48 protein-coding genes and 2 tRNA genes (1 of these 50 running past the window's edge) are annotated in these 57,671 nt (G+C 43.3%); 25 read left to right on the top strand and 25 right to left on the bottom strand.

The window, feature by feature from the left end; genetic code table 11:
• The 10 genes from ybeY to WHS38_10655 form a co-directional block, all read right to left on the bottom strand.
• Nucleotides 1-253 carry the 5' portion of an rRNA maturation RNase YbeY gene (gene ybeY, locus WHS38_10700; GenBank protein ID MEJ5301445.1) on the bottom strand. 239 nt of this gene lie to the left of the window's left edge, so only the first 253 of its 492 coding nucleotides appear in the window; the start codon lies at nucleotides 251-253; its stop codon lies beyond the left edge, outside the window.
• A complete protein-coding gene (locus WHS38_10695; GenBank protein MEJ5301444.1) occupies nucleotides 150-1,817 on the bottom strand; it encodes an HDIG domain-containing metalloprotein in 1,668 nt (555 codons plus the stop codon). The genes ybeY and WHS38_10695 overlap by 104 nt, the downstream gene beginning before the upstream one ends.
• A gap of 54 nt (nucleotides 1,818-1,871) precedes the next feature.
• Nucleotides 1,872-2,861 (bottom strand): PhoH family protein, encoded by a 990-nt coding sequence (locus WHS38_10690; protein MEJ5301443.1) that lies wholly within the window; start codon nucleotides 2,859-2,861, stop codon nucleotides 1,872-1,874.
• Nucleotides 2,862-2,975: 114 nt separating this feature from the next.
• Entirely contained in the window at nucleotides 2,976-3,287 is a 312-nt protein-coding gene (locus tag WHS38_10685; GenBank protein MEJ5301442.1) for a DsrE family protein, read from the bottom strand.
• Between the two features lie 70 nt (nucleotides 3,288-3,357).
• The gene (locus WHS38_10680; protein ID MEJ5301441.1) at nucleotides 3,358-5,433 is read right to left on the bottom strand and encodes a molybdopterin-dependent oxidoreductase; all 2,076 of its coding nucleotides are present in this window, start codon (nucleotides 5,431-5,433) and stop codon (nucleotides 3,358-3,360) included.
• A gap of 22 nt (nucleotides 5,434-5,455) precedes the next feature.
• Complete coding sequence (locus tag WHS38_10675; protein ID MEJ5301440.1) at nucleotides 5,456-6,394, bottom strand: methyltransferase domain-containing protein; 939 nt, start codon at nucleotides 6,392-6,394, stop codon at nucleotides 5,456-5,458.
• An 80-nt stretch (nucleotides 6,395-6,474) separates the two neighbouring features.
• Nucleotides 6,475-6,846 carry a 4Fe-4S binding protein gene (locus tag WHS38_10670; protein MEJ5301439.1) on the bottom strand — a complete coding sequence of 124 codons (372 nt, stop codon included), beginning with the start codon at nucleotides 6,844-6,846 and terminating at the stop codon, nucleotides 6,475-6,477.
• 13 nt (nucleotides 6,847-6,859) lie between these two features.
• A complete protein-coding gene (locus WHS38_10665; protein ID MEJ5301438.1) occupies nucleotides 6,860-7,414 on the bottom strand; it encodes a 4Fe-4S binding protein in 555 nt (184 codons plus the stop codon).
• A 6-nt stretch (nucleotides 7,415-7,420) separates the two neighbouring features.
• A complete protein-coding gene (gene fdhF / locus WHS38_10660) occupies nucleotides 7,421-9,466 on the bottom strand; it encodes a formate dehydrogenase subunit alpha (GenBank protein MEJ5301437.1) in 2,046 nt (681 codons plus the stop codon).
• Nucleotides 9,467-9,471: 5 nt separating this feature from the next.
• Entirely contained in the window at nucleotides 9,472-9,960 is a 489-nt protein-coding gene (locus WHS38_10655) for a 4Fe-4S dicluster domain-containing protein (protein MEJ5301436.1), read from the bottom strand.
• Between the two features lie 527 nt (nucleotides 9,961-10,487).
• On the opposite strand from WHS38_10655, the gene WHS38_10650 reads away from it, so the two are divergent.
• Nucleotides 10,488-11,381, top strand: a complete 894-nt coding sequence (locus WHS38_10650; protein MEJ5301435.1) for a hypothetical protein — start codon at nucleotides 10,488-10,490, stop codon at nucleotides 11,379-11,381.
• A gap of 90 nt (nucleotides 11,382-11,471) precedes the next feature.
• Here the strand turns inward: WHS38_10650 and WHS38_10645 are convergent, their stop codons facing one another.
• On the bottom strand, nucleotides 11,472-12,803 hold the full coding sequence (locus WHS38_10645; GenBank protein MEJ5301434.1) for a sigma 54-interacting transcriptional regulator: 1,332 nt from the start codon (nucleotides 12,801-12,803) through the stop codon (nucleotides 11,472-11,474).
• Nucleotides 12,804-13,030: 227 nt separating this feature from the next.
• On the opposite strand from WHS38_10645, the gene WHS38_10640 reads away from it, so the two are divergent.
• The 8 genes from WHS38_10640 to WHS38_10605 all read left to right on the top strand — a co-directional run bounded on the left by WHS38_10640 (nucleotide 13,031) and on the right by WHS38_10605 (nucleotide 21,486).
• Nucleotides 13,031-14,305, top strand: coding sequence for an aspartate kinase (locus WHS38_10640; GenBank protein ID MEJ5301433.1), 1,275 nt, complete (start codon nucleotides 13,031-13,033; stop codon nucleotides 14,303-14,305).
• Nucleotides 14,302-15,912, top strand: coding sequence for a citramalate synthase (gene cimA / locus WHS38_10635; GenBank protein ID MEJ5301432.1), 1,611 nt, complete (start codon nucleotides 14,302-14,304; stop codon nucleotides 15,910-15,912). Before WHS38_10640 ends, cimA begins: the two co-directional genes overlap by 4 nt.
• A gap of 118 nt (nucleotides 15,913-16,030) precedes the next feature.
• Entirely contained in the window at nucleotides 16,031-16,165 is a 135-nt protein-coding gene (gene rpmH / locus WHS38_10630) for a 50S ribosomal protein L34 (GenBank protein ID MEJ5301431.1), read from the top strand.
• Between the two features lies 1 nt (nucleotide 16,166).
• Nucleotides 16,167-16,547, top strand: coding sequence for a ribonuclease P protein component (gene rnpA / locus WHS38_10625; protein ID MEJ5301430.1), 381 nt, complete (start codon nucleotides 16,167-16,169; stop codon nucleotides 16,545-16,547).
• 17 nt (nucleotides 16,548-16,564) lie between these two features.
• On the top strand, nucleotides 16,565-16,861 hold the full coding sequence (gene yidD / locus WHS38_10620) for a membrane protein insertion efficiency factor YidD (GenBank protein ID MEJ5301429.1): 297 nt from the start codon (nucleotides 16,565-16,567) through the stop codon (nucleotides 16,859-16,861).
• Nucleotides 16,834-18,492 carry a membrane protein insertase YidC gene (yidC, locus tag WHS38_10615; protein MEJ5301428.1) on the top strand — a complete coding sequence of 553 codons (1,659 nt, stop codon included), beginning with the start codon at nucleotides 16,834-16,836 and terminating at the stop codon, nucleotides 18,490-18,492. The genes yidD and yidC overlap by 28 nt, the downstream gene beginning before the upstream one ends.
• 84 nt (nucleotides 18,493-18,576) lie before the next feature.
• The gene (gene jag / locus WHS38_10610) at nucleotides 18,577-19,272 is read left to right on the top strand and encodes an RNA-binding cell elongation regulator Jag/EloR (GenBank protein ID MEJ5301427.1); all 696 of its coding nucleotides are present in this window, start codon (nucleotides 18,577-18,579) and stop codon (nucleotides 19,270-19,272) included.
• A gap of 531 nt (nucleotides 19,273-19,803) precedes the next feature.
• Nucleotides 19,804-21,486 carry a penicillin-insensitive murein endopeptidase gene (locus tag WHS38_10605; protein ID MEJ5301426.1) on the top strand — a complete coding sequence of 561 codons (1,683 nt, stop codon included), beginning with the start codon at nucleotides 19,804-19,806 and terminating at the stop codon, nucleotides 21,484-21,486.
• A gap of 184 nt (nucleotides 21,487-21,670) precedes the next feature.
• On the opposite strand, the gene WHS38_10600 is transcribed toward WHS38_10605, so the two are convergent.
• Nucleotides 21,671-25,090 carry a hypothetical protein gene (locus tag WHS38_10600; GenBank protein ID MEJ5301425.1) on the bottom strand — a complete coding sequence of 1,140 codons (3,420 nt, stop codon included), beginning with the start codon at nucleotides 25,088-25,090 and terminating at the stop codon, nucleotides 21,671-21,673.
• A 211-nt stretch (nucleotides 25,091-25,301) separates the two neighbouring features.
• Between WHS38_10600 and WHS38_10595 the strand changes: the two genes are divergently transcribed.
• The 3 genes from WHS38_10595 to WHS38_10585 all read left to right on the top strand — a co-directional run bounded on the left by WHS38_10595 (nucleotide 25,302) and on the right by WHS38_10585 (nucleotide 27,293).
• Nucleotides 25,302-25,378, top strand: a tRNA-Arg gene (locus tag WHS38_10595).
• Nucleotides 25,379-25,407: 29 nt separating this feature from the next.
• On the top strand, nucleotides 25,408-26,103 hold the full coding sequence (locus tag WHS38_10590) for an HAD family phosphatase (protein ID MEJ5301424.1): 696 nt from the start codon (nucleotides 25,408-25,410) through the stop codon (nucleotides 26,101-26,103).
• Nucleotides 26,100-27,293 (top strand): Xaa-Pro peptidase family protein, encoded by a 1,194-nt coding sequence (locus WHS38_10585; protein MEJ5301423.1) that lies wholly within the window; start codon nucleotides 26,100-26,102, stop codon nucleotides 27,291-27,293. Before WHS38_10590 ends, WHS38_10585 begins: the two co-directional genes overlap by 4 nt.
• Nucleotides 27,294-27,298: 5 nt before the next feature.
• Here the strand turns inward: WHS38_10585 and WHS38_10580 are convergent, their stop codons facing one another.
• On the bottom strand, nucleotides 27,299-27,778 hold the full coding sequence (locus WHS38_10580; GenBank protein MEJ5301422.1) for a hypothetical protein: 480 nt from the start codon (nucleotides 27,776-27,778) through the stop codon (nucleotides 27,299-27,301).
• On the bottom strand, nucleotides 27,765-28,577 hold the full coding sequence (locus tag WHS38_10575) for a hypothetical protein (protein MEJ5301421.1): 813 nt from the start codon (nucleotides 28,575-28,577) through the stop codon (nucleotides 27,765-27,767). Before WHS38_10575 ends, WHS38_10580 begins: the two co-directional genes overlap by 14 nt.
• Before the next feature lie 122 nt (nucleotides 28,578-28,699).
• Between WHS38_10575 and WHS38_10570 the strand changes: the two genes are divergently transcribed.
• From WHS38_10570 to WHS38_10555, 4 genes are all read left to right on the top strand, one after another.
• The gene (locus WHS38_10570; GenBank protein MEJ5301420.1) at nucleotides 28,700-30,094 is read left to right on the top strand and encodes a lipopolysaccharide biosynthesis protein; all 1,395 of its coding nucleotides are present in this window, start codon (nucleotides 28,700-28,702) and stop codon (nucleotides 30,092-30,094) included.
• 11 nt (nucleotides 30,095-30,105) lie between these two features.
• Nucleotides 30,106-31,296 (top strand): glycosyltransferase, encoded by a 1,191-nt coding sequence (locus tag WHS38_10565; protein ID MEJ5301419.1) that lies wholly within the window; start codon nucleotides 30,106-30,108, stop codon nucleotides 31,294-31,296.
• Between the two features lie 132 nt (nucleotides 31,297-31,428).
• Nucleotides 31,429-31,506: transfer RNA gene (locus WHS38_10560), tRNA-Pro, on the top strand.
• An 88-nt stretch (nucleotides 31,507-31,594) separates the two neighbouring features.
• Entirely contained in the window at nucleotides 31,595-32,455 is an 861-nt protein-coding gene (locus tag WHS38_10555; protein ID MEJ5301418.1) for a DUF3786 domain-containing protein, read from the top strand.
• A 47-nt stretch (nucleotides 32,456-32,502) separates the two neighbouring features.
• Here the strand turns inward: WHS38_10555 and murB are convergent, their stop codons facing one another.
• The 10 genes from murB to WHS38_10505 form a co-directional block, all read right to left on the bottom strand.
• Nucleotides 32,503-33,453: a UDP-N-acetylmuramate dehydrogenase gene (gene murB, locus WHS38_10550; GenBank protein ID MEJ5301417.1), complete on the bottom strand. Its 951-nt coding sequence runs from the start codon at nucleotides 33,451-33,453 to the stop codon at nucleotides 32,503-32,505.
• Complete coding sequence (murC, locus tag WHS38_10545) at nucleotides 33,450-34,913, bottom strand: UDP-N-acetylmuramate--L-alanine ligase (protein MEJ5301416.1); 1,464 nt, start codon at nucleotides 34,911-34,913, stop codon at nucleotides 33,450-33,452. The genes murB and murC overlap by 4 nt, the downstream gene beginning before the upstream one ends.
• 85 nt (nucleotides 34,914-34,998) lie before the next feature.
• Nucleotides 34,999-36,162, bottom strand: coding sequence for a putative lipid II flippase FtsW (gene ftsW / locus WHS38_10540; protein ID MEJ5301415.1), 1,164 nt, complete (start codon nucleotides 36,160-36,162; stop codon nucleotides 34,999-35,001).
• Nucleotides 36,141-37,595, bottom strand: coding sequence for a UDP-N-acetylmuramoyl-L-alanine--D-glutamate ligase (murD, locus tag WHS38_10535; GenBank protein ID MEJ5301414.1), 1,455 nt, complete (start codon nucleotides 37,593-37,595; stop codon nucleotides 36,141-36,143). Before murD ends, ftsW begins: the two co-directional genes overlap by 22 nt.
• Nucleotides 37,582-39,027 (bottom strand): UDP-N-acetylmuramoyl-tripeptide--D-alanyl-D-alanine ligase, encoded by a 1,446-nt coding sequence (gene murF / locus WHS38_10530; GenBank protein MEJ5301413.1) that lies wholly within the window; start codon nucleotides 39,025-39,027, stop codon nucleotides 37,582-37,584. The genes murD and murF overlap by 14 nt, the downstream gene beginning before the upstream one ends.
• Nucleotides 39,028-39,057: 30 nt before the next feature.
• Complete coding sequence (locus tag WHS38_10525; protein MEJ5301412.1) at nucleotides 39,058-40,671, bottom strand: UDP-N-acetylmuramoyl-L-alanyl-D-glutamate--2,6-diaminopimelate ligase; 1,614 nt, start codon at nucleotides 40,669-40,671, stop codon at nucleotides 39,058-39,060.
• A gap of 35 nt (nucleotides 40,672-40,706) precedes the next feature.
• Complete coding sequence (locus tag WHS38_10520) at nucleotides 40,707-42,563, bottom strand: penicillin-binding protein 2 (protein ID MEJ5301411.1); 1,857 nt, start codon at nucleotides 42,561-42,563, stop codon at nucleotides 40,707-40,709.
• A gap of 35 nt (nucleotides 42,564-42,598) precedes the next feature.
• Complete coding sequence (locus tag WHS38_10515; GenBank protein MEJ5301410.1) at nucleotides 42,599-42,892, bottom strand: cell division protein FtsL; 294 nt, start codon at nucleotides 42,890-42,892, stop codon at nucleotides 42,599-42,601.
• Nucleotides 42,886-43,890 carry a 16S rRNA (cytosine(1402)-N(4))-methyltransferase RsmH gene (rsmH, locus tag WHS38_10510; GenBank protein ID MEJ5301409.1) on the bottom strand — a complete coding sequence of 335 codons (1,005 nt, stop codon included), beginning with the start codon at nucleotides 43,888-43,890 and terminating at the stop codon, nucleotides 42,886-42,888. Before rsmH ends, WHS38_10515 begins: the two co-directional genes overlap by 7 nt.
• The gene (locus tag WHS38_10505; protein ID MEJ5301408.1) at nucleotides 43,887-45,125 is read right to left on the bottom strand and encodes a CNNM domain-containing protein; all 1,239 of its coding nucleotides are present in this window, start codon (nucleotides 45,123-45,125) and stop codon (nucleotides 43,887-43,889) included. Before WHS38_10505 ends, rsmH begins: the two co-directional genes overlap by 4 nt.
• 338 nt (nucleotides 45,126-45,463) lie before the next feature.
• Here WHS38_10505 and WHS38_10500 point away from each other — a divergent pair, with 338 nt between their 5' ends.
• The 7 genes from WHS38_10500 (at nucleotide 45,464) to WHS38_10470 (ending at nucleotide 52,967) form a co-directional block, all read left to right on the top strand.
• Nucleotides 45,464-45,658, top strand: coding sequence for a hypothetical protein (locus WHS38_10500; GenBank protein ID MEJ5301407.1), 195 nt, complete (start codon nucleotides 45,464-45,466; stop codon nucleotides 45,656-45,658).
• Nucleotides 45,659-45,777: 119 nt separating this feature from the next.
• Nucleotides 45,778-47,517 (top strand): proline--tRNA ligase, encoded by a 1,740-nt coding sequence (locus WHS38_10495; protein ID MEJ5301406.1) that lies wholly within the window; start codon nucleotides 45,778-45,780, stop codon nucleotides 47,515-47,517.
• Between the two features lie 133 nt (nucleotides 47,518-47,650).
• Entirely contained in the window at nucleotides 47,651-48,433 is a 783-nt protein-coding gene (locus WHS38_10490) for an endonuclease/exonuclease/phosphatase family protein (GenBank protein ID MEJ5301405.1), read from the top strand.
• A 183-nt stretch (nucleotides 48,434-48,616) separates the two neighbouring features.
• A complete protein-coding gene (locus WHS38_10485) occupies nucleotides 48,617-49,429 on the top strand; it encodes a carbon-nitrogen hydrolase family protein (GenBank protein ID MEJ5301404.1) in 813 nt (270 codons plus the stop codon).
• Nucleotides 49,430-49,450: 21 nt separating this feature from the next.
• The gene (locus tag WHS38_10480) at nucleotides 49,451-51,403 is read left to right on the top strand and encodes a molybdopterin biosynthesis protein (protein ID MEJ5301403.1); all 1,953 of its coding nucleotides are present in this window, start codon (nucleotides 49,451-49,453) and stop codon (nucleotides 51,401-51,403) included.
• Nucleotides 51,385-52,419, top strand: a complete 1,035-nt coding sequence (locus tag WHS38_10475; GenBank protein ID MEJ5301402.1) for a queuosine salvage family protein — start codon at nucleotides 51,385-51,387, stop codon at nucleotides 52,417-52,419. The genes WHS38_10480 and WHS38_10475 overlap by 19 nt, the downstream gene beginning before the upstream one ends.
• Nucleotides 52,420-52,535: 116 nt before the next feature.
• The gene (locus WHS38_10470) at nucleotides 52,536-52,967 is read left to right on the top strand and encodes a DUF202 domain-containing protein (protein MEJ5301401.1); all 432 of its coding nucleotides are present in this window, start codon (nucleotides 52,536-52,538) and stop codon (nucleotides 52,965-52,967) included.
• A gap of 202 nt (nucleotides 52,968-53,169) precedes the next feature.
• On the opposite strand, the gene WHS38_10465 is transcribed toward WHS38_10470, so the two are convergent.
• On the bottom strand, nucleotides 53,170-53,934 hold the full coding sequence (locus tag WHS38_10465; GenBank protein ID MEJ5301400.1) for a DUF3782 domain-containing protein: 765 nt from the start codon (nucleotides 53,932-53,934) through the stop codon (nucleotides 53,170-53,172).
• 372 nt (nucleotides 53,935-54,306) lie between these two features.
• Between WHS38_10465 and WHS38_10460 the strand changes: the two genes are divergently transcribed.
• Together WHS38_10460 and WHS38_10455 are read left to right on the top strand one after the other, a co-directional pair.
• The gene (locus WHS38_10460) at nucleotides 54,307-55,749 is read left to right on the top strand and encodes an acetyl-CoA carboxylase biotin carboxylase subunit (GenBank protein MEJ5301399.1); all 1,443 of its coding nucleotides are present in this window, start codon (nucleotides 54,307-54,309) and stop codon (nucleotides 55,747-55,749) included.
• A gap of 53 nt (nucleotides 55,750-55,802) precedes the next feature.
• Nucleotides 55,803-57,458, top strand: coding sequence for a pyruvate carboxylase (locus WHS38_10455; protein MEJ5301398.1), 1,656 nt, complete (start codon nucleotides 55,803-55,805; stop codon nucleotides 57,456-57,458).
• Nucleotides 57,459-57,671 lie beyond the last annotated feature (213 nt).

Genomic DNA, 57,671 nt, shown 5'->3' with positions numbered 1-57,671 from the left:
CAAGCATTTTAAGGCGTTCTTCCCCAGGAAATAAAGCATCTTCCATAGGAAATGCCATTACGTCAGTTGCACTGTCTATTCCGAGATATTGAGCTTTAAGATTCCTTATTGTCGTGTCATCAGTAAGAAGGATGCTGAGTTCTACGCCGTCACAGCCCAAGGCGTCTAAGACATGGTTGGCTACCTTTTTCAGCCTCTCCAGATCGATCCCCCGCTCCGTTTGGTCGTTTTGAATCATCACTTCGTTGTTCATCCTTCGCTCCTTTTCTTGCTTCAGTTGCCTGCTGTTGAGGATATTCAATACGCTTATGATGAATCGCTGCGAGAATCTGATAAAAATGTTTTGCTATTTGATGGAGATCTCGAAGAGTCAGTTCGCAGTCGTCAAGCTGCCCGTCTGTAAAAGCCTGGTTGATGATTTTAGAAACCATCCCCTGAATACGTGCTGGTGTGGGGTTAGGAAGGGATCTGCAAGCGGCTTCGGCCATGTCCGCAAGCATTACCAGTCCTGCTTCTTTTGTTTGAGGTTTGGGACCTGGATAACGATAGTCCTCGATGTTTACCGGAGGGAGTTCAACCCCTTTCTTATGTTGCTTGATCTTACTACGAAGTTCCAGAGCCTTATTGTAAAAATAGGAGATAAGGCTGGTGCCATGATGTTGCTGGATTATATCAATGATAGGACGACCTATTTTATATTGCTTTGCCAGTTCAACACCGTCTTTCACATGTGAAATCAGAATAAGACTACTCATGGACGGAGCAAGCTTTTCATGGCGGTTTTCACAACCAAATTGATTTTCAATGAAATAAAGGGGTTTTTTGATTTTCCCTATATCGTGGTAATAAGCCGCTACTTTAGCCAGAAGCCCTTTAGCTCCTATGGACCTTGCAGCGGCTTCCGCCATAGTACCTACAATCATGCTGTGATGATAGGTGCCGGGCGCCTGAATCATGAGTTCTCTAAGAAGGGGATGATCCATTGAAGCGAGTTCCATAAGGCGCATATCTGTTGTGTAGCCAAGGAGATACTCTACAAGAGGAATAAAGCCGGAAGCTAAAACACCAGAAAGTAGTCCGCTTACAAAAGTAACAACGGCGTATGAAAGGTAAAAGCTCCAGTCTTTTGTGTTTACAATGAGCAAAGACATGAAAATCAGGACGGTTTGGAAAAGTGCTACCCATAGACCTGTGCGTATCGGCTTTATACGATCATGGTATGGATGTAATAGATGGGCGCTTAGAATAGCTCCCATAAAGAAATACATAAACACCCATAAGCTACCACGGCTAAGTAGAGTCACTACGAAACAGAGAGTAAACGAAAGAATATAGGCTAGGGCAACATTGAAAAAAGTGGTGACGATCATTGGCGCAGCCGTAATTGGAATAGCTAAAATTACGAGTTCTAGATCACTGCCGAAAGGAAAAACCTGGGAGCCCAATTTCCCGCCAGAAATTTGCAACTGGAAGTGTGATAACCAAAAAGATATAACTGCGTAAATGGCAATAATAATTGCCAGTAATAATACATCCTTATCACTTAGCTTAAGGGATCCGAAATGTCGCATGCCTATGTTAAAAGGCACAGTAAGCGTTACAGCGCAGAGAATTGTTAGCAGTATGATGAATTCAAATAAAGGTATTTTGGTTTCTGCCAGCGTTTCTGCTCTTTTCCAGTAAAGAACAGTAAAGAGAGCCGTTATAAAGAGAGTAAGTAGAAGAGCTATGAGCCATCGTTTCCAGTAGGGAACAATTCTTTTTTGGGTAATATCAAGCATTTTGTGTGAATAAACGGACGCAATTTTATTGCTCATACCACAAAGAAAACCTTTATTCTGATCGGTGGATGCGGATTTAGCTTTGTCCCTTTATGACTTTCTTTCACCCGTTGCAGAGCTTCTTTCATAAGCCATGATTACATCCTGCACAAGTTTATGTCTTACCACATCTCTATGAGAAAAGAAGATAAATCTTATTCCTTCAATCCCCTGTAGAATTTCCATAGCCTCTATAAGCCCTGAAAGCTTCTCGTCAGGAAGATCGATCTGGGTGATATCGCCCGTAATGACAGCTCGAGAGCCAATGCCGAGGCGGGTGAGAAACATCTTCATTTGTTCTTTTGTTGTATTCTGAGCTTCGTCAAGAATAATAAAAGATTCGTTAAGAGTTCGGCCTCGCATAAACGCCAGAGGAGCGATTTCTATGATCCCTTTTTGTATCAGTCTGGCAGCGTCATCAAAATCCATCATATCGTGTAGAGCGTCGTAAAGAGGTCTGAGGTAAGGATTGACTTTTTCAACAAGATCACCGGGAAGAAAACCTAGCTTTTCTCCAGCTTCCACCGCAGGGCGCACTAGAATAATGCGTCTTACCTCCTGTTTGCTTAGAGCCGCAACAGCCATAGCCATTGCTAAGTAGGTTTTTCCTGTCCCGGCTGGGCCTATCCCGAAAACTATATCGTAATTTCTAATCGCCTCTATGTATTCCTTTTGTTTGGGGCTTTTTGGAGTAACAGACTTGCGATTGGAACCCACAATAATCCTGTCGAAAAAAATATCCCTTAAGCGAGCTTCTCTGTTTTCGCTCAAAATGCGAGACGCATATAGAATATCGGTTGCGTAAACTGGATATCCCCTTTGAATTAAATCAGAAAGCTCTTCGAGAAGGCGGAGAGATATATCAACTTGTGGGGCAATACCTTCGACTAGAAATTGATTTCCCCTTAGGTGAAGTTTTACTCCGAGTTGTTTTTCAATGATCTTTAGGTTGCTGTTACGTTCTCCAGCAAGTTGTCTAACTACTTCTACGTCGTCAAATGTGCAAGATTCTCTTGCAAGTGCTTCGCTTCCACGTTTCAAAGCTTTTCTTTTTTACCCCCGTTTATATATTCCTTTTCCTGATTGTTACCTAATCCAGCTTTTATTCTTATCATGATCTGCTGAATGAGCAAGAGATTTGTTAAATCTAACAGCTTAAAATGTTAATATCTTTTCAGCCTCTTTCACAAGTTCGTAAAGATCGTCCATCCATCCGACAGGACAGGTGGACGAAGCCACAAGACCGTGGGCTTTCATGCATGTGCCTCAGACATAAAAATCTCCCTGAAAGGAGTTTATTTGTTCCATTACGTTGAAAGGCTCTAAAGGCAGTTTTTCGAAAGTCACTGCTTTTCCGAGCATGAAAACGCTTACTTCATCGCCTTTTTTTACACTTACATTTGCAAGTCTCATGGCGTTATACATCGTTTCTGCATCGTCTGTTGAAATAATGAAGAGAATTTTCATCCCTTTACCTCCCGCGTTGTTTGGAGTTGATAACGGTTTGCTGAGTTGCTTACACCTCAACTTTTCAAAGCTAACTTAACTCTTTCTGTAACGCTTCTATTTTACAGTAAAAGCTCCTGTTTGATGGTGTGCTCGTTATGGGATTTCGCACTCCATCATCCGTGAGATTGTTGACATTCCACATAGGATTTACTTCCCCCCAGCCCCATGGGATGCGAATTACTCCTTGAGGCACAACATCGGAAATTCGGGTCTTCATTTTGACTTCACCTTTTGGAGTGGAAACGAGCACTTCCTTTCCTGTTTCTATACCTAGTTTATCCGCATCGGCAGGGTGAATCTCTATAGCTGGTTCAGGATCGAGTTTTCTAAGTGATGGGATCTGAAAGAATTGAGTGTGAGTATAGCAATTTCTTCTTTCGCCACTTATGCCTATTATTGGGTATTGGTCTTTCAGTTCTGAAAAACTTATAGGATCTTCGGGAAAACCACTTTTATAAGGCACTGGATCATAACCTGCGGCTTCCAGTCTCTCTGAAAAAAGCTCTACCTTTCCAGATGGGGTTGGAAAGCCATCGGTGCGATGTTTTTCATAGGTTAGAGCCGAAGCATAGAGCCCCTGGGGGTGTTTTCTCAGTTTTTCCACCGAGAGCCCCGAAGGTTCTAACTGTTCGTCAATCGCTTCTTCTACGTCTTTCCATGGGAAATATTGTCCCAGACCAAGATAATGAGCCAAATCGAAGACAATTTTCCAGTCAGGGCGGCTTTCACCAACCCATGGAATTACCTGATTTTGCAATACCACCAGACTGTTTCTCATTGAAGCCCGGTTCAATTGAGTTTTTTCAAAGCATGTTGTGGCTGGAAGTATCACGTGGGCAAACTCCGAAGTTCTGTTTCGGAAAAGATCGACTACCACCAGAAATTCCAGCCTCTCCAGAGCTGAAGCTACTCTATTTGACTCAGTCATTGTGATTGCCGGGTTTCCCGACTGCACAATAACTGCTTTAATGGGGTAAGGTTTTTCATCAAGGATGGCATCAATAAGGCAGGATTGAGCGTGAAGTCCCCAGGTTGGATGGAATTTACTAAACAAAGGATAGGAAGCTGTGATTGGTTCAACGTCTGAAGGAAGAAGTTCTTTTAGTTGAATATTTTTCAAAGGCACAGGTTGTGGCATGAAATCACCGCCTGGGATGTCAATATTCCCTGTAACCGCTCGCAAAATTGCCACTGCTCTTGTAGCTTGAAACACCTCAAGTTGCATATCAAGACCGTTTCCATCAATGATACATGCAGGTTTTGTTGATGCGTAAATCCGAGCCGATTCACGTATTAGCTTGGCATCAATCCATAGAGTTTTGGAGACTTTTTCAGGGCTGTAACGATCGTCCAGTGCCACGCCACAAAGTTCATCAAAGCCAATGCAGTAAGATTCTATAAAAGCCTCGTCGTAAAGACCCTGCTTGATGATTTCGTGTAGCATGGACATGGCAAGGAGTCCATCGTAGCCAGGTCTTATCTGAAGCCAGATATCAGCTTGTTTGGCAAAAAAAGTCCTGACTGGATCCACCACAATGAGCTTTGCTCCTCGCTCCTTTGCAAAAATAATGGCTTCAGCCATAGCTGGAGCAGTGTTTTTGTCATTTTTTCCCCAGACCACAATACACTTTGAATCTTTTGCCATGGGAACCGTCATCGCTCCGTAGGTGTATGTGTGAGCCATTTCTCTGGCAACATGACATACTGAACCGTTTCCTATAGCGTTTGGGGAACCGAAGGCACTCATGAGTCGGTTTGCGTAGTCCCATGGGGCACCCCAATCGGCAGCCATGCCCCTAAGCCACGCAACAGCCTTTGCTCCATTAAAATCTTTGATTTTTTGAAGTTTTTCGGCTGCAAAGGATAAAGCATCTTCCCAGGAAGCTTCCCGAAATTCTTCATTTCTATTTTTTCGGATTAGCGGTTTTAGTAGGCGACTTTTTGAATAAACAATTTCAGTAGAAGCTTTCAGTTTAGGGCATACTAGACGCTTATGTGGAGGAATAAAAGAAAGCCTTTCCGCTCCCACCAGTCTGTTTTCTTCTATTTTTACTTCAATGGGACAGCAAGCTGAGCAGAGTCTACACACTGTATATTTTACCATGTTTTTTCTCCTGACTTTTTATTTATCTAGCTGCCTTTATAAAAAGGCTACGGATCAATTCGAAATGGTTTCGGTGATTTCTTAACTTCCACCACACATGTCCTCTGTAGATTATTCTCCATGGTGGGAATAAAAAAGTTTCTCTTGAGTTAAGAATTTTTATAATATTTTCAATTCCATAGCCTGAAAAGGCACCGTTTTCTTTGCCTCCCAGCCATTCGTCAACGGGTGAGGCCTCTGGAGACCATGAGAAAGGATCCGATATAAGGCACTGGGCTCCGCTTTTTCGGGAAACTCTGTCCATTTCCTTTATGTGTCTTAATGGGCTTGGGACTTTGTCAATAACATTCAGAGAAGAAACCTGAGAAGCAACTCCAGACTTAAATGGAAGGTTAAGGGCATCGGCTACGATAAACTCAACTTTTTCTGGATGCCACGATGATGGAAGAGAAAATTCTTGTTCTCGGGCGATTAATCCTTCTTCAAAGAGCTTGGCCTTTAGGCTTCCTTCTTTTGCTATCTTACGAGCTGTTTTGATAAAAAGAAGTGAAAGATCAATTCCGACCACCATATCGCTTTTTGTGCTCATTTCCAGTGAAAATCGTCCCACCGCGCATCCAATATCAAGGGCTAGTCCTCGGGATTCGTCCACAACATCAACCCATGTCTGATAAGCATCTATGTGCTCTTCTTCTCCCATAAGATTCCCGTAATGTCCCCAAAGGTATGATGAGAGAGATTGAGGAGTTTCATATTTATTGCCCGGAAGAGGTATCTGTTCCGGGGTTATATTTAGTAAAGCGACGCCATCACAGATAGGAAAGACTTTGCGACAGTTGGGACATAAAAGCTCTCCAGAGATAATATCGTTTCCATCTCGATGCTTTATTCTCTCATGGAGAGAGTATTCTTCAGGAAGGCAGGAAGGACAAATCAAAAATTCGATTACAAAATCTTTCATAATGTTTTTTATCCTCCTAGATTAGATGAGGATCAACCTTATTCCGTGAACATGGATGTTGTGATAGTGGTATAGGTTAGTTAGCTTTTTCGAATTACATCCCACGTAAGTTGTTGTCGGCAGGTGATACAGAGATCAAGTTCAAAAAGAGGCTGATTCATTCTTCGGGAGATGAAATCTAGCATGCGTTCTGGAGCAGTTGGAATGCCACAGCGTCGGCATGGAGTCAACCTGAAGACTATTTCTTGAGAAGGTATGGGGTTTTCTATAACCTTTATGGCTTCAGTAGGGCAGACATCTTTGCAACTTTCGCATTCCTCTGGACAAAAACCAGATACAATAATTTTTCTAAATTCTTTTGTTTCTTCAAGTCGTGCAATTCCACGCTCGCAGACATTCGAACAAGCGTAACATCCTATACATAAATCTGGACTGATAAAAATCCCCTTCACGGTAGTGCCTCTTCTAAACAGTTTTATCAATTAACAGGTAGGTTTCGTAAGCTTTTATTCGTTTTGAGTATAAAATTCCTGAGATATCTTTTCTGTATTCGATCGCTCCAGAAGGACATGTGGCGGCACAGGCAGGACAAACTTTTTCCGCCCCGGCTTTTTCAATGCATCCATCACATTTATGAACCAGAAGATTCTGGCACTCCCTGGAGAGATCTTGTTTACTCAAAAAGCGACCCAGCAAAGACTCCTTATGATTAGTTACATCCCTGGATTCTATTTTACGGATTATCATTGTCGTCATTATGGCTCCAAATGGGCAGGCAAGAACGCAAATACCACAATTGGTGCAAAGTTCTCTTCTTAGGAGAACTCTACCATCCTGCATTTCGAGAGCATTTCTGTAGCAGGAGATAATACAGGGGGGGACTTCACAGTGGCGACAAAAAACCGGAGCACCACGAAGCTGTATGTTTCCAATTCCCCCGTGAGTCTGTTCGCAAGCTATCTCGCAAGCATGGCATCCAATACAGCGCTCAGGCTTTATGATAACTTTCCAACCCGCCATGTTGTGTTATTGCTCCTTCTTAATTAGTTGGCATTGAGCATCTTTGAAAGAGGGAATCCGGGCAATAGGATCCAGATCCCTTGTGGTCAGTTTATTAGCTTCAGGAAAATGAAATGGCATAAAAACGCTTCCCTGTCTGACTGAAGAACTAATTTTCGCTACAGCTTCAACGGTTCCGCTGGAAGTTTTTACCAATACAATGTTTCCGTCCTTAACATCGAGCTTACTCGCATCATAAGGGTGTAATGTTACTTCAAGTTTTGAACTGTAGCGCATCAGTGATGGAAGCCTTCTTGTGAATGATCCAGAATTATAATGAACAACGACTCGTCCTGTTATAAGTGCGAATTGTTCGTGGGATTTTAAGTCTTCAAAGTCACCGTCCGGAACAGTGAATAGAGCACGTCCGTTTTCTCGATGAAACTTTTCAGAATAGAGAATGGGTGTTCCCTCATGATGTTCGTTCAAACATGGCCAGATAAGTCCTTCCCTGGACGTTTCTATGCGTTCAGGGGTGACACCACCATAAAACGGAACCACTCGATTGATTTCTCTTAGCACATCCTGAGGTTGCGGTATTGTTTCCCAAAGTCCAAGTAACTTGCCGAGGTTTCCGATGATCCACAAATCTGGTTTTGCTTCACCCGGTGGATCCAGAGCCTTCGGCGACCATTGAATTCTACGTTCTGTGTTGGTGTAACTTCCTGACTTTTCCGCCCACATTGCTGCGGGAAGAACGATGTGAGCAAAGCCTGCTGTTTCGGTCATGAAAGGATCCTGCACAACCAGAATGTCTAGCTTTGACAGAGCTTTTTCGGTTTCTGATGCTGAAGGATCCGACACAATGGGATTTTCTCCCATCACGAACAGAGCTTTTATTTTGTTGTCTAGGATAGCATTAATGATTTCCGTGACACTTAATCCACCGGATGGAAGATCATCACATCCCCACTGCTTTGCTATGATGCGCCTTTTTTCCGAATCGTCAGCTCGAACATAACCGGGAAGAAATTCCGCAAGAGCACCCATATCCGATGCACCCTGGACATTATTCTGTCCTCGTAGTGGAAATAGACCCGTTCCGGGTCTTCCAATCTGCCCGCATAAAAGAGCCAAGTTTGCGCAGGATGCGGCATAGGCTGTTCCGTTGCGATGTTGAGTGATTCCCATGCAGTAGATTATAGCGGATGCGGAAGATGCAGCATATTTACGAGCAGCTATCACAATATCACCTGCTGGCACTCCCACCTGTTCGGCTGCCTTAGTAACATCGATTTTTTGAAGCTTTGCCTTAAGATTTTCAAAACCTTCGGTTCGAGATGCAATAAAATCGTAGTTTGCTAGCCCTTCGCGAAGAATTTGTGCCATGATAGCATTTAGGAGTATTCCATCTGTTCCCGGTTTGATCATAAGATGAAGATGAGCTATCTCGGTTGTTGGAGTTTTCCGAGGATCGACTGCTATTATGAAGGCTCCACGATCTTTTGCATTCCATACCCAACGCGATACCACCGGGTGGTTTTCGGAAAAGTTGGAGCCGATTATCAGGATACATCGAGAGTTTTCCAGATCTGCTATTGGGTTGGTCATAGCGCCTGATCCGAAAGCTCGACTAAGTGCTACAATAGATGGAGCGTGGCAGAGTCTAGCGCAGTGATCTACGTGGGGAGAACCGAAAAGGCGGGCTAGTTTTTGAAATAAGTAGTTTTCTTCGTTAGAAGCCTTGGCTGATGCTAAAAAACCAACAGCATCTGCGCCAAAGTCTGATCGTATTTGACGGAGCTTTTCGGCAATAAATTTTAGAGCTTCATCCCAGCTAATGCGACGTATTGTTCCGTTGGGTTTTCGAATAACAGGAAAGGTGAGCCGTTCGGGATGGTTAATAAGTTCGACGGCTGAAATCCCTTTGGGGCAAAGAGCCCCTAGTGACACTGGATGGTCAGGATCATACTCTATGCTTGTCGTTTTTCCATTTTCTACAATGAGGTTCAATCTGCATCCAGCGCCGCAGTAAGGGCATATAACAGAGACCTTACGCGAGCTTCCTGTCATAAAGCTTATCCGTGAAGTATCTGAGAAATAGCTTCACGCCGAACAAGTTTCGCAAATTCCTGTTCTTCAGCAAAAACCAGAGCCTTTGTCGGGCAGGCTTGGACACAGGCTGGTTCGGCCCTTTCCGGACATCTGTCACATTTTATTGCAATTCGTCGTTCTTCTTCTCGATTTATAACCCCGTAAGGGCATACCATAGCACAGAGCCAGCATCCGATGCAGCGGTCTGGATTGTGAGTTACTATGTTAGTTATAGGATCCTGGCTTAAAGCACTAGTCCTGCAAGCTCGCACACATGGAGCATCTTCACAGTGGCGGCACAGAAAAGGCACTTTCCGATCTTTGATCTGTTCAACATATAGTCTTCTTCTTGGTCGAGGAATTTCAGAAATTGCTTCTAACAGATTTTTAGATCGGGAATGCTCTACAGCGCAGGCTAACTCACAGGAACGACATCCTACACAACGATCTATACGAACAAAAATCTCTTTCATTTTTCTCTCCTTCGCTAAACTTTTACGGGTTATCGTTTGCGAAGACTTTGTTTTCTTATACTCTGAAAGCTTTAAGGCGGTCAAGGTATAACAGAGAACGCTGCAAAATTCCCTTATGTAGGAGTATTGGGGTGGTCGTAGGGCTGTCCATACAATGTCTTTCTGACATTGTAAGACTTGTTGGGAGAGAGTGTTTTCAGCTTTTCCCTATTTTAAGTCAAGGGACAGGTGATGGTGTTCTAAAACTTCCATTATGGGGTGGCGAAACATAGAAAAGGCAGGGACGAAACTCAGCTTGGAAGACCTTTCCAGACTCAGGTAGCTAAAAACGACCTCAATATATGATTCACCACATAGAATTCTATTACGGAGTTTTTAGAACACCCTCAGGGGCAGTTTCAAACGTGCTCTATGATAAAGTTGATACTCACGAGATTTTTAGAGTGCTCTTTATTGGACTTGAACTTTTATGCTTTAGAGTATAATTTCAAAGTAAAACTCATTTTGAAACAGGAGGAAATGATCACATGCCAGTAAGTGTTAGTTTCATTAAAGAACTGGATACGGTAGATCCTAAACTACGTAGAGTTCTTATTACAATGCTGGAGGAACTTGAAAGGCAGAGGGAGGAGTCTGTCACAAAAAAAGAATTTATCGATCTTAAGGAAATTGTGCGTGAACTTGGCAAGACAGTTCAAGATCTTGCAGTTGCACAAAAGCGCACCGAAGAAAGAGTAAATGAGCTGGCGGAGGCTCAGAAACGGACTGAGCAGCGGCTTGAATCTTTAGCGACAAGGGTAGAGGAGCTAGCGGAAGCCCAGAAACGGACTGAGGAACGGCTTGAATCTCTAGCGAAAAGAGTAGATGAACTGGCGGAGGCTCAAAAAAGGACTGAGGAGCGACTTGAATCTCTGGCGAAAAGGGTGGATGAGCTGGCAGAGGCTCAGAAACGGACTGAGCAAAGATTGAATGAGCTTGCAGAAGCTCAAAGAAAAACGGAAATTGAAGTTGCAAAGCTTGCTTCGTCCGTTGACGTTCTTCGACATCAAGTCGGAGGTCTTTCAAGAAGTATGGCATTTGCTTTAGAAAATGAGGCATACCGTAAGCTACCGGAGTTTCTGAAAGTAAATTACGGAATAGAAGTAACAGACCGTCTTATTCGCACTCATATTGGCGATTCGGAAATAAACGTTTTTGGTAAGGCTATTCGCGAAGGTAAAGAAGTCTATCTCGTCGGGGATGCTGTGTTGAAACTTGACGATATATCTAAAATTTCTCAGGTGTGGGATCAAGTTGAATCAGTGAAGCAGGAGTTTGGCGGAGAAGTCGTCCCTATAATAATAACGCACTTTGCGAAACCAAATGTTATGGAGAGGGCAAGACAGGCAGGTATCATTGTGGTTCAGAGTTTTGAGTGGTAATAAAAAGCATCAAGGGATTTTTTTCTGGCTTATTCAAATGAGTTTTCTGATATTTTTTGCCAAAATAATTAAATGATTCGGTAGCTTGGTTTATTTAGACGGTCGGATTTGAATGCCAAAATTCTTTATTTTTCTAAAAAGAGTTGATCTGTGAATTCCGAGAGCCTTAGCCGCAGCCTGGCGGTTATAGTTGTGACGTTGAAGAGCCTCCTCAATCATGGTGGCTTCTATTGTGCGAGATGCAAGTTTTAGCTTTGTGCTCTTTCTTCCTATTTGAGATTTGGTAGTGATTTCAGGGGGCAGTTGGGATGTATCTATCATGTCTCCGTTGCACAGCACACAAGCTCTCTCGATAACATTTTCAAGTTCTCTTATATTGCCAGGCCAATCGTAGCCCATGAGCATGGACAAAGCTTCAGATGTGATGGATTTTATGGATTTTTTTTCGATACGGTTGAACTTTTTAATGAATTCATCTACCAGAAGGGGTATATCTTCTTTCCTGCGTCTAAGCGGTGGAAGTTCTATGCGAACCACATTGATTCTGTAATAAAGATCTTCTCGGAATAACCCATTTCTAACCAGGTCGGCTAAATCCTTATTGGTGGCGGTGATTATGCGAACATCAACTTTTTCGGGCTTTGTCGCTCCTAAGGGTTCATAAGTTCGATCCTGGAGAACTCTTAGAAGTTTTGCCTGCATCGCAGGGCTCATTTCCGCAATTTCATCTAGGAATATTGTTCCACCGTCAGCTAGAGCAAACCTCCCTGGTTTGTTTTTCGTTGCCCCGGTGAAAGCGCCAGCTCGGTAACCGAAAAGTTCTGACTCAAGAAGAGTTTCGGGCAAAGCCCCGCAGTTTACGATCACGAAAGGTTTATCCTTTCTGGGACTCAGTTCATGTATTGTCCGGGCGATGAGGCTCTTACCTGTACCGGTTTCGCCAAGTATCAACACTGTGCTTTGGCTTTGAGCTATGGGCGGTAGAACTTCAAATACTTTTTGCATCAGAGGACTTCGACTCACAATGTTTCCAATGGAAAGCTTACCGGTTAGCTGGGTTCTTAAAGATTCAATTTCGCTAAGATCTCTGAATGTTTCTGCTCCGCCTACAATTTCACCATGTTCATCGTTAAGAACCGCTGTTGAAATGCTTACCGGGATGCGTTCTCCCGCGGCGTTTATGATGTAACCGGTTTTGCCTATTATGGGCTTCCCTGTTTTTAGAGTTTCACGAAGGGCGCATCCTTCCTCACACATGTTGGACCTAAATACATCCCAGCAGAAACGCCCAAGAGCTTCTTTCCGTGGAACGCCTGTTATTTCCTCCGCTGCACGGTTGAAGTATGTTATGCGCCAAGATGGATCAACCGTAAAAACTCCATCTGAGATACTTTCCAAAATCACTTCGGTTTGCACAGGCATTTGACTTCTTAAAACCTTTCTCTTCATAGTGGTAGCGAAAAATTTTTATTTATGTCCCTACTATTTATCAACAGGTCTGCTTTAGCAAAAAACTCTACCATTGCTTCAAAATATATGCTAGTCATGCAGTTTACCTCAAGCATTATTGTATGATTTGCAGGAATGCTTGGGAACGGTAGGGATTTGTTGAGATGTATCCCTACACCAAATCAGGGGGGAAAGAAGATATGGCGCTTATTGTTCAAAAATACGGCGGAACGTCGGTTGCAGATGTTTCTAGAATTAGAGCGGTCGCAGAGCGAGTTATCAAGGCCAAACAAAAAGGTCACGACCTTGTGGTGGTTCTTTCTGCAAGAGCTGGCGATACCGATCGTCTCATTCAACTGGCGAAAGAGATGAGCCCTCGACCTGATCCTCGAGAACTCGATATGCTTGTATCAACCGGAGAGCAGATAACCATCGCCCTTTTTTGCATGGCGCTCAAAGATCGTGGTTACGACGCCATCTCTATGACCGGTTATCAGGCTGGTATTCTTACCGACGATCGTTATGGAAATGCTCGCATTAGTTCCATTAATACGGAAGCTATTCTAAACCATCTTCGAGTTGGCAGAATAGTTGCTGTTGCAGGGTTTCAGGGAGTAGATGCTGAGGGGAACATTACAACTCTAGGTCGAGGTGGTTCTGATACTACAGCGGTTGCTATCGCCGCTGCTCTCAAAGCTGATCGTTGCGAAATTTACACAGACGTTGACGGCGTTTATACTACTGATCCATCGGTTTGCAAAAAAGCGAGAAAACTAAATAAGATAAGTTATGAGGAAATGTTAGAGATGGCAAGCCTCGGGGCGAAGGTGCTTCATTTTCGATCTGTAGAATTTGGAATGAAGTATGGAGTGCCAATTTACGTGGCTTCGTCCTTTGATGATCTCCCCGGCACGCTCGTTACTAAGGAGGATGAAGATATGGAGAAAGTTGTTGTTTCAGGCGTTACATATACTAAGAATGTGGCTCGAGTTACTATAAACGATGTGCCTGATATTCCAGGTATGGCGGCAGCAATTTTCAAGCCTCTAGCTGATGCGGGTATAAACGTTGATATGATCATTCAGGGAAGTAGTGGTATACCAGAAAGAGCCAGTATATCTTTTACTGTGCCTGAGGATAAATATCAGGAAACGCTAGAAATTGTAAAAGTTGTGTCTGAGAAGATTGGAGCCGGTAGGGTGCACGGAGACAATCAGATTTCCAAGGTATCAATTGTGGGACTTGGAATGAGAAGTCACTGTGGAGTGGCGGAAAAGATGTTTTCATCTCTTGCAGCAGAAAACATAAATATTCAGATGATTAGCACTTCAGAGATAAAAATTTCCTGTGTAATTGATGCAAAATACACAGAACTTGCCGTAAGAGTCCTTCATGATGCCTTCGAGTTAGACAAAGACCCGAATGGGGTTTTTCAGGTAAAAGAAGAAATTTTACCTAAAGAGGTAACACGATGAAAACACAAGTAGTGCTCTATGACACAACATTGAGAGACGGGACTCAGGGAGAGGATTTTTCTCTGACTCTTGAAGATAAAATCAGGGTCACCCTAAAGCTTGACGAGCTTGGAATTCACTATATAGAAGGGGGGTGGCCGGAAGCTAACCCTAAAGATACCCAGTTTTTTGAAGAAATCAGAAATTACGATCTTAAGAATTCAATCGTTGCGGCTTTTGGGTCTACCCATCACAAAGACGTTGCGGCAGAAAACGATAAGAATCTCCAGGCTCTTGTTAGAGCCAAGACAAAAGCTGTGACAATTTTTGGTAAAAGTTGGGTATTACATGTTAAGGAAGCATTGAATACTACTCTTGAAAGAAACATCGGTCTCATTCACGATAGTGTTGCCTATCTCAAGCAACACGTTCCTGAGGTGATTTACGATGCAGAACACTTTTTTGATGGGTTTAAGGCTGATCCTGAGTATGCTCTCGCTACCCTGAGAGCCGCAAAGGATGGCGGAGCTGATGTTCTGGTGCTTTGTGATACTAACGGGGGATGCCTTCCTAATGAGATTGGAGAAATCGTTGAAGTTGTTAAGCAGCGCTTTCCCGATATTATGCTTGGCATTCATGCTCACAATGATTCTGACACTGCTGTTGCAAATTCTCTAGAAGCTGTGCGCCGAGGTATCCGTCATGTGCAAGGCACAATGAATGGAGTAGGGGAGCGCTGTGGTAATGCAAATCTTGTGTCCATCATACCGAATTTATGCCTGAAGATGAACATTGAATGTATTCCTAGGGAAAACCTTAGAAAACTTCGCCATGTGAGCCGTTACATTCTTGAACTTGCCAATCTGCCATCCAATAAACATCAGCCGTATGTCGGTAGAAGTGCCTTTGCTCATAAGGGTGGAGTTCATATCAGCGCTGTGGAACGTAACCCAAGAACCTACGAACACATTGAGCCTGAATTAGTGGGCAACAAGAGAAGAATTCTGGTGTCAGATGCTTCAGGGCGAGCAACAATTAAATGGAAAGCTGATGAATTTGGAATAAAGATTTCAAGAGACGATCCTGTAGCAATGGAAGTGCTAGAAACCATAAAGCAACTTGAAATGGAAGGGTATCAGTTTGAAGCAGCTGAGGCGAGCCTTGAGCTTTTGATCAATCGCGCAATGGGTAAATCAAAGAAGTACTTTGATCTTATAGGCTTCAGAGTTCTTGACCAGAAAATCCGCGAAGATGGAAGTCCTGTTGCAGAAGCAACCATTCAGGTTAAAGTTGGCGGCAAGGTTGAACACACGGCGGCTATAGGGAATGGACCTGTTAATGCTTTGGATAACGCTCTTCGGAAAGCTTTAGAAAAATTCTATCCTCAACTAAAAACCATGTCGCTTTTGGACTACAAAGTGCGAGTTCTTCCGGGAAGAGCGGGCACGGCTTCGAAAGTGAGAGTCCTTATTGAATCAACGGATGGAGTTGACCAGTGGGGAACAGTTGGAGTGTCGCACGATATTCTGGAAGCAAGCTGGCAAGCTCTTGTGGACAGTATAACTTACAAAATGTATAAAGACGAAAAGAAACAAGGTTCGGGAAATTCATCAACGACATCTGGTTAATGTAAGGTGGTGTCCTGGAAATATTGATTCTTGACATTACGGATGAGTTTTCTATACAAGCAGCTGGCTTACCAAGTGAGGATGGGATATTCTTGGATGAGAGAAAGGGGTTAAGCTTATGAAAAGAACTTTTCAACCAAGCAACATCAAACGGAAAAGAACCCATGGTTTCCTCGTAAGAATGTCCACCAAGGGTGGGCGTAAAGTTCTCAAAAGACGTAGAGCCAAAGGACGTAAGCGACTTACGGTATAGCATGGCGGTATTGGATCCCCAACCGGATGAAAGTCGAAGGAAGTATTCTTTCAGGAGTCATGAAAGGCTAAGAGGTCGATTGGCTTTTGACCTTGTGAAGGAAAAGGGCAAGAAAGTTAAAGGACGTTTTTTCATCATTAATTACATGCCTAACAATCTTCCTTTTTCGAGGCTTGGTCTTGTCGTGCCGAAAAAGTATTACAGAAAGGCAGTGAAGCGGAACCGATTAAAGCGCTGTGTGAGGGAATGGTTCCGCCTTCACAAATATCTTCTTGCATCACCTCCCAAGGATATCGTAGTAGTGGTGTTGCCTGGAATTGATGCGAGTAGGTGTAGGGAAGCTTTTATGGAGTTGGATAGACTGTGTGGACGAATATCGTAACAACTGTAGATAAGGTGATGATACCTATTGGGAAAGCTTTAATATGGGGTTATCGCATATTTTTATCGCCGTTTCTGGGGGGGAGATGTAGATTCTATCCGAGTTGTTCAGAGTATGCTTTACAAGCCTTAGATCGTCACGGTTTCCTGAGAGGGATAATGCTTTCAATACTTAGATTGAGTAAGTGTCATCCCTGGCATCCTGGTGGCTACGATCCCGTGCCTGAGACACGTTGTTTTAGTAATACTTTACAACGCGCCATTATTGTTGAAATTGGAGAAGAGAAATGGAACAGAGAGCATTGTTTGCGTTGATTCTTTCGGTGTTAGTTCTTTTGTTTTGGGAATATTACTTCACTCCCCAGCCTAAGCAGACTCAAGAAGCTGGCAAATCCGAAACAACAGTTACAAATGGAAGTGAAAGTTCTAAAAAGCCATCTTTGGAGGAAGTCTCTCCTGAAAAAATCGCTTCAATAAAGTCTTTTCATGAGGTTCCTTCCCGGATGGAAAAATGGGTTATTGATACTTCTCTTTACAATGCTGAAGTTACGAATAGTGGAGCCAGGATTTCCTCTATAAAGTTGCTACGATATAAAACTTCCTTGGATAAGAATTCTCCCCCGATGGAGCTCATTACGGTTCAGCCGCTAGGCTATTTCCCTGCTTCAATAGATCTTCTTAAGCATCAGGATTTTCATCTTGCTACGGCTCCTTACAAGGGTCCCGATGATAAGAAGGTGGAGTTAAAGGACGGGGAAGAAAGACGAATTGGTTTTTCGTATGTAGTTGATGGTAAGATAGCGGTAGAAAAGACCTACTTATGGCGGGCTAACTCTTACATGGCGGATTTGGAAATCCGACTTCGTAATATTTCAGAAGAATCGATAGACGATCGGATGGGACTTAGCTTTTATTTTATGCCCTACCAGCACGACGAGCCTTCTTACAATGTTTCACAACTTGCTTTTTATGGGAACAAGTCTTTTAATGCCTTCAGCATGAAAGACCTTAAGAAAGATGTCAGAACGGTGTCGGCGCCTGTAGATTGGATTGGTTACCAGAACAACTATTTTATCCAGGCGCTTATTCCTCTAGGGGAGGAAAGATACCAATTAGTCGGGAGAATTGTTGATGACAAAGATTCAGTTGTTCAGCTTGTTTATCTTTCAGAACCTTTTACCTTGAAACCTCAGGAGGAGAAAGTATGGAAGTTTGGTCTTTATTCTGGACCCAAAGAGATGAGCGAATTAAAAAAGGCGGGACATAAACTTGTTGCATCGATTGATTACGGGTGGGTAGGATTCTTGGCTAAGCCACTCCTTTATCTTCTCAAATGGCTTTACTCTTTTACTCACAATTATGGTGTAGCAATAATTATCCTTACGATCATCGTCAAACTGGTTTGTTGGCCCCTTACCCACAAGAGTTATCAATCAATGAAGAAAATGAAACAGATTCAACCACTTATTGCTCAGATCAGGGAAAAATACAAAGATGATAGAGAAAAACTCAACCAAGAGCTAATGTCGCTCTATCGGACCTATAAGGTAAACCCTATGGGGGGATGCCTTCCTATTTTGCTTCAGATTCCGGTATTTTTTGCGCTTTACCGTATGCTTTATAGTGCAGTGGAGTTGAGACATCAGCCTTTTTGTTTGTGGATTACAGACCTTACAGCACCGGATAGATTAAACATAGGATTTTCTATTCCTTATCTTGGTGGACTGCCGGTGCTGACGCTTCTCATGGGAGCAACTATGTTTATCCAGCAAAAAATGACCCCATCGCCTGGAGATCCACGCCAGGAAAAGATAATGCTACTTATGCCAGTTGTATTTACTGTGCTTTTCGTCAATTTCCCTTCCGGTCTTGTGCTTTATTGGTTTGTAAACAATATCTTGTCTATTGCTCAGCAATATTGGATTGAGCGTGCATCGAAAGCGTAAGTTTATGAGATTCCATATTGTTCTACGGATTGGTTTTATCCTCTTTTCTGTCGGATCCGGTGGAGGTCAAAGGAGGAGTGAACAATGTCCAGTCTTGAAATTGAAGAAAAGTCTATAGAAGATGCCATTAAAGTGGCCTGTGAAACATTAAGGCTTCCTCGAGAAATGCTTGACATTGAGATTATTTCTAGAGGTTCATCAGGTATTTTCGGGATTGTGGGTGCAAAGAAAGCAAAGATTCGGGTCCGTCCAAAGGGATTGTCCCTGGATGTATTAACTGAAAGGGCTAAAGCTATTTTGGAAGAGATTCTTAAATATGTTAATCTTCCTACCGTAGTTGATGGTGAACCTAGAGAAAACTATGTTTATCTCAATATAATTAGCAATGGCTCAGGTCTTCTCATTGGTAAAAAAGGGCAGGTTCTTGATGCTCTCCAGTATCTGGTTGCTAGAATATTGAACCGACAAACAGGTCAGACCGTATCGGTCGTTGTAGATACGGAAAATTATCGAACTCGCCGTGAGGAAAGCCTTAAAGAACTCGCTCGTGAACTTAAGGAGAAAGTCAGAAAGACTTGCAAGCCCATCACCACCGGTTTGATGAGTGCTAGTGAGCGGAAAATTATTCATGTAGAACTTAAAGACGATCCCGACGTAAGAACAAAAAGTAAAGGTGATGGACTTTTGAAGCGACTTGTTGTGTATCCTGTTAGGCATGGTAAATCGGAAAACAAAAAAAATGGGCGCAAGTCAAATCATGAAAGGATAAATAGGGATTAGAGTTCGCAAGAAGTCTTAGTTTTTCGTTGATGCTGTTTGAGAAGGTTTTTTTAGGGGTGCGCGGCTGCGCATCCCTCCTTGAATGTTTGTTTATAGGATTTATTGAAGGACAGATAATTTTGGGGAATCTCATCTTTCACTAAATAAGGGGATTCTTTTAGACTCGGACGGTCAGGGCAATAAAGATAGATAAATCCTTTGAGGACAAGCAACTGGATATTTTGTGGTCTGCAGACTGCTGATCAAGGGGTTTCTTTCATAATTTTTGAGGTTACGGCTCTGACGGGTCCCTGATCTTTGATAAAGATGTATATTTTTCCATGAAAGCCAGGATGTAAAATTTGGGTTCGGTCTGGTAATGCAAGTCGCTGATAATATTGAAATATTTTTTTTCTGAAAAAACAGAAAAATTTAATGGTCATTTTAGGGTTGACAACTGGTGATTGTTTTCGCTAGTCAGAAAAGGTCTTGCCGTGCTTGGTCGTCCTTCTTCAGGACTGGGTGTGAACCAGAAAAAAAGGAGTTTGCTCCATGCATAGACAGACTGGCTTTAGAATTAAGAAGCTGTGGAGGATGTTATTTTTTTCGCTATGTTTTTTATGGGTTTTTTGCCCGTTATCCCACGCCATGACTAGATCCATAGGTTACCCCTTCGAAGGCAGACTAGAAAATGGAATCCCTTTCCCACGAGAGTTTCGAGGTTATCAGTTAAGAACAATTGATCATACCTACACCACCCCTGAGTTAATAGGGGCTCTGCTTGACGCTATTGATGGGGTCAGGCGTGATTTTCCGGATACTTGCGATCTTTATCTGGGAGATTTTTCAAAGTCCGGAGGAGGGCCTTGGTATCCTGTTCATAAATCTCATCAAAACGGGCGAGATGTGGATATCGGAATGTATGCTAAAGGTAATATCCCCTTAAACGGTTTTGTCCCCATGAATGAGGAAAATTTGGATCTGCCAAAGAACTGGTCTCTCGTCTTGCATCTTCTAAATTCTCACCTTGTTGAAAGAATATTTGTGGATGCTTCCATTCAGCGCCTTCTTTATAATTATGCTCTGTCCCAGGGATACGACAAAAATTTCCTTGATAAAGTTTTCCAAGTTGGATCTGGTGGATACGAATATACCTTCGTGCGGCATGAACCTAACCATAGAGATCATATGCATGTGCGGTTTGTCGCTCCATGGTCAGAACTTGCAGGCAGGATAGATTATCCTACATCTGAGCAGCGTCGAGTGATTGAACTTGCTCAGAATAGTTTTCTTCCCAAAAAAGTTCTCTACTACGCAAAAGACGAAGCATCCCTGGAAGTCTTAAGCTCCAAACTCGGGATTCCTGTAGAAGATCTTTTAAGATGGAATAAATTACAACGTCTTGACGTGATCAGACCGGGAATGCCCATAGTGTTCTACAAGAGGGGGTTTGATATTGAAAGCGTTCAGCTTGCCATGAGCCTTGACGCAATGCTCATGAGGTCTCGTATTCAGGATGACCTTGCTATGTTACATAACGATGTTGTTCTTAACATACCTCCCATGGGACAACGCCTCATTGCTAGACTCGAAGAAAAATCCCGGCAGGATCAACCTAAACCGCAAGCCTTATCATTGGCAATAACCAGAGAAAACGATCAAACTAGAAAATCAGTGATGTCAATTAGTCAATCCACAAAATTTCATGTTGTAAAGAGCGGTGAGACTCCTGCTGTTATAGCTAAAAAGTATAATCTAGATCTTAAAGAACTTTTGGCTTTGAATAAACTTACGACAAAGTCTACCTTAAAGCCTGGCCAGAGGCTTGTTGTTTATTCAATTTCTAAGAAGAATTCTTTATCCTCTGCGTCTGCCAAAACAGGAGCTACTGTCCGCCTAGCGATGGTTCCCAAAGGTTTGAATAATAAACAGCCCCAAGGCGATAAGAAAAATACATCCACTAGCTCGTTTGAGAAAGTTAACTCTAAGGCGTCGCATCAAAAGAGCAGCAGCAACACCAAATCCACAGTAGCTAATGGAAATTCAAATATGAAAACGTCTTCTTCCTCATCCGCCAAGAAAATCGATTCTGCTAATTCAAAGACTCAAAAACCGCAGGAACAAAAATCGGTAGGTGTCGGTGTGAAAGGAGATGGCGCTAAAAAGGTAACCCTAGCTTCTGACACTTCAAAAACTAAGCAGGCAAATGCTAAAAATGCTCCTAGGAAGAAGTAATTTTGTCCTGAAATAGAGTGTTAAATCAGGATTGTTCGTTTTCGGTTGGATTTAGTTTTGATCGTCATATTGAGATGACGTTCTAAAGGAAGATCTCTTATAGGCTTTGGTTCATTTAAATGAAATGGATTTGTTGGCGTTATAGTTATATTATCACTTGAGATTTATAGATATATCGTGGATGTTAAAAATGTAAGAATTGAAGCGAGTTGTTTTCTTCTTGAAGTGATTCTTTGATTAGTTCATCGAAACTTAATAGCAGATTGAAACGGTGTTTTTGGGTAAGAGAAAATATCTTTTCGCAGATTTTTTGAGCTCTTGTCACCAGTTCTTGGAATGTTCCAAGACCCATAGATGATAGGGCTTTTCTGTGATATAGTTCAATTATAGGCGTGCTTTTACTTATTTCAACTACATCATTGAATTGAACAGGTGACAAGTCACAAAATCTTAGGATACGATCAATAGCGGCTACATAGCGCCCCCGGATAAGATCTAGAGATAGTTCATGTTGTTCCTTGTTAGATTTAAGAAAACACCCGTAGGCAAGCACGTCATCTTCAAGGGAAAACCCAAATATTGGGGGAAAAGCTCTAAACGATGCTCCATGGGATATTATTATATCTTCCAAATGATTCCGCCAGGGTTTTCTACTTTCTAATGCTTTTAATACTTCCTGTCTTAACCTGAGGGTCTGAGCTAGTAAATCGCCCGTCATTATTCCCTTTTCGAGAACAATGGATAGCAAGAAAATTGCGTCCAGGAAGGATCTGCTGTTGTGAAATGAAGTTAGTTCATCCAAGCAGATAAGGGCTGCTCTGCCGTTTTGAATGTCTTTTATAATTTCCCTAGCTTTTAGAAGAGTGAAAGTATAATTTTTCACCGTTTTTTCTTGATGGTCCAATATCATTTTGGCTTTCGAAATATTGCCCAAAAGATAATCGACCTGTTCAGAAATGTTTTGATGAGGCAGATGATGGACTAACATCGCTATGATTGTAGCCTGATATATGAAAAAGTCGGCATGAGCAGAAGAAAGCATTTCTTCCATCTTCTGAAATTGACTTTGAGAAATGCCAATTTTTTCTTCAGCATAAGGACCAAATTCTCTTTTTGCCATTGCATAGAACAAGCTTGTTTCCTGGAAGCTAAGTCTGTGCCGTTCTGTGATGGAACGAAGTCTTATGAAAGCCTTAGCAATGGCATCAAAGTTTTCTTCATTAGCAGAAAGTATCAACATAGAAAGCAAAGAAGGAGCTTTTTTGCCGATTATTACTAGGGTTTCATATGCTTCTTCGGGGGAGAGGAGCTTTTCAAAAAGGCTTTTCCACAAACCAAGTAGCACTAGATTGGGCATGATTGATGTGTTATCAACCTTACATTCATGCCTGTAAGCTGTGGTTTTGATATATTGCATAATCCTCTGTGCGTGGTGATTAGCTTCTTCAATAATGGTTGACGGAATGGTTCTCGCCTTTTTGGCTTCAAGATGTTTTGAAAAACTTTCTAGGATCTTTTCGGATTCTTCGAGATCAAAATAACTAACACTAACGATTTTCAGGTCTGAATCTATGACAAAATGGAGTTTAGATTCCAGCCAAAACCAGGCTTTTTCTGAGTAAAGAAGCTCATGGAAAGGAGGGGTAGAAAGTTCAGTAACAGCCAGGCATAGATGTTTTTTGAGCTTTTCAGCAAGATCTCTTTTGTGTTCTGGCGGAGTATTTCTAAAAATAGGGTTAAGATTGATAACCAAGTCCGGCTTCTTATCGGGTTCTGATTTGAATTTTTGGACAATATGTTTTCCGAAGAACACACAAGCCCACAGGAGAACAAGAGATGGATAGAAGCCAAGAAGAGGAAGGATATGTCCCGTGCCATGAAGTTTTGCTCTCAGGAACGTTTCCAAAAAATTCTGATCTACACAGAAGGTTTTTATAAGATGTTTTTCCAATTCCGGTGTTATGATTGATTTATCACCATTTTCTGCTATCTCGGTCATTGTGAGTTTGTGTATGCGCTCATAGCTTACTTTAATTAGTTTCTCCACAGAGTTACTGGCTTGTAAAGGTATGAGTAGTTCTCTGAATTTATCATCGTCCAACAGAGCTTTTGTTATTTGATCTAATCGCTTTTTTTCCGCTTCTACCAGATCTCGTTTCAAGGATGTCACCAATTCTGCTAAGGTCATTGTATATAGGTAATGTATGTATGATGGTTGCTGTTTAACTAGCTTCCTAAGTGGTTCCAAGGTGTAAACAGGATATTTACCCATAGCGACTCGTCCAAGGCTAGAGTGCCCGGTTACGATTAGACCCATTTCTTGAAGTTCGGAGCGGGAAAACCCGAACAAAGAAAGCTCGGGAATGTAATCAAAAAACTTTACCGATTTTCTCTTTGTTTGCGATGGATCAATAATAGCTTGAACTTTTGTTAGTTTTTTATACCGTGATGTGAGATGCCTGATTTGGGGCATTTTTTCCACTGTTTTTATTCCTGTGCTTTGGGAAAGCCTTGCCAGACAACTGAGCACGTTGGTGACATAGTCTAGAGTGTTTTTATAGTCTGCCACAAGGGTGATTGGGCAGCCGACAAGATGCGACTTTTGTAAAAATTCTTCTATATCTTGCCTTAGAATCTTTGATCTTTTAGGATGTGCCCTAACGCAGAGAAATGGAAATAGAGTGATTTGAAAGTCTGAATTTCCTTGATATTCATCCGGCAAAATTTCATTCCAAGTTTCGGCATCAAAGAACTTCTCTAAGATGATTCTCATCTTACTCTGTGAGCAAGCTCTTTTTGAAATCACCATAGGACACACCAGAGCAAAAGTTCCAGTGGGATTTAAATTTCTCCTGAGACGCAAAAATAAGTGTCCTATATACTGGATCATCTTCTTTTTAGATGCAATTATGGGAATCCATCCCGAACTGGAAAGATTTATCAAATATTCTGCAGGGTGGTGAGGACATATGAAGACGTCGAAAGGCTTTCGTCTTGTCGAAAAATCGTCCAGAGACGATAGAATTAAAAATCTGTGTTGGGGAAAGCGAGCTATGAGTTCATGGGTTAAGATGTCATCGCTTGATGTCATAACGCCAATCTTGAGATCTTTTTTTTCTATTATCTCGGGGATAATGGATTGTATGAGCTTTACTCGGATTCGAATATCCAATATGTAATGGGCAATGAAACTAAAGGGTATAAGGTAGTAAAAGATGCCTTTTCGGGATAAACGAACAAGAAGGCCCATTTTACGGTATAGTTCGTTAATAGCCGGAGAGTGTTTTTTTAGGGACTCAGGATCGCTTAAATCAATGGATTCCAGAAACCGTAATTCTTCGTCGTTTAGAACCCGATGCTCGAAAAGTCCGGCTCCGTAGGCATTTCCTCCCAAGTGGCTTTGCAACAGGGTCGGATGCTTTAAAGCGGCGAATGTGCCGAAGGGAACGTCGTCTTCTTCTATTCCGAAGGCGGTGTATTCCTCTGGTGGAATGTATTGAAAGTAGCTGAAAACATCTCGAGAAGAAAGAAGGAAATGATCTTCCAAGGATTGATTTGCCCTACCGAGCTTTTTTTCTTTTGAAGGTTCTAAATGTTTTTTCATTTTGTAATCTAGTCTCCCATGGATCTATCACCTTTTCAATATACAGATGGACTGGTGGAAGGATCAAGAATCTTAACGAATCCTTCATAATTTATTAAAGGCTGTTGAGACATTAAGTCATGTTCTTGCCTTTTCAAACTACTTAAAAAATCCGTTTGCCATTTTCCCTTTGTTTATGGTATCCGGAGGCAGAAATTTTGTTTTTATGCGAGCCCCCGTAGCTCAGGTGGACAGAGCACGAGATTCCTAATCTCGGTGCCGCAGGTTCGAGTCCTGCCGGGGGCACCACACATAGTTCAATTTCTTGGTGGGGTTTTATGAAAATTAATGCCGTATTTTTCGATTGTGATGGTGTTTTGGTCAATACAGAACCTCTGCATTATCGAGCATTCCTGAAGGTTCTTAGCATCTATGGGGTTTATTTTGATTACAAGACCTATGTGGACCAATACATTGGTTTCGATGACAGAGACGCTTTCAGAGCCATAGCACATAATTACAATTTATCGTTTTCCGAAGCGGATATTCCTGCCTTAGTTCAGAAGAAAAATGACTATCTTCTCGAAGAAGCATCAAAAGGGGTTGAAAGTTTTGATGGGGTCGTTTCTTTCGTTCGTTCAGTTTATGAAGCCGGCGTTCCTGCAGGGGTTGTTTCAGGATCGCTCAGGAAAGAAGTAGAAACATTTCTAAAGTGTCTTGGTATTCTGGATTTTTTTTGCATCTTTGTAACAGCTGATGACGTAAAAAGGAGCAAACCAGACCCTGAAAGTTACCAAAAAGCACTTACCCAGACGGTTCAATATCTTGGTAAAGAAATTAGCCCCTCCCGGTGTGTTGTCTTTGAAGATACTCCGGCAGGTGTGGAATCGGCTAAAGGTGCGGGCATGTTTGTGGTTGCAGTAGAACATTCTTTTAAAGCGCAAGAACTTGTGAAGGCGGATCTGGTTATACCGTCGTTTAAGGATTTGAACTTCTCGGAGTTTTGTAACCTTATAAAGAGGTTACCGAAATGAGGATTTTTTCTGACCGAGAGATTTTTCGTCGAATAGATGGCTTTGCGGAAAATTTAAGCAGAGCCAATGTAGACGTTGCGATTATTCATCATAACGCCGATCTCTTTTATTTCACCGGCACAGTGCAGGATGGATATCTTATTGTTTCATCGAAAGGAGTTGCTTTAATAGCTGTTCGTCGTAATCTTTCCCGAACTGTTGAACAAACTCCCATCAAGTCTGTGATTCTCGTAAGCAGTATAAAAGATCTTGCTAATATAGTTCAGGAGATTCATGGGAACACACCAAACTCCGTAGGTCTATCCATGGATGTTTTACCTGCCTCAACCTACCTGTTTTTAAAAGATCGCATTTTTCCCGATTCGCAACTTGTAGATGTTTCTATGACTATAAGACTTCAAAGGGCGGTTAAGTCCGATGAAGAAATCAAAGTAATGCGCGATGCTGCAAAAATTTCTCACGCTGTTTATGAATCTGTTCCGTCTTTTCTTAAAGATGGCATTGATGAATGGGATTTATGTGTAAATCTCGAAACTGTTGCCCGTAAGAATGGGCATTTGGGCTTTATCCGTCTGCGTAATCCCAGACTGGAAATGTATTTTGGTCATATTCTAAGCGGTCCTGAAGCAGCTTTACCTTCCTATGGTGATTCCCCCACTGGAGGTAAGGGAATAAGTGTTGCCTTTGCTCAAGGTTCAACTAGAAGAACTATAGGGCATGGTGATATGGTTAGTGTGGACACCATGATTTGTCATCATGGTTACTTGAATGATCAGACTAGAAATTTTTCCCTGGGTTTGCCTCCACAGGAACTTCTCAAAGCCCACGAGTTTTCTCTTCAACTACATAGATTTTTCAGGAAGGAAGCTCGCCCTGGTGCTATGTGTGGAGAAATCTACGAAGCTATGATGAAAGTGGTCGAAAACAGCCAGTTTGCTCCATATTTCATGGGAATCGATGAAAATCGTGTGTCTTTTATTGGTCATGGTCTGGGCGTCGAAGTGGATGAGTTTCCTTTTATTGCTCATCGGCAGAAGATGGTCCTGGAAAAAGGGATGGTTGTAGCACTTGAACCTAAGTTTATCATCCCAGGTAAGGGTATAACTGGCATCGAAAATACTTATCTTATTACCGATGACGGTGCCGAACCTTTAAACATTTCCCCAGAAGAACTGGTTGTTATTTCTTAAGTGTCTTATGGAGTAACGGAACTCCCCTTAATTTCTTCCGTGGAAGTGATGTCGGGGTCAGGTGCAGGCAAAGCTTTGGGAGGTTCCGCTGTTTTGGCTTCCAGAACATGTCTGGGAGTTTGTTCGATTCTCATTGTGAGCATACCGCCCATGATGCTTATTTCGTAGTTTTTATCTCCGAGATTAAGCTGTTTCAGAGCGTTTTTAAGCTCATTCCATTTCTTTTTGGCTTTTCTATAAAAATAATAGCATATAGATGATCCTGCGACAAAAATTGCTGCAAAGATCCACCAGGGGGTGGAAATAACAGCTCCAACAAACATCATAAAGCCCATAATGAGAAGCACCAGAGCAATTTGGGAGCCCAGGATAAGATACATGTAGCCAACATTCCTGTTGATGTCATCGTAATCTCTCTGAGGCTTTGCTTCTTCTTTTTCTTCTTTCTTTTTTGCAAACGAAAACATCTCTCTAAACCATCCCATGATGGTCTCTCCTTTCGTCGGAAATCTCTTTGGGTTCAATAGAAGACGGATTCCCGAGAAGCTTTTGATCAAGTTCCTGATATTCAGGCAGAGCTTTTCGCTCGAGCCTCATCTTAGCGAGTTCAAATTGATACCTTATAACCTCCCGAGACAATTTATATCTCAAGTATATAACCCACACTACTATAACCGCGGCAAAAAGGAGAAACCCGGCGCATATTACAGGATGCCGTTCCATGAAAGAAACTATTTTTGCAGCAATTTCAGAAACTGCATTGGGAATGATCCATAAGGCAATAAGAAGCACCAGGACAACAACCCCAAGATGAAAAAGTGAAAGTGATTGAATCCAGCCGATAAATGAAAGTTTTGATGTTTTAAAAATGGTCTGATCATTGAAACTGGGATGTTCATTTCTTCTGTTGTTGTCAAATATCGTCATGTAGCCTCTTATAATGAAAGCAAGGATGAGAATTGCTCCTATGGGAATTCCTATGGATGCTGCAAGCCATGCCCTGAAAGGAAATGCTCTTTCCTTTGTAACTACTCGCACAATATAATTTTCCACAGGACCATATCTGTTTTGAAAGCTTAGTTCTTCATATCGAGTAAGGTGTTTGCCTGGAGTTTCGTAAAGAACATGACCTTCTCTATCTTCGATGACTACTCGATATTCTATTCCTGACATACTCGCTGCAACGGTGTAAATTAAAAGTTCCACAACGACCAAAAATATTATTGCCGCAAGTATTATCTTCCTGTTAAGTCCCTGTGAGTGTTCTTTTTCAATTTCGCTCATAACCGTTTTTTCCAGGTAGCGGCAAAAATCTATTTGATTTATATCGCATCTCCCGATAAGGCATAGCATCGTTACACTAGGTATGTCAAAGAAAAAAGCCTGGATTGAGGGTCAGGAAAGCGATGAAGCCTATTTCCAATGCCGGTTTTTTGAAGGAACGAATTGGGGAACTTGGAGAGATCCTTAAAAATCCAAAGGAAATACTGCGCTACAGGCTTCTAAAGCATACAAGTGTGCTTCTTTCGGGAGATGCTGGCGCAAGGGTTATTTCTCTTGTATCTTTAACTCTGACTATACGGGCTATCGGTCCAGAACTTTTTGGTGTTCTCGCTATCGCCGAAACCTACGCAAAGCTGGTGGATAGAATTTTTAATTTTCAGGCATGGACAGGCATTATCAGATTTGGTGCTGAGGCTCTTCACAATAAAAACAAGAAAGCTCTACGACGCTATATCCTGGTGGGATTTAGTCTGGATCTGCTTTCGTCTTTTGTCGGTTTCATTGTTGCTTTTTTTCTCGCGCCCTTCGTTGCTGGATTTTTCAAATGGGATGAGGCTATCCTGAATGCCATAAAATTTTACAGTTTCTTAGCGCTTTTCAATTTTACTGGAACCGCCACGGGAATTTTGCGACTTACAGAACGATTTTCACTTCTTGCCTGGCAGCGTATTTTTTACGCCTGCTTAAAACTTGGAGCAGTAACTTTAGTCTGGTTATTTAACGGTGATTTTCATCATTTCCTCTTTGTATGGTTGGTGTCTGAGATTCTTGGCTATATGTTTATTGTATTGAGTTCTCTTGCGATAGTTTTTCGTAAAAAATGGCTAAGAATAGAAGACTCATCAGACGTTAGCAGGTTTGAAGCCCCTCTCAAGCCTTTTATTGTCTTTGTAGTCTGGACGAATCTTTCATCTACGCTCGACATTCCGACAAAATTCCTAGATATGTTCATCGTTTCTTCTCTTGTTTCAGTTGAAGCTGCTGGAGTTTACAAAGTCTTTCAGCAGATTGGTCACGTGTTGAAAAAACCAATGGAACCTCTCTATCAGGTTATATACCCCTACTTTAGCAATGACGTAGCCAGAGGACTTCATCAGGTAGCAATAGTAAATGCTTTGAGAAGCCTTATTTTTACCATACCAGTCATTGGAGTAATTCTTGCCGTTTCTGTTGGCTTATCACCATGGTGGCTTCCCGCAATATTTGGCAAAAAATTTGCCGAAGTAATTCCAGAATTTGCTGTTTACATGATAATAACCGGTTTAGCTGTGGTGCTTAACAATATAAACCCTCTTTTTGTGGCTTTAGGTTTTGTTAGAGAAAATTTCTTTATCCAGGCGGTATCTAATTCCTTGTTTTTAATTCTTGCCTGGCTAGCCGCTGGGGTGTGGGATTTAAGAGGAGTTTTTATAGCTTACGGAGTTCACATTGTTGTGTCATATTTTGCTAAGATTGTGCTTATTGGAAAGCATTATGGCTGGAGAAGTTTAGTAGGACATTCAGGTAAAGAAGAGTAGGGAGTGTAGTAGTGAAAATTATCTATCTTTCCAGATCCAGGTTCCCTTCAACTGCAGCAAACAGTGTAAATGTGATGAAAATGTGTGAAGCCTTCTCATTGCTGGGACACGATGTGCTTTTGGTTGGTAAGTTCGAAACAGATGATCTTCCTGTTGTCTTTGATTATTATAGAGTGAAACATAAATTCGGGCTCAAACCAATCCCCTCCTGGGATGGCTCTGCAACTGATCCTTTGTATGTTATTCGTAGCATCTGGGAAGCTAAGAAATATTTTCCTGATCTTGTTTATAGCCGTTCTCTTGAAGCATGTTTCGGAGTAGCAACGCTTGGCATCCCATCTGTTTATGAAATTCACGCAAAACCGAGAACTCTTTTGAAACGAGTTTTACTTAAACGCCTTATAGCTATGCCCTCTCTCAAACGAATTGTGGCTATTACTCAAGGGCTGGCTTGCTATTTGAGCAGGGAAGGATTCCTTAAAGGGAACAAGACATCTTACGTGTCCGATTTGTCATATAAGCTGTGTGTGGCTCATGATGGAGCAGACCCGGAAGACTTTAACGCTTCGGTTCCCGTTGGTTTTGAAGATGAAGCAAATCATTTTCGCAGTGTGTTTTCAAATATGCCCCCAGATAGGCTCCAGGTAGGGTATGTGGGCAGTCTTTATCCTGGCAAAGGCATGGAGATTATATCAGAGATTGTCCACCTGTGTCCCTGGGCGAACTTCCATATTGTGGGCGGTAACAAGAATGAAGTGGCTTTGTGGAACAGAAGATGTATCAAAAACGGATTTATACCACCTAACGTAATGTTTTACGGCTTTATTCCTCACGCACTTATTGGTTATATCTGCTCGTTTATGGATGTAGCTCTATTACCAGCTCAACCTTTTATATCGAATGTTTCCAAAAACATTGACGAAGCATGGCATGTATCGCCACTTAAGCTATTTGAGTATATGGCAGCAGGGGTACCAGTTATTGCTTCAGATCTGGAGAGCTTGCGAGAGGTCATAGAACCAGGCGTAACAGGACTTCTTGTCCCGCCCAATGATCCTGCTGCCTGGTGCAATGCTCTTTCTCTTTTGCGGGATCATCCTGAACTGAGAGTTCAACTGGGACGCAAAGCCAGAGAGGTTCTCGTTAATAGCTATTCCTGGAGGTGCCGCGCCGAAAAAGTTCTTGGCGGATTGCAACTGTGATAAATTTTGAAAGGCACGGCACATACGAATGTTTTGAAACTGCTTAAGAAAGATTTTAACAGGAGATAAGGGCTTTCCTTACAAACAGCTTGCATTTGTCCAAACAATATGGTAGGCAGAATCACGCTCAGTCGGGGCGTAGCGCAGCCTGGTTAGCGCACCTGCCTTGGGAGCAGGGGGTCGGTGGTTCAAATCCGCTCGCCCCGACCACTGAAAAGCTCCTGCAGTTTTTCGAATTAAACCTCAAACATTGCGGCGCGCTAAAAAGTGTGCCCTTTACACAATTTAGGACATTCCTATGGAAAAAGAAACATACGTTCCCGTTTACACTCTTGCTAACCGATTTGAAGCCGACATTGTTGCCGATGCTCTGGAAAGGGAGGGGCTTCCCTTCTGGATTAGATCATTTGAAGAAACAGCCTATGATGGTTTGTTTGTTATACAAAAAGGCTGGGGACAGGTGCTTGTGCCCCGTTCTGAATTCCATCAGGCTATACGATTGATATATTCAGTTCTCAAAAACAGCTCTCAAAAAGGGATTTATGAAGAACCCGACCAGGTTGATCCCACCTTGTGGGATGAGATTGCTTCCAGAGATCCAGATGAAGTTTGCCAAAGAGCAAAAGTTTCCTTTGATAAGACATCGGGAGCTTACGTAGTGCCTTTTCTCTCCAGTTCCGTGCGCTGTGTGGTAAAAGAAAAAGTTATAGAATTCGTAGAACCTCTTCCCTATGACCGGGTTGATTTTGAACTTGCTCTTGTAGTGCTTCATTATCTCATTCATTCGGAACCGGTCGATCCAGTTGGGAAATGGGTGGGTGAGAAGGATATTCCTGGTGGAAACGTGTTCTTTTACGGTCCTCATCAGCTTCCCACAAGACCACTTGAAGAGCTTTTTCAGATAGATGTTTCTTACTTTGATAGAGCGGCACAACTTTTGGGTGCTGTTAGAGAGAACAAGGGCGATAGAGCTTATGTTTTCCAGGTTTTTCCCAGGGTTCCGGTTTTATTGATTTTCTGGAAGGGAGATGAAGAATTTGAACCAAGAGTCGTCTTCCGTTTCGACGAAACCATAACAAGGCATTTTCCCGTTCTCGATCAGATTTTTGCTCTTTCCTATGTCGTTTATCGTCACGTTATGGCTGCAGCAAAGAAGTAAAAAGCTTTCAGGAGTAATCTCAGGGACGATATCGTCCCACGGTCTGCCTACCACAGTTTGATTTCTTCTTCTAAGCGTATTCCAAATTTTTGCAGCACTTTTTCTCTGGCATAATTTATGAGTTCTCTCACTTCACGGGATTTGGCATTCCCAAGATTCACTATCCAGTTGGCGTGAATTGGGCTAATCTGAGCGTCACCAATTCTGCATCCCTTGAGTCCGCATTGATCAATAAGCCATCCGGCAGGAGGATGAGGCGCAGGAGGGTTTTTGAAAATACATCCGGCTGAGGGATGGGTAATGGGTTGAGTTGACTTGCGCTTTAGAAAGATTGCCCGCATGCGCTGGAAAACTCTTTCCGGAGTTTCTTCAACAAGCTCCAGTCTGGCTTTAAGAACAATATGTCCTTCCGGGATGCCTAACGATCTGTATCCGGGCGAAAAGGCACTTACATTGGTTGAAAAAATTTCTCCCGACGGCGTCATAAGTTCAATTTGAGAAATGATATCCGCCATCACGCCGTCGGATGTTCCAGCGTTCATGAAAACAGCTCCACCTATAGTTGCAGGAATGCCAGTGAGAAATTCGCAACCGCCCCAGCCAAAACGCGCACATAATCTAAGAACCTGTTTTAGACTCATACCGGCGTCAACTGAGACAACAATCTTTCGGCTTGAATGTTTTCCTGCAACTGTAACCGTTTCTGACTCCACGTTTATGTCATGCTTGAAGGATCGAAGACTTACGATGGGTTCCTCTACTCCTTCGTCGTTTACAAGCACGTTGCTGCCCGCTCCGATGATCTTCCAGGGAATATGATGATCATGAAAAAATTTAACCAGAGTTCCCAGAGCGATCTCATCAAAAGGCTCAATAAATAATTTCGCTTTTCCGCCGATACGGAAAGTTGTTCGCTTTGAGAGATCTTCATTCTCCCTGATCAGCACCGATTTCGTTGTAGAGGCTGATCGCAAAATTTGGTCTAGCCGGCTTTTCATGAGTTAACACTGTCCTGAAGATGTTCCAGTAATCTTTCGCCCACTGTCCATACATTGCCTGCTCCAAGAGTCAGCACCACATCGCCACTCTGGACAATCTGTTTAAGCTTGTAAATAGCATCTTCCAGACCGGGCACATACACAACCTCTGTTTTCGATTCGGCAACTTTTTTTGCTAGAAGTTCTCCCGTAACGCCAGGAATAGGAGATTCTCCAGCGGAGTAAATGTCGGTCATAATCAAAACGTTACAGGAGTCAAAGCATAGGGCAAAGTCGTTCATGAGGGCTTTCGTCCTTGTATATCTGTGGGGCTGAAAAACAACAATTTTGCGCCTATCTGGAAAGCAATTGTGCATAGTATGCAGCACAGCCTGTATTTCACGGGGATGGTGCCCGTAATCGTCCAGAACAGTTATACCTCGAGCTTCTCCTTTCAAGTGAAATCTCCTGTCAACTCCTGTAAATTGCGAGAGCCCCTCGGCTATCTTATCCGGTTCCAGTCCCAGTTCGAGCCCCACACCCACCGCTGCGAGAGAATTCAGCACGTTGTGAATGCCTGGAACATTCAGGTGGATCTCTCCCGCAGGATTGCCCTGAATGATAAGCCGGTAACTGCTTTTGAAGCCATTTTGTATGATATTTTCGGCTCGTATGTCGGCGTCAGCGGAAAAGCCATAGGTGATGACTTTTCGCTTGAGAAATGGCAATACTAGAGTCCGCATAAAGTTTTGCGGCTCGTTATAATGAGAAGATGGACAAAACTCTCCGCCAGCTTTCATTGTGGCTGGCGTAATCAGATTGTCCAGACAAACGATAGCGCTTCCGTAGAAGGGTATCTTGTTTAGAAAACTTACGAAAGTTTCGGCTATGTGGTTAATATCGCGGTAGTAATCCAGGTGTTCCAGGTCTATGTTAGTGACCACTGCAATAGTGGGAGAAAGCATAAGAAAAGAACCGTCGCTTTCATCAGCTTCGGCTACAAAAAAATCTCCCATTCCCATTTTTGCGTTAGATCCCCAGGCTCGTAACCTCCCACCAATAACAACCGTTGGGTCGAATCCGCTCGCAACAAGAAGAGTGCCAATCATGGATGTAGTGGTGGTTTTACCGTGAGCCCCCGCCACAAGGATAGAATGTTTCATGCGCATTATCTCTGCAAGCATTTCTGCTCTGGGAATGATGGGCACATGTTTCAGTCGTCTTGCTTCCTCCAGTTCGGGGTTGTCCGGCTTTACCGCCGAAGAGTAAACAACCACATCAGCCCCATGTATGTTTTCTTTTCTGTGACCGATATAGATTTTTGCACCAAGCGATGCAAGTCGCCTTGTTGTATCGCTTTCCTTCAAATCCGATCCCGACACCTGGTAACCTAAGTTTAAAAGCACTTCAGCGATTCCGCTCATTCCGGAACCGCCAATTCCAACGAAATGAACGTGTTGATACGGTGGATATTTCTTCAAGATCCCTTTTCCTCCTTTAATTCTAAATGACCTGTTAGTAAAAACTACCAAAGCGTCTTATGCCAGATCAGCTTTGCCAGGATGATTAAAAAATGGTGTTTTCCCTTTCCTCTTTGATTAGTCTCAACATGATCCCCATTGCTATGCCGGTCGCCATTAGACTGCTTCCACCGTAGGAAATAAAGGGAAGAGGAAGTCCTTTGGTTGGAAGTATTCCCACGACGACCGCCATATTCCCCACAGCTTGGCTCATGATAAGAGTAGTTATGCCAAGAGCCAGTAATTTTTTGCGAAAGTCTTTGACAAGATCTATTGTCCGCCTTAACACCATGAAAAGAAAGAAAAATATTAGAACCAACAAGCTAATTCCGACAAAGCCCAGTTCATGACCGATTACAGCAAAAATGAAGTCTGTGAAAGGCTCCGGGATGTATGAAAGCTTTTGAATGCCCATTCCTAATCCCTGACCTGTGAGTCCACCTGATCCTAACCCCGTCCATGCCTGTAAAAGGTGGTATCCTTCTTTTAGCGGATTTGTCCAGGGATCGTAGGTTGCTTTAATCCGTATCCAACGGTAAGGAACTCGATACAAAAAGAAATAGAACACAAAAACGGCTATAGGAACATAGATTCCAAAATGCCTCCACGGCACTCCAGCCGCTGCAAGAAGCACTAAGCTTATCAACCCGATAAGAAAGGCATTGCCGAAGTCTGGTTCTTTCAGGATTAGCCCTGCAACGAAGCCAGTAAGTATTGTGTATAAAAGAAGTCCTTCGAAGAAATTTCCGAGTTTTTCCCTTCGCCTTGTAATGGCGTCGCTTAAGTAGATGATCCAGATCACCTTAGCGTATTCAGCCGGTTGAATATGAATGCCGCCGGGAAGCTGATACCATCTGCAAGCCTGGTTGTAGCTTACTCCAACGCCCGGAATTAAAAGACCGGCGAGAAGAACAACAGCTATGAAAAGCAGTAGCTTGGAATATCGAAAGAGCCTATCTATCGGAATCTTTTGCATGCCCCACATTATAACAAGGCATCCTGTTATGTAAATTCCCTGACGCAAAGCATAGGCAAAGCTACTGTATCCCTTGCGAATAGCGTAGGGAGCGCTGGCGCTATAGACAAAGACTATTCCGAAGACGAGAAGCGAAACAACAATAATCCAGAGTTCAACTGATAAAATGTCACAGGTTTTGCTTCGATCGCTCTGGCGAATAGCGACGCCATTCAGTTGTTTAGGACTTTCCATCTTTTCACCAGTTGCTTAAAATGATCGCCTCGCTCTGCATAGCTTCGATATTGATCAAAGGACGAACAGGCTGGTGAGAGCAGAACTACTTCCCCTGGACGCACTCGCTTAATAACTGCCGAAAAGGCTTCTTCCAGATCTTCTCCTTCCAGAATCTCCAGTGAAGAATCGAGTTTAAGGCTCTTTATTGCTTCCAGGATTCGGGGGCGAGCTTCTCCAAAAAGACATATACCGCGGCATATCGTGGAAGCCTTTTTGAGAAGTTTTTCGTAGCTCCCTCCTTTGTCTCGCCCTCCCAGAAAGAGCCATACTCGTCTTCCTTCGAAACATTCAAGAGCTCTAACTACAGCATCAACATTGGTTGCTTTGGAATCGTCGTAAAAATCCACTCCGTTTATCCTGTCAACCCATTCTATGCGGTGGTGTCCGGGTGAAAAGTTCGCAAAGGCTTCTTCAATGATTTCAGGTGGCACGCCAAAGAGCATACAGGCAAGAGCCGCCGCTGCCATGTTTTCTTTGTTGTGATTGCCTTTAAGGCGTTCGTTAGCTAGGGATATTCTAATTGGGGAATCATATTTTTCGGGAAGTTTTACATTGAGGATATCTCCGGTGATGAAGCCGTGAGCCAGGGAATTGCGTCGGCTCCAGAAAATCAACCGATCTTCCTTTATTTTTCCACAATCGATATTTTCACGAACAAGCCTGGTGATTGTTTCGTCATCTCCATTGACTATAGCCCATTGCCCCTTTTGTTGTCTCAGAATTGGGGATATCTTGGAGCGAGCATAGGCATCAAAGGAAGGGTAGCGATCCAGGTGATCTTCGGTAATGTTCAGCACAACAAATATGTCGGGAGCAAAGGTGTCGGCTGTGTCGAGCTGGAAACTACTAACTTCCAGAACCGCCACATCCCAAAGGTTGGGGGTCATGACGGCTTGAGTAAGAGGCACACCAATGTTTCCACCGACAAAGGTTCTCTTTCCCCAACGGTGCATAACAACCCCGATCAGTTCCGTCGTGGTCGTTTTTCCGTTTGTTCCTGTGACGGCTATAACCGGCATGTTAATCCGTCGCCACGCCCATTCAAGTTCGCCCACGATGGGAATGCCCTGTTTTCGGGCTTCCTGAAGAAGAGGTATGTCTAACGGCACACCCGGGCTTACAATTATTTCCTGAAACTGTCTTACGTCTCCAACATCGTTTGATCCCAGCACAAATCGGCAACCGGCTCTTGAAAGTCGATCCAGCACTTCCTTTGAAATTCCTAAATCCTGAAGCGGCTTGGAATCCGTAGCTGTGACCTCAATCAATGGATATGCATCATCGTGTTTCTCCTGTGAGGCTGTCACATTATGGTGTGCTCCCACCAGAGCATCGCAGATGGATATTCCTGAAATTCCGAGTCCTACAACAAGCACTTTACGTTTCTGCATCGGCAACCAATCCTTCCACAATTTGTTCCATTCTCATTGAACGGGATCCCTTTACGAGTAGCCATGCTCCGGGGATCCAGTGTTCGGTTAATGCTTCCAAAAGGGTAGAATGATTCATAGCTTCTATTACAACAGGCACTCCCGCCTTACGTCCTTCTTCAGCTATAAAGCTTGCAAGACTTCCAAGAGTAAATATGCCAGCAGGCTTTTTTTCTGCAAGACTTTGTCCAACTAACCTGTGGAGTTCTTCCGATGCGTGCCCAAGTTCCTTCATGTCGCCAATCACGGCTATGAAGGGTTTGTTTTCACTGTAAGCCATCTTCGCAACCGTTTCTATTGCGCGAATCATTGATCCTGGGTTTGCGTTGTAAGTGTCGTCAATGATGACGGATCCGTCATGGAGAACCAGACACTCCATCCGATGAGATACAGGCTTCCAGTTAGAAAGCCTTTTTGCGCCGGTTTCTAGAGAAATTCCCAGATGAATACCAACAGCTAGCGCCGCAAGAGCGTTTAGAGCGAAGTGTTCTCCCAGAACGGGCAGGTTAACCTCCGCCATATCCTTCCCGCTTCTTGCTATAAAAGACGTGCCTTTGCGGGAGCATTGGACATCGCCGTCTACGGTTAGATCGGCGTTTCCTTTAAGACTGAAGTACAAAATGGCAACATTCTTGAGATCTTCTGATGCTCTAAAAAGCCATGGATCATCAAGGTTCACAATAGCGCATCCTTTTTCTTTCGGGAGTGCGCGCCAGAGCTTGGTCTTTTCTCGAAAAATCTGTTCTTCCGATTCAAGTCCTTCCAGGTGAGCCTTCTGTATGTTTGTTATCACGCCAATTGTAGGTTCAGCCGTGGCTACGAGTTCATCCATCTCGTTAAGATGGTTTATGCCCATTTCTATCACAATAGCTGTGTGGTGATCTTCAAGGCGAAGGAGGGAGAGAGGGACTCCGATGTTGTTGTTCCAGTTCATAGGGTTTTTCAGCACCTGGAAGGAACCTTCAAGAACACTGGCTATCATCTCCTTAGTGGATGTTTTCCCGTTTGATCCCGTAATACCTACAACAGGTCCTGTGAAAGAAGAGCGATGATAGTGGGCAAGGTCGCCGAGCGCTTTAAGAGTGCTGGGAACTTTTATGATGGTGGGGATGTGTATGGGGGCATCATGACGTGTTCCTGACGCCATAATGTCGAAACTGTCGGGTAGTTTTTCGACTATTAGACATTCTGCGCCTTTTTCCAGAGCCTCCATTAAAAAATCGTGTCCGTCGAAGCGCTCTCCGATGAGAGCCACAAAGACATTTCCCCGCTCAATGGTTCTGGAATCTGTGCTGATACCGCAAAAATTAACCCTCTGCCTGCTTCCCGAAATAAGCTCTCCACCCGTAGCTTTTAAAAGGTCATCCAGAGACCAGATTTTTTCTCCCATCATTCGCACCTTTTCACGCTGTGGTTGTGGGTCTTATCTTTCGCACGCCTTCTTTAATTCGCTGTAACATTCCTTTGCAACACACCGATCATCGAAGGGGATCCTTTCCCGCCCGATAATCTGGTAGGTTTCATGGCCTTTACCACCAATAAACACTACGTCGCCGTCTCTAGCAATCTGAATAGCTTTTTTGATGGCTGTTCGCCTGTCTATAACTACAGAGAAAATTTTTTTCGGCAACTTCAAATCTTCGTCGATAAGGGAATTCCTGACCCAGTCTGGTGGTATTCCGGCGAGGATGTCTTCAATTATTTTCTGGGGATCTTCCGTTCTGGGATTGTCGCTGGTTACAATGACCACGTCGCTGTAATCCGTAGCCACTTTAGCCATAAGAGGGCGTTTTGTGGGATCTCGATCGCCTCCACAGCCGAATACGGTAATGATTCTTCCCGGAGCCCATTCTCGTATGCAGGAAAGAGCTTTTTCCATGGCGTCGGGAGTATGGGCGTAATCAACAATGACGTGGAATGGGGCGTCTATTGGAACTTTCTGAAGCCTTCCGTCAACTCCGCTCACCGAAGAAATACCAGCCGCTATGACGTCCAGATCTATACCGTGAGCTATACCGGCTCCTACTGCGGCAAGAATGTTATAGACATTAAGCCGTCCAAGAAGCCTGGAGTCTATGGAAACTTCGCCAACAGGGGTCTTTATGCTTACAAACGAGCCGTCAGGACAACATTTATATTTCAGTGGAGCGATTTTTGCCGGATTAGATATGCCGTAGGTCAAAATTTTTATATCTCTTCCTTCCAGCATTTTGGAAAGTTGAGCTCCATAAGGATCATCAATGTTGATCACAGCGCAACCGCTAGGTGAAGTTGTAACAATATTGCTGGATTTGGAGCGCCTTCCCAGATGTTCCAAAAACAAAAGGCTTTTTGCTTCGAAGTAAGACTCCATAGTCTTGTGAAAATCCAGATGGTCGTGAGAAAGGTTTGTAAAGACAGCAACGTCGTAAAAACAGCCGAAGATTCTTTTTTGCGAAAGGGCGTGTGATGAAACTTCCATTACGACGTGATCCACACCGTCCGTTACCATTTCAGCAAAGAGCCGCTGAAGCATAATTGGATCTGGCGTAGTGAGTGGTGCCTGAATGAGATGTTTCTTCCAGCAGTAGCCTATGGTGCCTATGCGTCCCACTTCAAAACCAGCCTGACGATATATGGCTTCAATGAGTATTGTGGTTGTAGTTTTTCCGTTAGTGCCGGTAACACCGGTTAGATGTAGTTTTTCCGTGGGAAAACCGTAAAAAGCCGAAGCTGCAAAAGCAACTGCTTTGTGAGTATCTTCAACGGTGATGACGGCGGGATTTGGGCCTGAACTTAGAAAAGAAGGATTTCTTATTTCTGCTTCCAACCACGATCTTTCAACCATTACCGCCGTGGCTCCGTTTCTCGTCGCATCGGGGACAAAAAGATGTCCGTCAGTATGGGTTCCTTTGATGGCAACAAACAGTTCCCCTTTTTTAACTGTGCGGCTGTCGGTTGTTATACCGGTAATAACTTCTTCTTGGGATCCCTTAACAAGTTTCGTCCCGATCCCAAGGGCATTAAGGTGCGCAAGCAAATCTGATAGAGTCATCATTTGAGTTTCCTTTCCGTTTTTATCCTCCATTTTATTTACAAAGATCGTCCTTCTTGGGAGAACTTCCCCTGATTTGGTGAGACGCCCAAATAGGGAAGAGTTCTTAGCGCGATTTCTCTAAAGACCGGTCCAGCTACAACGCCACCATAGGTAGCTCCTCTTGGATTATGCACAACCACAGCTATCACTATGCGGGAATCTTCCAGAGGAGCGAAGCCCACAAAGATTGAAGCATAATCCTTTCTGGAATATTTTCCCGTTTCGGGATCGAGCTTTTGAGCCGTGCCCGTTTTACCTCCAACTTCGTAGCCTGGCACCTGAGCTGAAACACCGGTGCCTCCTTCTTCTGTTACCTTTTTGAGTATGCCTTTAAGGGTCTTTGCCGTAGAAACGGATAGAACTCTCTGGAAGGTTTGCTGAGACGGGTCGTTTTTAACATTCTTCAAGCTACTTGCTTCTACTGTATTTCTCTTTTCTGTTGAATCTTTTGGATCGCCGTTTTTAACGTAAGCGGCATAAATGGTTGTTCCCGTATCGAGCTTTTTTGCAATTTTGGGAACACCCATCAGACCGTCGTTAGCTATAGCTCCGAAAGCTCTTGTGAGTTGAATGAGAGTTGACCCTATGCCCTGACCAAATGCAGATGTTGCCAAATCGAGAGGACGCCATTTTTCCCACGGACGCACTATTCCGGAAACTTCTCCGGGTAGATCTATACCTGTTTCGTGTCCGAATCCGAATTTGTCGATGTACAACGCATACCGCTTTGCTCCAAAGTTCAAGGCAAGCTTTGCCGCTCCAATATTGCTGGAATACTGTATGACCTGAGAAAAGTCGATCCATCCGTGAGGATGCACGTCCCGGATAAGATGTCCCGGAACCTTAAAAGAACCATTTTCGCAGAAAATTCGATCTGTGGGCTTTACGAATTTTTCCTCCAGAAGAGCCGCCGCAAGGATGGCTTTGAAGGTCGAGCCGGGTTCGAAGGTATCCGCAACAGCGCGGTTTCTCCATTCACCTGGATTGCTCAATTGATAAAGATTTGGATCGAAGGGGGGCCAGTTAGCCATGGCAAGAATTTCAAAAGTTTTTACGTCCATGACTATAGCCTGGGCAGATTCAGCCTGATATTTCTCCGCAGCTGCAGCCAACTCTTTTTCTGTGATATTTTGAATATAAGCATCCAGAGTAAGCACGAGAGCGCTTTCATGGTTACTGGCGGATGGTAGATCGCTTCCTAGCCATAAAGTTCGTACAAGTCCATCTCGGAGAAATCTATATTTTTCCGACTGCATTCGTAAAAAGGCATCGTAATACTTTTCCACTCCCTCAAGTCCAGTTCCATCAACTCCAACAAACCCTAGCACCTGTCCGGCTAGCCATCTTTCTGGGTAGAAACGCTTTGTCTCTCGCACAAGGTAAAGCCCGTCCACTCCCAGTTGACGGATCTTTTCCGCTTGCTGATCTGAAAGAAAGCGTTTTATCAGCACGAACTTACCCGGTTTCCTCATTCGATTCAAAATTTCTGAAGGCTTGGAACCGATAATTGGAGCCAGAGCCGTTGCCACAGTTTCTGGATTTGTAATAAGTTTCGGATTAACAAAGAGCGAGGATTCTTCTACCGACATAGCGAGAGGTTGTCCGTTTCGATCAAGGATAGGACGGCGGGAAAGAGTTGTTTCTAGATCAGTGTAAATTTGAGCCTCATACCGCGATCGCCAGCTCTCCCGTTCTATAACCTGGAACTGAAAAGCCCTTAAAAGCACTGCAATCATTCCACCGATTACGAAAAGGGAGAGAAGAAAGACTACAAAGTCAAAACGGTTGCGATCTTTATCGGATCTAAGGCGTTTTATGAACATTCCTGCTTGTTTTTCCCATTTCTTCTCCATGGGATGTTTTTACCTCTGATGCAGAGTTTTTGCTTTTATTGTGGTGTATTCTGCATGAGCGATGAAGGAACCTGAATGAAGATGGTTTCATTAGACTTTGGAGGGCGCATAGAAAACTCCTTCTGAGCAATTTCCTGAAGGTGAGGTGGACTCGTGAGAAAATTCCACTCTAGTTTTAGCTTTTCATTAGTTCGCTTCAGTTCGAGCAGGTATTCGTATCGCTGGGAAATTATGTAGCCGTATCGCACCTGTTCAATTCTGAGCCATGTGTAAAAAAGAGCCATAATTGCTATCAGGACTGATACGGCGAAGTAGAGTATTTTTAACATTGTTCAGCCTCCGGAGAAGACATTTCTCCCGCCCACTTTGCCGCAGCTCGAAGCTTTGCACTCCTTGCTCTGGGATTTTGATCGATCTCCTCCTGAGACGGTTTAATGGCTTTACGAGTTAACAACACAGCCCTGGGCTCTTTCCTTCCACACTGACACACAGGGAGATTAGGAGGACACGAACAAGTTTTAGTCCAGGCTTTGAATCGTTCTTTCACTATTCTGTCTTCCAGGGAATGAAATGACACGATGCAGACAACCCCACCGGGACGCAGATAGTCAAGAATGATGTCAAGAAAACTGTTTAGGGCTTCCAGTTCTCGATTGAGCTTAATTCTTAACGCCTGGAATACCCTGGTTGCAGGATGAATTCTTGATCGTTTTTCTTTTTCTGGGAGCACCGAAAGAATGATGTTAACCAGATCACCGGTTGTTGTTATGGGGCGAGTCTTTCTAGCTTTGACGATAGCATCGGCAATACGCCTTGCAAAGCGCTCTTCTCCGTAACGAAAGAAAATATCGGCTAGTTCCTTTTCGGAAAGTTCATTCACAAGGTCTGCAGCGGTTTTCTTTGTCCGCCTGTCCATTCTCATATCTAGAGGTCCGTTTCGTATGAAACTGAATCCACGTTCAGCTTCCATGAGTTGCTCGGTGGACACGCCAAGATCCAGAACTGCTCCATCGATCTGCCTTATGCCTTCCTGTTTCAAAACAAGGGGAAATCGTTCGAAGCTTTCCTGGTAGAGCTTTAGATTGCCTGATTCTATGAATTGCTGAAGTCTAGAGCGAGATCTTTCAATGGCGGCATCATCTCTGTCTATTCCTATAACTAATACATCGGGATGGAGCCGCTTCAGGATTTCTTCAGCATACCCCCCGGAGCCTACCGTTCCGTCAAGGAATATGGTTCCTCCTCGAGACAAAAGCAAATCTATGGCTTCATTCATAAGAACTGGCTTATGAACTATGTTTTCTTGCGATACGTCCCAGCCGGTCATGTTGATACTCTCACTTTTTCAATTCTTCTCCCCCTTAAGCTGATAACCTGGAGGCGGACTTTTCCGATTGTTACTATTTCCCCAAGTTCTGGAATACGCTGTAGCCGCCAGAGTATTAAACCTCCTATGGTTCTTACGTCAGTTTCCGGTAGGTTGAGGTCAAGGACTCTGTTAATATCCCGTATAAGCGCTTTGCCATCAATAATCCATGATCCGTCTTTAAGCGATAGGATTCGATCCTGCTTAAGATCGTATTCATCCTCTATGTCGCCCACTATTTCTTCCAGGATGTCCTCAAGGGTGACAAGTCCGACAACGTTACCGTATTCATCTATCACAAAAGCGATGTGAGTTCGCTCCTTTTTGAAAACCTCGAGTTGGAAGCGGACTGTGCGAAGGTCCGGAGCAAAGGGTGGTGGACGAAGGATTTTTCTTAGGGAAAACGAACCATTGTGGTTTGTCAGAAAAACGTCCCTTACGTGAATAAATCCTATTACGTTTGACCGGTCTCCTTCATAAACGGGATATCTGGAAAAGTTGGTTTTTGCAATGATTTCTACTGTGGAATCTCGGGAAGCATCTACGGGAAGACTTACTACATCTCGCCATGGAACCATGATGTCTCTAAGGATTGTCTTATCAAGAAGAAATATCCCCAGAAGCATATCCTGTTTTTCTTTAGGGATAAAAGCTACGTCGCTTTCTATGCCTATAAGCTGTTCCAGGTCATCTTCCGTTATGACGGGTTCATCTTTTCTGCTCAAACCGAGCTGTTTTTCTATCAGGTTTATCATCCATCGAAGGATGTGAAGAACAGGGGTAAAGATAGTTATCAAGATTCGAATTATAGGAACAACTCTTAGAGCCATGGTATCGGCATGATAGCTGGCCAAAGTTTTTGGGAGTATCTCTCCAACGATAAGAAGAGTTATAGTCACAATGACTGTGGCGTAAATGACCCCCACGTCGCCTACAAGTCCGATGGCGATAGAAGTAGCAAGGGAAGATAGGCTTATGTTTACAAAGTTATTGCAGATTAGTATGGTTCCCAGCAGATCTTCGGTGTTGTTAAGCACTTCTTTCACCATTTTGGCTCGCCGATCTCGTTCTGCTCGCAAAGTAAGTTTTAGCTGATTTGCCGCCATGAAGGCTGTTTCTGAAGCAGAAAAGAAGGCTGATAGCCCGAAAAGAAGACAGAACAAAATTAAAATGATTATTTGATGAGACGTGGTCATTTTTAAAAACCTCGAGCCAAATTCTTTCTATGATTGTTCTTGCAAGTTGTGATAATACTACACTTGCTGGGATGCTTGAAGAGAGTATTCCATGCACCGGGGTGGAATCTGGGCGAAAATAAGAAAGAACCGGCCTTCCTTATTAGAGCGAGCGTGGTGCTCGTTCTTCTGCCCGGATTTCCCCCGAGTCTCTCCTGCAACACGACACGGGCTGGCTTTTGAGTCTCCACTGGTGAGGGGAATAGAAGCAATACTTTTCCTTCAAGGTGGAGGTGAAAGACTTTTTTGCGAAGGGATAATGTCCGCTAACGGTTGGGCTAGCAAAGGGAGCTTTAATTATGCATCCCGACGATGAAAAGATTTTAAAGATAGCCAAGGAGGTTGTCGTAAAATTTATCGAACTTGGACGAATTTCTCCGTCAAACTTCGAACAACACTTTAATGATGTTTTTTGGGCTGTAAAAAGAACGGTTATTAGCGCCAGATCTCACGAACTCGAAGAGCTAAGCGGAGAGTCGTCCACCAAAAAGTAAGTTTAGTCCTGTTTGTTTCCTGCGGTAATGGCTTGGGAACATACACAGAGGAGCGCACGTATGGGTGCGTTTGTGAGAACGGTTGGCTAATGTTTCAATAAAGGTGGAGGGACAGATAGATGCGCTACAGCAAGGCGTTCATTCATACTTACTATGAAGTTCCTAAAGAGGCTGAGACCCCATCACACATACTTTTACTTCGTGGGTCTTATATATATCCGGTTTCTGCAGGCATTTATTCTCTTCTCCCGCTTGGCCACCGAGTAGCTGAAAAGATAAAGCAGATCATACGTGAAGAAATGAATGCTATAGGAGGTCAGGAAGTCACAATGCCGGTTTTAAATCCTGCTGATCTTTGGAAGAAAACCGGCAGATACTACGACATAGGCCCTGAACTATTTCGCTTCGTTGACAGAAAGAATCGAGAAATGGTTCTCGCTATGACCCACGAAGAAGTGGTTACCGATATAGCTAAACAGTTCATAAAGTCTTATCGCGATCTGCCTGTAATGCTTTATCAAATTCAGACCAAAGTTCGTGATGAGGTAAGACCCAGGGGAGGACTCCTGCGGGTTCGAGAGTTTTCAATGAAGGATGCGTATAGCTTCCATCCGAATTTTGAAGATCTTGATGCATACTATCCCGACGTCTATAACGCATACCTGAGGATTTTCTCTAGATGTCACATTGATGCTATTCCTATTGAGGCAGACACGGGAATTATGGGCGGAACCGGTTCCCATGAATTTATGTTGCCTTCTCCTTATGGTGAAGATCGGTTTGTTATGTGTGACCATTGTGGATACCGAGCCAACACAGAAAAAGCTGTGGGATCAAAGGATATTAGGACTGGAAAGCCCGCTATTGAGTCGGGAACTTCGTTTTCACAAAATATAGAAGAAGTAAGCACTCCCGATGTAAAGACTATTGCTGATCTTATGGCTTTCTTCGGAATAGAACCTTATCGCTTCCTTAAAACTGTTGCTTACGAAGCCGATGGTAACCTTGTGCTCGCTGTGATCCGAGGTGATCTGGATATTTCCGAAACCAAACTTGCAAACTATCTCAAAGCAGTGAAACTCTATCTGGCATCAGAAGAAACACTTTTACGCCATGGTCTTTACGCCGGTTTTCTGTCTCCTGTTGGTATTGATCCCAGAATAAGAGTGGTTGTGGATGATTCGGTGGTAGGTGATCTTTCCTACGTAGCAGGTGGTAACAAGCCCGATGTTCATTGTAAAAATGTGTTTCTTGGACGGGATTTTCAAGCGCGGGAGGTTGCTGACATTGCCGAAGTTAGAGAAGGGGATCGATGTCTCCAGTGCGATAAAGGAAGGCTTGTAATGGAGCGTGGCATTGAGTTGGGACATACCTTCAAGCTTGGCACTAAATACACTGATGAAAAATCGATGAATGTGACCTATCTGGATCATCAAGGCAAGAGTCAGCGGGTAGTTATGGGATGTTATGGTATCGGTGTTGAACGCCTTATGGCGGCGGTTGTGGAAAGATGGCATGACGATGCAGGCATAATCTGGCCTATTTCAGTGGCGCCTTATCAAATTATTATATGTCCTGTGGGACAAAAGCCGGCTGTGATTGAACTGACCGGAAGATGTGAGCGTGAGCTTTCTTCTCGATATGAAGTTCTTCTTGATGATCGTAACGAGTCTCCTGGTGTGAAGTTCAAGGACGCTGATCTTCTGGGAATTCCCATTAGAGTCGTGATCAGCCAGAAGCTGATTGAGCAGGGACTTGTGGAGATTAAAATAAGGAAGACATCCGAAATACTTACATGTCCAGCTAATGACCTTGTTGAGCATATTGATAAAATTGTGAAAGAGCTTCAAAGGCAGTAGCGACTCATAATCTAGGAGATTTGAGAACAGTTGATAGTTGATGGATGTTAGAAGTCTCAACTATTATCCGTCATCTGTAACTATTGTAGGTCGTTCTTGAGTAAAAATTGCTCCCTGGATAGGAGTGAAGTTTATGGATAACCTTTTCCGTGTAATGACTTTTAATATCAGATTTGACAATCCGAAAGATGAGAACAAGAGATGGGAACATCGAAAGGATCTTGTGTGTGAGATTATTCGCCGATATCATCCACAAATCCTTGGCATTCAGGAACCAACCTGGCGTCAGATCATGGACCTAAGATCAGCTCTGCCCGAATACGATTTTTGCCTCAAAGGGCGAGTCTGGGATGATACCTGTCAGTATCCGACTCTTGTATTTCGCAAAGATGGGATTTCTTGTGAAAAAAACGAAGATTTCTGGCTTTCTTCCACCCCGGGGGTTCACCGTAGCTGTGACTGGGGAAGTATGTATCCCCGGCTTGTAAGTTACGGTTTGTTGTGCATAGGCGAGGGAAAGTGCCCGGTGGTTGTCGCTGTCACTCATCTTGATCATCGTTCGAATAACGCTCGAATACGCCAAATAGATGCCATTATTAGATGGTATAAACAAAGCTATGAAGGAAAACCATTTATACTGCTTGGAGATTTTAACGAACCGCCCGATGGGCCTGTATATAAGCTTATTTGGGAATCGGGCTTCAGAGATACCTGGCGTCTTCTAGGCTTTGAAGATGACGAGGAATCTTACACCCATCACAATTTTGAAGGTCAAGCCGATGTTGGACGTATTGACTGGATTTTTGTAAGCCACCATTTTCAAGTCTTAAACGGCAACATTGTGCGAGATTCTCGGGATGGAAGATATCCATCGGATCATTTTCCTTACTATGTGGATCTTGCTTTTGGGAAGTAAAAACAAACACGTTTCCTCGTAACGCCAAAATGCAGAACATTAAGGGCGTATCACAGTGCAACCCGTACCAATAGCGTGTAGGGCGGCAGTTTAACTTCCTGTTGTCTTAACCAGGTTTTACTGTAACGACTTATTTTGTAGATGCGCCTTCATCGATTCCAATTTTTAGGAGGACAGCTCGGTATGAAATCCACAATTCGAGTAGCCATCGTTCAGCCCAAGCCTTACCCATCCTACGATGATCCCCATAATATTGTTCATGCTCTTTTTTTGCTTGACCAATGTCGAGGCAAACAAATCGATGTAATCTGTTTTCCGGAATATTTCCCGTTTCAGGGCGAGGAAGAACTTTCTCGTGCGGCAAAAAAACTTGGTAGTTACATTATTGCCGGACTTGTTGAAGAAGTAGATGGCAGATTTTACAACACAGCCACGCTATTTGATCGTTCTGGGCGAGTGCTAGGAAGACAACGTAAGCGTTGCGTCGGAAGTCTTGAAAGAACTTTGTTTGACATTACTCCTTCCGATGGTATCTACACGGCATTTACAACTGACTTCGGCAAAATTGGTATTCCTGTATGTATAGATTTTTGGGGTAACCCTGAAGCTGGCATCCAGCTAGCCCGCCAGGATGTGGACGTAGTATTCAACCCTAGTATTTTCCCCATTCTTCGGGGTCACTGGAAGTATGGGGCTCTGGTTAGGGCGTTCGACCATTTGGTGCCTGTAGTTGGAGTAAATACGGTAAGTTTTAACGCTATGTTCAGAGGGCGAAAGATCCATCATTTTGGTGGTTCCAGCTTTGTGATCCAGCCCCCGAAGCTTTTAGATAAGGATCACTTCCGGCGATGGCTTCGTAGTCTTGATACGCTTGATAGCTGGATTCAGCGTGAACTGGAAGATTTTGAATGTGTAGAAATAGTTGATGTAGATTTGAAAACATGCAGGGAGTATCGATCAGCCTTTAGAGAACGCTTCGGATTACCGAAGCCGTAGGATTTATAACAGGTGGTGACCATGAAACGAAAAATTTACCTGAAAATGCACACCCTTAGCGATGCTCAGAAAGTATGGCGGGATACCTTCGGGAGGCTCAGAACCGAGGTTGAGGAAGTTCAAACTACAGAGGCTCTTGGTCGAGTTACGGCAGAACCAGTCTTTGCCTGTCGATCCGTTCCCCACTACCATGGGGCAGCTATGGACGGCATAGCAGTAGATGCGAAAAAAACTTTTGGAGCAACCGAAACATCCCCTGTAAGGCTTAAAATAGGTATAGATGCATTTCCAGTAGATACCGGTGATCCGCTTCCAGATGGAACAAACGCCGTGATCATGATCGAGCATGTCCTTCCGGTTGAAGGTGAAGAAAATCTGGTCGAGATAAGACAGCCTGCTTATCCGTGGCAACACGTAAGAAAGGTTGGTGAAGACATTGTTGCTGGGGAGTTAGTTTTGCCCGTTAATCATATGCTAAGACCTGCAGATCTGGGAGCGCTTCTTGCTGCGTCAGTTACATCCGTTAAGGTTTATCGTAAGCCTCGAGTCTGGATTCAGCCGACGGGTAGTGAACTGGTTTCACCATCGGCTTTGAAGACTCTTGAGCCAGGGCAGATTGTAGAATTCAACGGCACGATTATGGCTTCTCTTGTCAAAAACTGTTACGGGGAACCGATTCTTAGAGATATTGTTCCGGATCAACCTGAGGCTATCAGAGAAAGCATCCTGGAAGCCTGTAGAAGTGGAGTCGATGTTGTGCTTATTAACGCAGGATCTTCAGCGGGTTCAGAAGACTACACCGTTCACATAATCGAAGAACTCGGCACTGTATTAGTCCACGGCGTGACCATGATGCCCGGGAAGCCGGTAATACTCGGTAAAGTTGAAGAAAAACCTGTAATTGGCGTGCCGGGCTATCCAGTTTCGGCAATTCTTGCCTTTGAACAATTTGTGAGTCCGCTTTTGTGGAGCCTTCAAGGGCTTGTGGCGCCTCAACCCCCAATTGTTTCAGCAACTCTTGCTAGAAAGGTAGCTTCAAAGCTGGGGCTTGAAGAGTTTGTAAGAGTGGTACTCGGAAGAGTTGGAGAAGAACTCGTTGCCGTGCCTATTCAGCGTGGGGCTGGTTTGATAACGTCTCTTACTCGAGCTGACGGTATTGTAAGGATTCCTCACGATGAAGAAGGGCTTGACGCTGGGAAAAAAGTGGATGTAGAACTGCTTAAGCCCGAATATGTAATTTCTCACAATATCATCATGATTGGGAGCCATGACAACACAATAGATGTAATAACCAGCGAACTCAAAACTCGCGATAGCCGACTTCATCTTTCATCTAGCAATGTGGGAAGCCTTGCGGGTCTTATTGCTCTACGCAAAGGACATGCTCACGTTGCTGGTTCTCATCTGTTGGATACATCGGACGGAAGTTACAATTTTTCTTTCATTGAAAAATACCTTCGCGGTGTTCCCGTGCGTCTTGTCGAGCTTGTTAAAAGACAGCAAGGGTTTATGCTTGCTCCCGGAAATCCCAAGAATATTCAGTCTATTGAAGATCTTAAGCGCCCTGATGTTCGATTTATCAACCGTCAAGCGGGAGCCGGCACGAGAATTCTTTTTGATTATGAACTCCAGAGAGCGGGAATCTCCCCGGAGGAGATCGCAGGATATGACCAGGAAGAATATACTCACATGGCTGTAGCGGTGTCGATCCTTAGCGGGCGAGCAGATGCAGGAATGGGAATTTATGCGGCGGCAAAGGCTCTGGGGCTTGAGTTTATACCAATTGCTCAGGAGCGTTACGATCTGGTGATAAGAGAAGATGCTTTTGGGGAAGAGAAAATTAGCTTACTCATGGATGTCATAAGAAGTGAACGTTTCAGGAATCTGGTTCAGAGCTTTGGAGGATATGATCCCTCAAATTCTGGTTCTGTAATAGGCATTTGGGATGGGGAAAGATGGGTAGAGAGAATATAAGAAGAGAGATTTTCCCGCCGTTTGCTACAACTCAAATGGTGATGCGTCGAGCAAAAGATGTAACTATTGCCAGTTCTGAGCTTATTCACAGGCGGGCAGAGGAATTGTCTGATAAATGGAAGCAGTTTTGCCGGCGGTTTGATGGCGTGAAAAATGACGAAGATCCAGTGGCATTTCTCCACAACATTGGGACTTCTAATGAAGAGCTGGCGAGATGGCTTTTTGTGCTTGATACGCTGAATTATTCTTTTTGGCCTGATCCTGGAGAGTCTCTATGGACGGTTGAATATGGGGAAAGAAAATGGTCGGGATATTGGGCGCTGGCGGCAAGCTTGAAGCGGGCTTATGATGAGAGTATCCCCTTAACAGACGCATATTTCATAGCAGAGATTTCAGATAGGGATCTACGACATATATTTCGAGGCGAAGGTATGATACCGCTTTTTGAATCGAGACTTGCTCACCTTAGAGAAGCCGGTCGAATGTTGATTAAACATTGGGATGGCGATGTGGTTAATATGATTTATGCTGGAGATCAAAGTGCCAAAAAGCTTGTAGAGTTAGTAGTAAAGTATTTCCCATCTTTTCGCGACGAAGCAGTTTATGGAGTCGATAAGATAAAAGTGTTTTTCTGGAAGCGAGCACAGATTTATGTTGCTGATCTTTACACGTCTTTTGGAGGACAGGGGTTGGGGAGTTTCCGTGATATCGATGTGCTTACCGCTTTTGCCGATTATAAACTTCCTCAGGTGCTGAGAGCCTTGAGTATTCTGAATTATTCAAAGGAACTTGCAGAGCAAGTTGATAATCGACTTCCTCTTCAACCTGGAGAACCAAAAGAAGTCGAAATTCGGGCGGCCACCGTTCAGGCTGTTGAGCTTTTAAGAACGGGGATGGAGACAGTAACCGGAAATGAAATTTTATCGATTCATATGGATCAATTTCTCTGGTATTTGGGACAAGAGGATACATTTCGGAAAAAGCCCTATCATCTTTGTAGAACGATTTTTTATTGAGTTATTTGTTATATTAGTAAGTTGTTAAAAGAAGGCATTTGCCCAAAGATAATCTTGAACCGTTGCAAGTTTTGGAGATGAATAAGGATTCCAAAAGCCATAGTGATTAGTAGCAAATGAGCGATGGAGAAATTTTACCAAAATCGAGAGTAAAAAATAGACAAGCCCATCTTGCCAATGAACGCACTTTTCTTTCTTGGGTTCGAACAAGCATTTCTATAATGGCATTTGGTTTTGTTATAGAGCGATTTTCGTTGTTTCTTTCTCAATTTACTTGCCTTTTTTTGGGAAAAAGTGAACCAATCCTTTCTTCTCAGCAGCATTCGTATATATCTTCCATACTGGGTATATTTCTCATTGGTTTTGGTGCTCTCATGGGAATTCTTGCCTTTATCAGATATAAGAAGGTTGAAAAGCAAATAGAAGAAGACTCATATCATCCTTCTCTTATATTAGACCTTCTCCTTGTTCTCTGTATCGTTACAGTGGGACTTTTCTTTGTTATCTATTTTGTTCACTCGATTGAAATTCCTATCGTCCCACGATAGAAGCAAGTTACCATAAATTTTCCTTACTACTTATTTGGGGAACACACTCCCTTAGCAATTGCTTTAATAACTTAAGAACGATCCTTTGATTTAGTTCGTAATAGTGCACTTATAATGGAAGCTATTGGAGTTCTATACGTGTTATAGGTTTCCATGGCGAATCTTTTATAGAATAGCCCAGAGTTAATTTCACTGCCAGAGCTTAATCTTTTTGATTATTATTCATTTGTTGTTCGGTAACTTCTTCTATTGAGAATATCTCCATAGGTATTGGAGAAGCCATAATTTCTTTCATGACAGAGGGGGATATGTAAATCGCTGCAACCATTATCCGAGGTAGTATTCCTGTCTTCTCCTTATAGTCTGTGGCAGATCTGCTGTAGTTCGCAACATCCGATTTTTTCATGCTAGAAGTAATTTCCAACAGAATATGTTCACCGTCTCTAATAACAATATCAACTTCACGTTCCCCATAATAACCCCGGGTTACAGTATAGCCAGTTGTCTCAAGGAGTGTTTTTACTGTGTTTCGAAAAACCGTTTCGCTCTGAATGCCCCATCTGCTGCCAAGAGCTGCAATCTGATCTTTAACTTCCTTGAACCTCATGTTCATGTTCTCTTCCAACCTGGTTATTCGTTCTTCTGTTCGCTTTTGGGCTTCTGCGAGTTCAGCAACAACTACTTCCAGCCTAGTTAGTCGTTCTTCCGATTTTTTCTGAGCCTCTGCGAGTTCTTCGACCCTCTGTTCTGTTCGCTTTTGAGCTTCTGCGAGTTCTTCGACCCGCTGCTCTGTTCGCTTTTGAGCATCCGCAAGTTCCGCAACTACCTGCTTAAGATCAAGAAAGTCCTCTCTCCTTACAACTTCTCCCAGCCTTTTCTCTAAGACCTTCAAGACCTTAATGAAAGCTTGCCTAATAGACGGATCAAGTTCTTCCAAAGTTTCAATAAGTTCAATGTTTAGAATCATATGAACTTTACCTCTTTAGTTTTTTCGGATTCTTTCAAAAGTAATCATAACAACAAAACCGCTTTTTTTGAAGGCCTTAATAGATGGTTTTGAACCATTGCTTTTTAGGAAGCGTCTCACCCAAATTGTAACATTTCCATAACTGATAACTAAATAAAGAGCTATGAAAGGCTCCTCTATTTTGTTTGATGAAATGGCAGGTTTTATGCTAAATTTAGCTTTGAGTATGTGGATCAATAAGGTGAGAAACCTTATACTGCCTGAATGTTCCCACTAATTAAATTCTGCTTTTTGTTTTTATGAGATGGTGGGGTAAATGAACTTAATGCCCCAGAGGGATGAATAAGTATTTAGGCAAGGAGAAAGAAACGAATGTTTAAGAAGCTTCTGGTTGCCAATAGAGGAGAAATTGCTATCCGAATTATGCGGGCGGCTGAAGAGCTGGGCATAAAGACTGTAGCTATTTACGAAGAAACAGATCGTTTTGCCATGCATATTATGAGAGCCGACGAGGCAGTATGTATTGGTCCAGGACCCAGAAAGGATTATCTCGACATCGACAAAATCATTCAGGTTGCCAAGAAAGTTGGAGCAGAAGCAATTCATCCCGGTTATGGATTCCTTTCAGAAAATCCGGAATTTCCCAAAAGATGCCGCGAAGCAGGACTTATATTTGTTGGACCTCCCTCCGATGTGATTTGGAACATGAGTAGTAAGGTAATTGCTAGAAAAATTATGGAATCGGTTGGGATTCCCTTAATTCCTGGGAGTGGAATTTTGCCAGATGGTGAAGAAGGTAATGAAAAGGCGCTCAATTTTGCCAGACAACATGGTTTTCCTATTATGGTGAAGGCTGTTTCTGGAGGAGGAGGACGAGGTATCAGAGCGGTTTATTCCGAAGATGAACTACTGAGAGCACTTAAGGTTGCTCGATCTGAAGCGAAGCTTGCCTTTGGAAATCCAGATATTTATCTGGAAAAGGGACTAAAAAAACCCCGCCACGTGGAAGTTCAAATCCTTGCCGATGCTTATGGTTCCATCATCCATCTAGGAACACGTAATTGTTCTATTCAGAGAAGACATCAAAAGCTTATCGAAATTGCTCCAGCTATGCTCCCACCACTTGTGGAAGAACGAGTTTGCGATGCAGCGGTAAGGGCTGCCAAAGCGGCAAACTACGTTAATGCTGGCACAGTGGAATTTTTAGTTGATGAGGAAGATCAGTACTATTTTCTTGAAGTTAACACTCGTATTCAAGTGGAACATACTGTTACTGAGATGGTTACCGGTTTTGATATAGTTCGAGAGCAGATTCGTATCGCTGCTGGGGAACGTCTTTCAATAAGGCAGGAAGATGTGGTAATTCGTGGGTGTGCTATTGAACTTAGAATTAACGCTGAGGATCCACAAGCAGGGTTTATTCCTCAGCCCGGCGTTATTGAAGTTTATCAGTCTCCCGGTGGACATGGTATACGTCTGGATGGGGCAGCCTATCAGGGATATGAGATTCCACGGTTTTACGATTCTCTAATTGTTAAGCTCACAGTCTATGGCTTTACCTGGGAAGAAGCGGTTGACCGTCTCAGAAGAGCCCTAGATGGTTTTAACATCGTGGGTGTGAAAACAACAATTCCCTTTTATAGAGCAATAGTTGATGAGCCGGATTTTAAAGCCAGAAGATTCGATACTTCTTACATAGATTCTCATCCGGAACTCCTTAAATATAAAGTAGAAGATGATCCTATAGATAAGCTAGCGCGACTTATTGCTGAAATTAATGCTCACGGTTACAATCCTTACGCAGATTCTCCTTAATGGCTTTTTGAATAGTTTAGAGAAGGCTTAGTTCTAGAAAGGAGTAGTGTTTCATGAACGGGACACTTTTGAGAGAACTAACCGCTAAAGATATCGTTTCCTTTGTAAGAAATTACGAAGGATATTTATTGACTAACAATGAACGAGATGTCTCTCAGTCGGATTTCAAAGGGCGTATTATGCCCTGGACCACTCTTAGAGTGGCTCCCCTTCGGGATGAAGTAGGATATTTCGCCTTTGAAATTTCCGGGGGAGCTTCAGTTCATGTAGATTTGATGAAAAAACAAATAAATCCCTTTGAAAAACTCAGGCTGGTTAGAAACGCCATGCCTAAAACGCTTATTCAAGCGGTTTGCCGGGGGCATAACTTGTTCGGTTACAGGCCCTATCCTGAAAATGTTATCAGGTTTGCTGTTCGACTTTTTGCACAGTATGTAGATGTGTGGCGTTGTTATGATTTTTTAAACCATATACCTAACCTCAAGGTGGTGGGAGAGGAAGTAATTAAAGCCGGGAAAGTTTTCATTCCATCTCTGTGTTTTGGGACAGGACCTGAACATACAAACGAATTTTATCTTTCCAAGGTTCAGGAAATAGTCTCCCTTTTTGGGACAGAACAAATCATTCTAGGCATTAAAAACCATTCGGCCTTGGGCACCCCAGAACAAATTACGAGCCTGGTTCAAGCCATAAGAGGCGATTTCCCTGACCTTGTGATCGCCTACCATGGACATAACACCGATGGGAATGACCTGGCTCGCATGATGGCAGCGGTGAGAACCGGGGTAAAGATTGTTGAGGTTTCTGATCATGGATTTGGGGCATGGTATAGTCAGGCTCCAGCTCTTTCTTTTGTGCAGCTTATGGAAGATTATGGTTATCAGCCAAAACATCTTAACCTCGATGCCATGATCCAGACTTCAGACATTTTGCGCCAGGAACGGCGCTACTATGAACGTTTTGAAAGCCCCTTCAAGGGCGTCGATCCCCTTGTTAGACGTCACAAACTGACTGGTGGAGCCGTTAGTATGGCCTATGAACAGGCAGAACAAATGGGATTGTTGCCAAGAATACACGATGTTTTTCAGGAATTGGCCCAGGTCATAAGAGAACTTGGAAATATTTGGCCCGTTACACCAGGAAGCCAGATTCTTTGGTCAACCGCTCTTAGTAACGTGCTTTATGGACGTTATGAACAGCCTTCCGATGACCTTAAACGATTGCTCCTCGGCCATTATGGTCCATTCCCTTTTTATGATCCTCCGGAGTGGATTTACGAAAAGGTGTTAGAGAAGGGACGAACGGATGGTAAAAAGTGGCATAGAATTCTTGCTGAAGAAGGTTTTGGTGCTCAAAAAGAACAGACAATTAAACGAGCTGAAGAAGATTTTGATGCGCGCCGGCAAGAATTAGAGCGGGAACTTGGGGGGAACGTGGCCGAAGAAGATCTCTGTCTTTATCTCATCTTTCCTAGAGATGCGTTAAAATATTTCCGTTTTGAAAAACAGTTTGGCAAAACATGGCTTCTTCCGCCAAATGTGTGGTATCATCGAGGGAAATTCCCGGACGGCACCAGAATCACCTTTGCAGATGATAAAGGTAAGAGCCACTATATCGATATCGTTTCCACACAAGAAGTGAGTGGTGTTTGTAAGACTTCTTGTATTGTGGACTATCATTTCAAGACTTTTTCTGTGCCGATTAAATAATGGAATGTAAAGGCGGAAGCCGGATGGATGTATTTACTATTGTAAGTAATGAGCCTTTTGTCTCTCGCTTATTATCCCTGAAATAATCTTTTTTTAAGTATTCAAATGGAAGGGCAGTAGGCTGGGGGTAAAGAAATTGGCTCATGTACAAACCTGGTGCAATAGAGTATACTATACTGGACTTTTTTCTTGGAGTTTATGTATGGAGTTCCC

Source organism: Thermodesulforhabdaceae bacterium (assembly GCA_037482015.1).
GTDB lineage: Bacteria > Desulfobacterota > Syntrophobacteria > Syntrophobacterales > Thermodesulforhabdaceae > JAOACS01.
Note: the sequence above shows the minus strand (reverse complement) of the source record. Positions and strands in the feature narration are given on the sequence as shown.

Coding starts and splice junctions, on each gene's coding strand:
- WHS38_10695 (MEJ5301444.1), bottom strand. CDS start 1,817: ATGAGCAATAAAATTGCGTCCGTTTATTCACACAAAATGCTTGATATT.
- WHS38_10680 (MEJ5301441.1), bottom strand. CDS start 5,433: ATGGTAAAATATACAGTGTGTAGACTCTGCTCAGCTTGCTGTCCCATT.
- WHS38_10675 (MEJ5301440.1), bottom strand. CDS start 6,394: ATGAAAGATTTTGTAATCGAATTTTTGATTTGTCCTTCCTGCCTTCCT.
- WHS38_10665 (MEJ5301438.1), bottom strand. CDS start 7,414: ATGGCGGGTTGGAAAGTTATCATAAAGCCTGAGCGCTGTATTGGATGC.
- fdhF (MEJ5301437.1), bottom strand. CDS start 9,466: ATGACAGGAAGCTCGCGTAAGGTCTCTGTTATATGCCCTTACTGCGGC.
- WHS38_10655 (MEJ5301436.1), bottom strand. CDS start 9,960: ATGAAAGAGATTTTTGTTCGTATAGATCGTTGTGTAGGATGTCGTTCC.
- WHS38_10650 (MEJ5301435.1), top strand. CDS start 10,488: ATGCCAGTAAGTGTTAGTTTCATTAAAGAACTGGATACGGTAGATCCT.
- WHS38_10645 (MEJ5301434.1), bottom strand. CDS start 12,803: ATGCCTGTGCAAACCGAAGTGATTTTGGAAAGTATCTCAGATGGAGTT.
- WHS38_10640 (MEJ5301433.1), top strand. CDS start 13,031: ATGGCGCTTATTGTTCAAAAATACGGCGGAACGTCGGTTGCAGATGTT.
- cimA (MEJ5301432.1), top strand. CDS start 14,302: ATGAAAACACAAGTAGTGCTCTATGACACAACATTGAGAGACGGGACT.
- rpmH (MEJ5301431.1), top strand. CDS start 16,031: ATGAAAAGAACTTTTCAACCAAGCAACATCAAACGGAAAAGAACCCAT.
- rnpA (MEJ5301430.1), top strand. CDS start 16,167: ATGGCGGTATTGGATCCCCAACCGGATGAAAGTCGAAGGAAGTATTCT.
- yidD (MEJ5301429.1), top strand. CDS start 16,565: ATGATACCTATTGGGAAAGCTTTAATATGGGGTTATCGCATATTTTTA.
- yidC (MEJ5301428.1), top strand. CDS start 16,834: ATGGAACAGAGAGCATTGTTTGCGTTGATTCTTTCGGTGTTAGTTCTT.
- jag (MEJ5301427.1), top strand. CDS start 18,577: ATGTCCAGTCTTGAAATTGAAGAAAAGTCTATAGAAGATGCCATTAAA.
- WHS38_10605 (MEJ5301426.1), top strand. CDS start 19,804: ATGCATAGACAGACTGGCTTTAGAATTAAGAAGCTGTGGAGGATGTTA.
- WHS38_10600 (MEJ5301425.1), bottom strand. CDS start 25,090: ATGAAAAAACATTTAGAACCTTCAAAAGAAAAAAAGCTCGGTAGGGCA.
- WHS38_10590 (MEJ5301424.1), top strand. CDS start 25,408: ATGAAAATTAATGCCGTATTTTTCGATTGTGATGGTGTTTTGGTCAAT.
- WHS38_10585 (MEJ5301423.1), top strand. CDS start 26,100: ATGAGGATTTTTTCTGACCGAGAGATTTTTCGTCGAATAGATGGCTTT.
- WHS38_10580 (MEJ5301422.1), bottom strand. CDS start 27,778: ATGGGATGGTTTAGAGAGATGTTTTCGTTTGCAAAAAAGAAAGAAGAA.
- WHS38_10575 (MEJ5301421.1), bottom strand. CDS start 28,577: ATGAGCGAAATTGAAAAAGAACACTCACAGGGACTTAACAGGAAGATA.
- WHS38_10570 (MEJ5301420.1), top strand. CDS start 28,700: ATGAAGCCTATTTCCAATGCCGGTTTTTTGAAGGAACGAATTGGGGAA.
- WHS38_10555 (MEJ5301418.1), top strand. CDS start 31,595: ATGGAAAAAGAAACATACGTTCCCGTTTACACTCTTGCTAACCGATTT.
- murB (MEJ5301417.1), bottom strand. CDS start 33,453: ATGAAAAGCCGGCTAGACCAAATTTTGCGATCAGCCTCTACAACGAAA.
- ftsW (MEJ5301415.1), bottom strand. CDS start 36,162: ATGGAAAGTCCTAAACAACTGAATGGCGTCGCTATTCGCCAGAGCGAT.
- murD (MEJ5301414.1), bottom strand. CDS start 37,595: ATGCAGAAACGTAAAGTGCTTGTTGTAGGACTCGGAATTTCAGGAATA.
- murF (MEJ5301413.1), bottom strand. CDS start 39,027: ATGATGGGAGAAAAAATCTGGTCTCTGGATGACCTTTTAAAAGCTACG.
- WHS38_10525 (MEJ5301412.1), bottom strand. CDS start 40,671: ATGATGACTCTATCAGATTTGCTTGCGCACCTTAATGCCCTTGGGATC.
- WHS38_10520 (MEJ5301411.1), bottom strand. CDS start 42,563: ATGGAGAAGAAATGGGAAAAACAAGCAGGAATGTTCATAAAACGCCTT.
- WHS38_10515 (MEJ5301410.1), bottom strand. CDS start 42,892: ATGTTAAAAATACTCTACTTCGCCGTATCAGTCCTGATAGCAATTATG.
- rsmH (MEJ5301409.1), bottom strand. CDS start 43,890: ATGACCGGCTGGGACGTATCGCAAGAAAACATAGTTCATAAGCCAGTT.
- WHS38_10505 (MEJ5301408.1), bottom strand. CDS start 45,125: ATGACCACGTCTCATCAAATAATCATTTTAATTTTGTTCTGTCTTCTT.
- WHS38_10500 (MEJ5301407.1), top strand. CDS start 45,464: ATGCATCCCGACGATGAAAAGATTTTAAAGATAGCCAAGGAGGTTGTC.
- WHS38_10495 (MEJ5301406.1), top strand. CDS start 45,778: ATGCGCTACAGCAAGGCGTTCATTCATACTTACTATGAAGTTCCTAAA.
- WHS38_10490 (MEJ5301405.1), top strand. CDS start 47,651: ATGGATAACCTTTTCCGTGTAATGACTTTTAATATCAGATTTGACAAT.
- WHS38_10485 (MEJ5301404.1), top strand. CDS start 48,617: ATGAAATCCACAATTCGAGTAGCCATCGTTCAGCCCAAGCCTTACCCA.
- WHS38_10480 (MEJ5301403.1), top strand. CDS start 49,451: ATGAAACGAAAAATTTACCTGAAAATGCACACCCTTAGCGATGCTCAG.
- WHS38_10475 (MEJ5301402.1), top strand. CDS start 51,385: ATGGGTAGAGAGAATATAAGAAGAGAGATTTTCCCGCCGTTTGCTACA.
- WHS38_10470 (MEJ5301401.1), top strand. CDS start 52,536: ATGAGCGATGGAGAAATTTTACCAAAATCGAGAGTAAAAAATAGACAA.
- WHS38_10465 (MEJ5301400.1), bottom strand. CDS start 53,934: ATGATTCTAAACATTGAACTTATTGAAACTTTGGAAGAACTTGATCCG.
- WHS38_10460 (MEJ5301399.1), top strand. CDS start 54,307: ATGTTTAAGAAGCTTCTGGTTGCCAATAGAGGAGAAATTGCTATCCGA.
- WHS38_10455 (MEJ5301398.1), top strand. CDS start 55,803: ATGAACGGGACACTTTTGAGAGAACTAACCGCTAAAGATATCGTTTCC.